The 57,671-nt window shown below is 69.1% G+C and carries 45 protein-coding genes and 1 pseudogene (1 of these 46 running past the window's edge); 17 read left to right on the top strand and 29 right to left on the bottom strand.

The window, feature by feature from the left end:
• A pseudogene (locus tag H537_RS0109255) lies at nt 1–275 on the bottom strand (ISNCY family transposase); the annotation flags it as partial.
• A 186-nt stretch (nt 276–461) separates the two neighbouring features.
• Entirely contained in the window at nt 462–2,432 is a 1,971-nt protein-coding gene (gene acs / locus H537_RS0109260) for an acetate--CoA ligase (RefSeq protein WP_028997690.1), read from the bottom strand.
• A gap of 169 nt (nt 2,433–2,601) precedes the next feature.
• Between acs and H537_RS0109265 the strand changes: the two genes are divergently transcribed.
• A complete protein-coding gene (locus H537_RS0109265; RefSeq protein WP_028997691.1) occupies nt 2,602–3,198 on the top strand; it encodes a TIGR00645 family protein in 597 nt (198 codons plus the stop codon).
• A 163-nt stretch (nt 3,199–3,361) separates the two neighbouring features.
• Nucleotides 3,362–4,888 (top strand): fumarate hydratase, encoded by a 1,527-nt coding sequence (locus H537_RS0109270; protein ID WP_028997692.1) that lies wholly within the window; start codon nt 3,362–3,364, stop codon nt 4,886–4,888.
• Between the two features lie 96 nt (nt 4,889–4,984).
• Here H537_RS0109270 and H537_RS0109275 read toward each other — a convergent pair whose 3' ends face one another.
• The 3 genes from H537_RS0109275 to H537_RS0109285 form a co-directional block, all read right to left on the bottom strand.
• Nucleotides 4,985–5,626, bottom strand: coding sequence for a hypothetical protein (locus H537_RS0109275; RefSeq protein ID WP_028997693.1), 642 nt, complete (start codon nt 5,624–5,626; stop codon nt 4,985–4,987).
• A gap of 129 nt (nt 5,627–5,755) precedes the next feature.
• Nucleotides 5,756–7,150 (bottom strand): mechanosensitive ion channel family protein, encoded by a 1,395-nt coding sequence (locus tag H537_RS42025; protein ID WP_064735935.1) that lies wholly within the window; start codon nt 7,148–7,150, stop codon nt 5,756–5,758.
• 131 nt (nt 7,151–7,281) lie between these two features.
• The gene (locus tag H537_RS0109285; RefSeq protein WP_028997694.1) at nt 7,282–8,223 is read right to left on the bottom strand and encodes a histone deacetylase family protein; all 942 of its coding nucleotides are present in this window, start codon (nt 8,221–8,223) and stop codon (nt 7,282–7,284) included.
• Nucleotides 8,224–8,254: 31 nt separating this feature from the next.
• On the opposite strand from H537_RS0109285, the gene H537_RS0109290 reads away from it, so the two are divergent.
• From H537_RS0109290 to mltB, 4 genes are read left to right on the top strand one after another with little or no spacing between them, the layout of a single operon-like run.
• Nucleotides 8,255–9,181 (top strand): AAA family ATPase, encoded by a 927-nt coding sequence (locus H537_RS0109290; protein ID WP_028997695.1) that lies wholly within the window; start codon nt 8,255–8,257, stop codon nt 9,179–9,181.
• Between the two features lie 14 nt (nt 9,182–9,195).
• Nucleotides 9,196–10,164 (top strand): DUF58 domain-containing protein, encoded by a 969-nt coding sequence (locus H537_RS42030; protein WP_051242245.1) that lies wholly within the window; start codon nt 9,196–9,198, stop codon nt 10,162–10,164.
• Nucleotides 10,165–10,172: 8 nt separating this feature from the next.
• Complete coding sequence (locus H537_RS42035; RefSeq protein WP_156901568.1) at nt 10,173–12,275, top strand: transglutaminase TgpA family protein; 2,103 nt, start codon at nt 10,173–10,175, stop codon at nt 12,273–12,275.
• Nucleotides 12,276–12,282: 7 nt separating this feature from the next.
• Entirely contained in the window at nt 12,283–13,401 is a 1,119-nt protein-coding gene (gene mltB, locus H537_RS0109305) for a lytic murein transglycosylase B (RefSeq protein ID WP_051242247.1), read from the top strand.
• Nucleotides 13,402–13,418: 17 nt separating this feature from the next.
• Here mltB and H537_RS0109310 read toward each other — a convergent pair whose 3' ends face one another.
• The 8 genes from H537_RS0109310 to H537_RS0109345 all read right to left on the bottom strand — a co-directional run bounded on the left by H537_RS0109310 (nt 13,419) and on the right by H537_RS0109345 (nt 28,637).
• Nucleotides 13,419–14,084 (bottom strand): PEP-CTERM sorting domain-containing protein, encoded by a 666-nt coding sequence (locus H537_RS0109310; RefSeq protein WP_028997697.1) that lies wholly within the window; start codon nt 14,082–14,084, stop codon nt 13,419–13,421.
• A gap of 150 nt (nt 14,085–14,234) precedes the next feature.
• Nucleotides 14,235–15,977 (bottom strand): PAS domain-containing sensor histidine kinase, encoded by a 1,743-nt coding sequence (locus tag H537_RS42040; protein ID WP_028997698.1) that lies wholly within the window; start codon nt 15,975–15,977, stop codon nt 14,235–14,237.
• Nucleotides 15,978–16,161: 184 nt separating this feature from the next.
• Nucleotides 16,162–17,169, bottom strand: coding sequence for an alpha-E domain-containing protein (locus H537_RS0109320; RefSeq protein ID WP_028997699.1), 1,008 nt, complete (start codon nt 17,167–17,169; stop codon nt 16,162–16,164).
• A gap of 21 nt (nt 17,170–17,190) precedes the next feature.
• A complete protein-coding gene (locus tag H537_RS0109325) occupies nt 17,191–18,627 on the bottom strand; it encodes a circularly permuted type 2 ATP-grasp protein (protein ID WP_028997700.1) in 1,437 nt (478 codons plus the stop codon).
• A 95-nt stretch (nt 18,628–18,722) separates the two neighbouring features.
• Nucleotides 18,723–19,892 carry a transglutaminase family protein gene (locus H537_RS42045; RefSeq protein ID WP_084150550.1) on the bottom strand — a complete coding sequence of 390 codons (1,170 nt, stop codon included), beginning with the start codon at nt 19,890–19,892 and terminating at the stop codon, nt 18,723–18,725.
• The gene (locus tag H537_RS42050; protein WP_051242249.1) at nt 19,889–22,384 is read right to left on the bottom strand and encodes a circularly permuted type 2 ATP-grasp protein; all 2,496 of its coding nucleotides are present in this window, start codon (nt 22,382–22,384) and stop codon (nt 19,889–19,891) included. The genes H537_RS42045 and H537_RS42050 overlap by 4 nt, the downstream gene beginning before the upstream one ends.
• Nucleotides 22,385–22,388: 4 nt before the next feature.
• Nucleotides 22,389–25,943 (bottom strand): transglutaminase family protein, encoded by a 3,555-nt coding sequence (locus tag H537_RS0109340; RefSeq protein WP_028997701.1) that lies wholly within the window; start codon nt 25,941–25,943, stop codon nt 22,389–22,391.
• A gap of 102 nt (nt 25,944–26,045) precedes the next feature.
• Nucleotides 26,046–28,637 (bottom strand): DNA internalization-related competence protein ComEC/Rec2, encoded by a 2,592-nt coding sequence (locus tag H537_RS0109345; RefSeq protein WP_028997702.1) that lies wholly within the window; start codon nt 28,635–28,637, stop codon nt 26,046–26,048.
• A 70-nt stretch (nt 28,638–28,707) separates the two neighbouring features.
• Here H537_RS0109345 and H537_RS0109350 point away from each other — a divergent pair, with 70 nt between their 5' ends.
• Both H537_RS0109350 and H537_RS0109355 read left to right on the top strand, forming a co-directional pair.
• Nucleotides 28,708–29,169: a RidA family protein gene (locus H537_RS0109350; protein WP_028997703.1), complete on the top strand. Its 462-nt coding sequence runs from the start codon at nt 28,708–28,710 to the stop codon at nt 29,167–29,169.
• A gap of 20 nt (nt 29,170–29,189) precedes the next feature.
• The gene (locus H537_RS0109355; RefSeq protein WP_028997704.1) at nt 29,190–29,675 is read left to right on the top strand and encodes a disulfide bond formation protein B; all 486 of its coding nucleotides are present in this window, start codon (nt 29,190–29,192) and stop codon (nt 29,673–29,675) included.
• On the opposite strand, the gene H537_RS0109360 is transcribed toward H537_RS0109355, so the two are convergent.
• Complete coding sequence (locus tag H537_RS0109360) at nt 29,664–30,335, bottom strand: PEP-CTERM sorting domain-containing protein (protein ID WP_169516974.1); 672 nt, start codon at nt 30,333–30,335, stop codon at nt 29,664–29,666. The two genes, H537_RS0109355 and H537_RS0109360, sit on opposite strands and share 12 nt — an antisense overlap.
• A 1,632-nt stretch (nt 30,336–31,967) precedes the next feature.
• On the opposite strand from H537_RS0109360, the gene cysD reads away from it, so the two are divergent.
• The 6 genes from cysD (at nt 31,968) to H537_RS0109390 (ending at nt 39,562) form a co-directional block, all read left to right on the top strand.
• Nucleotides 31,968–32,867 (top strand): sulfate adenylyltransferase subunit CysD, encoded by a 900-nt coding sequence (gene cysD, locus H537_RS0109365; RefSeq protein ID WP_028997706.1) that lies wholly within the window; start codon nt 31,968–31,970, stop codon nt 32,865–32,867.
• 59 nt (nt 32,868–32,926) lie between these two features.
• A complete protein-coding gene (gene cysN / locus H537_RS0109370; RefSeq protein ID WP_028997707.1) occupies nt 32,927–34,834 on the top strand; it encodes a sulfate adenylyltransferase subunit CysN in 1,908 nt (635 codons plus the stop codon).
• A gap of 273 nt (nt 34,835–35,107) precedes the next feature.
• The gene (locus tag H537_RS0109375) at nt 35,108–35,482 is read left to right on the top strand and encodes an SMR family transporter (RefSeq protein ID WP_028997708.1); all 375 of its coding nucleotides are present in this window, start codon (nt 35,108–35,110) and stop codon (nt 35,480–35,482) included.
• A 7-nt stretch (nt 35,483–35,489) separates the two neighbouring features.
• A complete protein-coding gene (locus H537_RS0109380; protein WP_028997709.1) occupies nt 35,490–36,440 on the top strand; it encodes an NAD-dependent epimerase/dehydratase family protein in 951 nt (316 codons plus the stop codon).
• A gap of 7 nt (nt 36,441–36,447) precedes the next feature.
• Nucleotides 36,448–37,911, top strand: a complete 1,464-nt coding sequence (locus H537_RS0109385) for a UbiA family prenyltransferase (RefSeq protein ID WP_028997710.1) — start codon at nt 36,448–36,450, stop codon at nt 37,909–37,911.
• Between the two features lie 40 nt (nt 37,912–37,951).
• The gene (locus tag H537_RS0109390) at nt 37,952–39,562 is read left to right on the top strand and encodes a glycosyltransferase family protein (RefSeq protein ID WP_028997711.1); all 1,611 of its coding nucleotides are present in this window, start codon (nt 37,952–37,954) and stop codon (nt 39,560–39,562) included.
• A 216-nt stretch (nt 39,563–39,778) separates the two neighbouring features.
• On the opposite strand, the gene H537_RS42055 is transcribed toward H537_RS0109390, so the two are convergent.
• The 15 genes from H537_RS42055 to H537_RS0109465 all read right to left on the bottom strand — a co-directional run bounded on the left by H537_RS42055 (nt 39,779) and on the right by H537_RS0109465 (nt 55,155).
• Complete coding sequence (locus tag H537_RS42055; protein WP_051242251.1) at nt 39,779–40,237, bottom strand: serine O-acetyltransferase; 459 nt, start codon at nt 40,235–40,237, stop codon at nt 39,779–39,781.
• A 51-nt stretch (nt 40,238–40,288) separates the two neighbouring features.
• On the bottom strand, nt 40,289–41,248 hold the full coding sequence (locus tag H537_RS0109400) for a sulfotransferase domain-containing protein (protein ID WP_028997712.1): 960 nt from the start codon (nt 41,246–41,248) through the stop codon (nt 40,289–40,291).
• Between the two features lie 61 nt (nt 41,249–41,309).
• Nucleotides 41,310–42,293, bottom strand: a complete 984-nt coding sequence (locus H537_RS49020; protein WP_051242254.1) for a sulfotransferase family protein — start codon at nt 42,291–42,293, stop codon at nt 41,310–41,312.
• The gene (locus H537_RS54345) at nt 42,290–43,858 is read right to left on the bottom strand and encodes a lipopolysaccharide biosynthesis protein (protein ID WP_028997713.1); all 1,569 of its coding nucleotides are present in this window, start codon (nt 43,856–43,858) and stop codon (nt 42,290–42,292) included. The genes H537_RS49020 and H537_RS54345 overlap by 4 nt, the downstream gene beginning before the upstream one ends.
• Nucleotides 43,858–45,081 (bottom strand): glycosyltransferase, encoded by a 1,224-nt coding sequence (locus H537_RS0109415; protein ID WP_211234984.1) that lies wholly within the window; start codon nt 45,079–45,081, stop codon nt 43,858–43,860. The genes H537_RS54345 and H537_RS0109415 overlap by 1 nt, the downstream gene beginning before the upstream one ends.
• 4 nt (nt 45,082–45,085) lie before the next feature.
• A complete protein-coding gene (locus tag H537_RS0109420; RefSeq protein ID WP_028997715.1) occupies nt 45,086–46,018 on the bottom strand; it encodes a sulfotransferase in 933 nt (310 codons plus the stop codon).
• Between the two features lie 9 nt (nt 46,019–46,027).
• Nucleotides 46,028–46,741: a sulfotransferase family 2 domain-containing protein gene (locus H537_RS0109425; protein ID WP_169516975.1), complete on the bottom strand. Its 714-nt coding sequence runs from the start codon at nt 46,739–46,741 to the stop codon at nt 46,028–46,030.
• Between the two features lie 43 nt (nt 46,742–46,784).
• Entirely contained in the window at nt 46,785–47,684 is a 900-nt protein-coding gene (locus tag H537_RS0109430) for a sulfotransferase family protein (protein ID WP_169516976.1), read from the bottom strand.
• On the bottom strand, nt 47,677–49,266 hold the full coding sequence (locus H537_RS0109435; protein ID WP_028997718.1) for a hypothetical protein: 1,590 nt from the start codon (nt 49,264–49,266) through the stop codon (nt 47,677–47,679). Before H537_RS0109435 ends, H537_RS0109430 begins: the two co-directional genes overlap by 8 nt.
• Nucleotides 49,263–49,985: an exosortase-associated protein EpsI, B-type gene (epsI, locus tag H537_RS0109440; RefSeq protein WP_028997719.1), complete on the bottom strand. Its 723-nt coding sequence runs from the start codon at nt 49,983–49,985 to the stop codon at nt 49,263–49,265. Before epsI ends, H537_RS0109435 begins: the two co-directional genes overlap by 4 nt.
• The gene (xrtB, locus tag H537_RS0109445; protein ID WP_051242258.1) at nt 49,982–50,857 is read right to left on the bottom strand and encodes an exosortase B; all 876 of its coding nucleotides are present in this window, start codon (nt 50,855–50,857) and stop codon (nt 49,982–49,984) included. Before xrtB ends, epsI begins: the two co-directional genes overlap by 4 nt.
• A gap of 30 nt (nt 50,858–50,887) precedes the next feature.
• Complete coding sequence (locus tag H537_RS0109450) at nt 50,888–51,829, bottom strand: polysaccharide biosynthesis tyrosine autokinase (protein WP_084150556.1); 942 nt, start codon at nt 51,827–51,829, stop codon at nt 50,888–50,890.
• Nucleotides 51,829–53,250 (bottom strand): chain length determinant protein EpsF, encoded by a 1,422-nt coding sequence (gene epsF / locus H537_RS0109455; protein ID WP_028997722.1) that lies wholly within the window; start codon nt 53,248–53,250, stop codon nt 51,829–51,831. Before epsF ends, H537_RS0109450 begins: the two co-directional genes overlap by 1 nt.
• Nucleotides 53,251–53,260: 10 nt before the next feature.
• Nucleotides 53,261–54,091, bottom strand: coding sequence for a polysaccharide export protein EpsE (gene epsE / locus H537_RS0109460; protein WP_051242278.1), 831 nt, complete (start codon nt 54,089–54,091; stop codon nt 53,261–53,263).
• Between the two features lie 56 nt (nt 54,092–54,147).
• Nucleotides 54,148–55,155: an EpsD family peptidyl-prolyl cis-trans isomerase gene (locus H537_RS0109465; protein ID WP_084150557.1), complete on the bottom strand. Its 1,008-nt coding sequence runs from the start codon at nt 55,153–55,155 to the stop codon at nt 54,148–54,150.
• A 239-nt stretch (nt 55,156–55,394) separates the two neighbouring features.
• Here H537_RS0109465 and H537_RS52490 point away from each other — a divergent pair, with 239 nt between their 5' ends.
• The 3 genes in view from H537_RS52490 to H537_RS0109475 are tightly spaced (at most 40 nt apart) and all read left to right on the top strand, a layout consistent with a single transcriptional unit that may run on beyond the window.
• Nucleotides 55,395–55,532 carry a hypothetical protein gene (locus H537_RS52490; protein ID WP_156901570.1) on the top strand — a complete coding sequence of 46 codons (138 nt, stop codon included), beginning with the start codon at nt 55,395–55,397 and terminating at the stop codon, nt 55,530–55,532.
• Nucleotides 55,529–56,623: a glycosyltransferase gene (locus H537_RS0109470; RefSeq protein WP_028997725.1), complete on the top strand. Its 1,095-nt coding sequence runs from the start codon at nt 55,529–55,531 to the stop codon at nt 56,621–56,623. Before H537_RS52490 ends, H537_RS0109470 begins: the two co-directional genes overlap by 4 nt.
• Nucleotides 56,624–56,663: 40 nt before the next feature.
• On the top strand, nt 56,664–57,671 hold the 5' portion of the coding sequence (locus H537_RS0109475) for a Gfo/Idh/MocA family protein (protein WP_028997726.1). Its footprint extends 93 nt past the window's final position; 1,008 of the gene's 1,101 nt are visible here — the first part of the coding sequence; it begins with the start codon at nt 56,664–56,666; the stop codon falls past the right edge of the window.

Consider the following 57,671-nt stretch of genomic DNA (forward strand, 5'->3'; position numbering starts at 1 on the left):
CCCACCAGCGCCAGCACGTCCAGCCCGAACTCATGCTGGGGCAGCACCAGCGCTCCTTCAGCCTCGGGGCGGTAGGGCTGGTGGTAGCGCTCGCACGACACGTTCTCGCAGCGTGAGATCCGCATGCGCAGTCCCAGCATGCCGCCCAGCGTCACCACCGTGCGGCGGTTCTCGTAGCGCCAGTGCAGCGACTCAGCGCACGCCGGGCATTGCTGCCTCAACACCGACAGCAGTTGGACCCGCTGCGGCACACCTCTGCAAGAAAGTCGCGCCATCGCACACCTCCGCGTGGCAGCAAACGATCTCTCTTGGAGGATTCAACGTTCAGCAAGTTCTGCCGTCCTAGCTTTTTTTGGCTTCCGGCCCGGCGACCCAATAAAAAAGCCCCGCGATGCGGGGCTTTTTCGCTGGTGCTGCCACAGCCGGTTGCTCACGCAACCGGCCGGGGCCGGTCAGCCGGCTCAGTAGGCCTGACCGAGCTGGTCCAGGATGGCCGGGTTCTCCAGCGTGGAGGTGTCCTGCGTGACGGCCTCGTTCTTGGCCACCGAGCGCAGCAGGCGGCGCATGATCTTGCCGCTGCGGGTCTTGGGCAGGTTGTCGCCGAAGCGGATGTCCTTGGGCTTGGCGATCGGGCCGATCTCCTTGGCGATGTGGTCGCGCAGCTGCTTGGCGATGGCCTTGGCCTCGTCGCCCGAGGGACGCGGACGCTTCAGGACCACGAAGGCGCAGATGGCCTCGCCGGTGGTGTCGTCGGGACGGCCCACCACGGCGGCCTCGGCCACCAGCTCGGTGCAGCTCACCAGCGCGGACTCGATCTCCATCGTGCCCATGCGGTGGCCGGAGACGTTGAGCACGTCGTCGATGCGGCCGGTGATGGTGAAGTAGCCCGTCTTGGCGTCGCGGATCGCGCCGTCGCCGGCCAGGTAGAGCTGGCCCTTAAAGTCCTCGGGGTAGTAGCTCTTCTTGAAGCGCTCGGGGTCGCCCCAGATGGTGCGGATCATCGACGGCCAGGGCTTCTTGACCACCAGGATGCCGCCCTGGCCCCAGGGCACTTCCTTGCCCGTCTCGTCCACCACCGCGGCCTGGATGCCCGGGAAGGGCAGCGTGCACGAGCCCGGCACCAGCGGCGTGGCGCCCGGCAGCGGCGTGATCATGTGGCCGCCGGTCTCGGTCTGCCAGAAGGTGTCCACGATCGGGCAGCGGCCGCCGCCCACGTGCTGGTGGTACCACTCCCAGGCGGCCGGGTTGATGGGCTCGCCCACCGAGCCCAGGATGCGCAGCGAGCTCAGGTCGTAGCTCTTCGGATGCACGGCCTCGTTGCTCTCGGCGGCCTTGATCAGCGAGCGGATGGCCGTGGGCGCCGTGTAGAAGACGGTGACCTTGTGGTCCTGGATCATCTTCCAGAAGCGGCCGGCGTCCGGGTAGGTGGGCACGCCCTCGAACACGATCTCCGTGCCGCCCAGCGCCAGCGGGCCATAGGTGATGTAGGTGTGGCCCGTGACCCAGCCGATGTCGGCCGTGCACCAGAACACGTCGTCATCCTTGAGGTCGAAGGTCCACTTGGTGGTCAGCGCCGCGTGCAGCAGGTAGCCGCCGGTGGAGTGCTGCACGCCCTTGGGCTTGCCGGTGGAGCCGGATGTGTAGAGCAGGAACAGCGGGTGCTCGGCCTCGACCCACTCGGGCTCGCACACCGCGTCCTGGCCGGCCAGGGCCTCGTCCATCCAGACGTCGCGGCCCTCGGTCATGGCCACGCCGGCGCCGCTGCGCTTGACCACCAGCACCTTCTGAACCGAATCGCAGCCGCCCAGCGACAGGGCCTCGTCCACGATGGCCTTCAGGGGCAGCTGCTTGCCGCCGCGCACCTGGTGGTCGGCCGTGATGATCAGCTTGGCGCCGGTGTCCTCGATGCGGTCACGCAGCGACTGCGCCGAGAAGCCGCCGAACACCACCGAGTGCGTCGCACCGATGCGCGCGCAGGCCTGCATGGCGGCCACGCCGTCGATGGACATGGCGATGTAGATGACGACGCGGTCGCCCTTCTTCACGCCCTGCGCCTTGAGCGCGTTGGCCAGGCGGCAGGTACGCTCCAGCAGGTCCTTGTAGGTCACCTTCGTGACCTCGCCGCCGTCGGCCTCGAAGATGATGGCGGTCTTGTCGCCCTTGCCGTTCTCGACGTTGCGGTCCAGGCAGTTGTAGGAGGCGTTGAGCTTGCCGTCGGCAAACCACTTGAAGAACGGCGCGTTGGAGCTGTCGAGCACTTGCGTGAACGGCTGCTTCCAGCTCAGCAGTTCCTTGGCCAGCCGGCCCCAGTAACCCTCGTAGTCAGCCTCCGCCTCGGCCACCAGCGCCTGGTAAGCCTCCATGCCCGCGACGTAGGCGCTCTTCGCCGTCTCGGCATCGGGTTGATACAGCTTGGTGTCGGCTTCGCTCATGGATGTCTCCTGCGTTCCTGCATTGGCAATGTTCGATGCCCGTGACAAAGGTCATTGATCGGGCGCACGAATCCACTGTGTCCAAAGCGCCTGACGAAGGGCTTACTTCTTGCTGCGGCGCAGCAAGGGAGAACCCTAGAATGCTGCGTTGCACAAGTGAATTTTCCTCATGCCCTCGATCCAAGACCCGACCCAGGCGCGCATGCGTCCCCTGCCCAACATGATCTTCGCCAGCCGGTGGCTGCAGCTGCCGCTGTACCTGGGCCTGATCCTGGCGCAAGGCGTGTACGTGTTCCATTTCTGGGTGGAGCTCATGCACCTGGTACAGGCCGCGCTGGGTGATACCCATGCCCTGGAGATCCTGGTCAAGAGCATCGGCTACAAGGCCGGACCCGATTGGGAGCCCAAGCTCAACGAGACGGTCATCATGCTGGTGGTGCTGGGCCTCATCGACGTGGTGATGATCTCCAACCTGCTGATCATGGTCATCGTCGGCGGCTACGAGACCTTCGTCTCGCGCATGAACCTCGAAGGCCACCCCGACCAGCCCGAGTGGCTCAGCCACGTCAACGCCTCGGTGCTCAAGGTCAAGCTGGCCACGGCCATCATCGGCATCAGCTCCATCCACCTGCTCAAGACCTTCATCAACGCCGAGAACTACAGCGAGAAGGTGCTGATGTGGCAGACCGTCATCCACGTGGCTTTCCTCCTCTCGGCCATGGCCATCGCCATGACGGACCGGCTGCTGTCCAGCAGCAAGCACTGAGCCCGATTCCAGCCCGCGGCCTCCCGGCCGCGGCGAGTCCGCCAGCGGACACGCGCCGGCGCATGCCGTGGAGCCTGCAACGACCGCGACGACCCGCCGTCAGGCTCTCCTCAGGTGCGCCGCTAAACTTGACGGGTTTGCCTCAACCCTCCCCCGGTGCTCCATGACCACGATCATCAAGCAGAGTGACCTGATCGACAGCGTCGCCGCCGCGCTGCAGTACATCAGCTACTACCACCCCGCTGACTACATCGCCCACCTCGCCCGCGCCTACGAACGCGAGGAAAGCCCCGCGGCCAAGGACGCCATCGCGCAGATCCTGACCAACTCCAAGATGTCGGCCGAGGGACGGCGCCCGATCTGCCAGGACACCGGCATCGTCAACGTGTTCCTCAAGATCGGCATGGACGTGAAGCTCGAAGGCTTCACCGGCTCGATCGAGGACGCCGTCAACGAAGGCGTGCGCCGCGGCTACCTGAACCCGGACAACGTGCTGCGCGCCTCGGTGCTGGACGACCCGATCTTCGCCCGCAAGAACACCAAGGACAACACGCCCGCCGTGGTCCACATGACGGTGGTGCCGGGCAACACGATCGACGTCACCGTCGCCGCCAAGGGCGGCGGCAGCGAGAACAAGACCAAGTTCGTGATGATGAACCCCAGCGACAACTTGGTGGACTGGGTGCTCAAGACCGTGCCGCTGATGGGCGCGGGCTGGTGCCCGCCGGGCATGCTGGGCATCGGCGTGGGCGGCACGGCCGAGAAGGCCATGCTGCTGGCCAAGGAAGCGCTGATGGAAGACATCGACATGTACGAGCTGCAGCAGCGCGGCCCGCAGAACAAGCTCGAAGAGCTGCGCCTGGAGCTGTTCGAGAAGGTCAACGCGCTGGGCATCGGCGCGCAGGGCCTGGGCGGCCTGACCACGGTGCTGGACATCAAGATCAAGACCTACCCGACCCACGCCGCTTCCAAGCCCGTGGCGATGATCCCCAACTGCGCTGCCACGCGCCACGCGCACTTCGTGCTCGACGGCTCGGGCCCGGCCTACCTGGAGCCGCCGAGCCTGGACCTGTGGCCCGACGTCGCCTGGGCGCCCGACTACAACAAGAGCAAGCAGGTCAACCTCGACACGCTGACCAAGGAAGAAGTGGCCAGCTGGAAGCCCGGCGACACGCTGCTGCTCAACGGCAAGATGCTCACCGGCCGCGACGCCGCGCACAAGCGCATCCAGGACATGCTGGCCAAGGGCGAGCCGCTGCCGGTGGACTTCACCAACCGCGTCATCTACTACGTCGGCCCGGTCGACCCGGTGCGTGACGAGGTGGTGGGCCCGGCCGGCCCGACGACGGCCACGCGCATGGACAAGTTCACCGAGATGATGCTGGCCAACACCGGGCTGATCTCCATGGTGGGCAAGGCCGAGCGCGGCCCCGCCGCCATCGAGGCCATCCGCAAGCACCAGAGCGCCTACCTCATGGCCGTGGGCGGCGCCGCCTACCTGGTCTCCAAGGCCATCAAGTCGGCCAAGGTGGTGGGCTTCGCCGACCTGGGCATGGAAGCCATCTACGAGTTCGACGTCAAGGACATGCCCGTGACCGTGGCCGTGGACGCCACCGGCACCAGCGTGCACCAGACCGGCCCCGCCGAGTGGCAGGCCAAGATCGGCAAGATCCCCGTCGCGGTGGCCTGAGCCCTGGGCTCCCCCTCGCACTGAAGCGGAAACGGCGCCCTCGGGCGCCGTTTTTTCATCCCGCGCGCCCGCCAGGAGCGCGCCAGCCGCTTCGGCTCAGAAGCGGTAGTTCACCGCCAGGCTCAGCTGCGGGATGCCCTTGATGCTGTCGGCGTCGTCGCGGATCTCAGCCAGCTCGCGGTCGATGTCGGCCTGCGACACCTGGCTCGACAGCAGCGTACCGCGCACCGAGCCGCTGACCTTGGGCTTGCCGATGGCCACGCCCAGGTCGAAGGCCAGGCTCCAGCCCTTCTCCGCCTTCGGCCCCCGTCCGTAACCGATGCCCAGGTAGGGCATGGTGCGCGGGAACTTCACCGCCACGTCGAAGCCCTCATTGGGGCCGGCCGTGTAGGTGGTGTTGCCGATGGTGATGGTGGCGCCGTTGCCGCTGCCGCGCAAGTCGGCCCGGGCATTGGTGAAGGTCAGGCCGCCGACGGCGCGCCAGTTGCCGGCGAAGTACCAGTCGGCAAACAGGCCCAGGCGGTCGGCCTTGATCTTGGCGTCGTAGTTCAGGTTGTCTTCGGTACGGCTGCGGCTGTGGTGGCCCAGGGTCGAGACGTCAGCGCGCAGCACCAGGCTCTCGGACACCGGCTGCGCATAGCCGAACTGCAGGCCCGGAAGGCCGATACCGGTATAGAAATCGCCGGCAAAGGCGGAGGAAGCCGCGGCCAGCGCGGCCGCGATCAGCAGTTTCTTCATGGTGGTGGAGTGCAGGTGGCGAAGTTGCGCCGCAGCGGCCCCGGTGGGCGACAGCGCGCCCGCATTCTGGAGGCAGGCGCCCAACCACCATGGCCTGAAAAGCGGGACAAAGCCCGCCTGGTCTGCGCTTCAGGACGGCGTGCCGGACGACTGCGGCCCGACAGCCGCGGCCGCCGGCAGGCCCTGCGGCACCGGGGACTGGGCCGGTGCCGGCGCGCCCGGGTGCAGCAGCTGCGCCACGGCTTCCGCCCCCGGCGCCGCCTGCACCTGCACCACGCGCTGCGGGAAGGGGATGTCGATGTGCAGCGTCTGCAGCTCGCGCAGCAGCGCGCGGTTGACGTCGCTGCGCACGCCGCCCAGGCCGTTTTCCGGGTCGCCAATCCAGTACGACACCGTCAGTTCCAAGCCATCGGCGGCGAAGCTCGACAGCAGCACCGCCGGCCCCGGCTCGGACAGCACCCGTGGCACTGCACGCACCACCTCGACCAGGCGCGGGATCAGCGCGTCCAGGTCGGTGCCGTAGGCCACCTGCACCGTGCTCGTCAGCACCACGCGCGGGTCGGAGAGCGTCAGGTTCTCCACCCGCTGCGTGATCAGCAGCTCGTTGGGCACGATCGACTCGCGCCCGTTGAGCGCGCGCACCACGGTGAAGCGGGTGTTGATGTCGGTGATGCGGCCCTCGAAGTTGTCCACCTTCACCACGTCGCCGATGCGCAAGCTGCGCTCGGCCAGGATCACGAAGCCCGAGACGTAGTTGGAGGCCAGCTTCTGCAGGCCGAAGCCGATGCCCACGCCCAGCGCGCCGCTGAACACCGACAGCGCCCCCAGCGGAATGCCCGCGGCCGACAGCGCCAGCAGCAAGCCCACCAGCAGCAGCAGCGCGCGCGTGACGTTGGCGGCGATCTTGCGCAGCGACAGGTTGCCGCCGAAGCCCGGCTCAGCGGTGCCGGAGAGCAGCCGCGTCTCGATGGCCGAGGACAGCCACAGCGCCAGCACCATCACCACCACCGAGGACAGCGCCCCCTCCACCAGGCTGCGCAGCGAGACGCTGCCGCCGCCCACCTTCCAGTGGATCTGCTCCATCTCCTCCAGCAGCAGCGGCAGCGCGCCGGTGAGCCACAGCACCAGCCCGATCCACACCAGCCACGACAGCGTGCGCTCCACCACCCGCACCAGCTGTGAGCGCGGAAACGCCACCTGCAGCACCCGCACGCCCAGCCGGATGATCAGCAGCGACGCCAGCACCGGCACCGCCAGCTGCAGCAGCACCGGGCGTGGCAGCAGTCCGCCCACGTGCAGCCCCCAGCGCGCGGCGAACACGCCCGCCAGCGCCAGCGCCGGGAACAGCACGCCGTCCACGACGTGGTCGCCCAGCCATACGCTCTTGGAGCCGGCGCTGCGCCGGCCCAGCAGCCACGTCACGGTCCAGGCCAGGCCCAGGCATGCCGCCAGCGTGCCCAGCTCGATGAGCAGGCCACGCTGCGTCAGCGACGCCAGCAGCGCCTGCAGGTTGGTCGGAGTCATGCTTCCCCTCGTTCTTCATCAAGGCGTCCCCAAAGGACGCCCCGGCCACGGTGCCGGCGGCGCCGTGGTCCGTTCCATTCATGTCCGGACAGGCCCGGAGCGCGTGCCGCGTGGCGCGCGCCCCGGCGGGCTCAGGGCGTCAGGTCGGCCAGCACGCGCAGGTGCGCCGCCACGCTGCGCGCCAGGGCGCCCAGGTCGTAGCCGCCTTCCAGGCAGGAGACGATGCGCCCGCCGGCATGGCGCTCGGCCACGTCCTTGATGCGCTGCGTGATCCAGGCGTAGTCGGCCTCCACCAGGCCGAGCTGGCCCAGGTCGTCGTCGCGGTGCGCGTCGAAGCCGGCGGAGAAGAAGACCATCTGCGGCTTGAACTCCTCCAGCCGCTGCATCCACATCGCCTCGATCAGCTCGCGCACCTCGGGGCCGCGCGTGTACGGCGGCACCGGCACGTTGACCATGTTGGTGCCCAGCGGCACCGCGCCGCTGCCCGGATACAGCGGGTGCTGGAAGAAGCTCAGCATCAGCACCCGGTCGTCGCCGGCGACGATGTCCTCGGTGCCGTTGCCGTGGTGCACGTCGAAATCGACGATCGCCACGCGCTGGAGCCCGCGCACGTCCAGCGCGTGGCGCGCGGCCACCGCCACGTTGTTGAAGAAGCAGAAGCCCATGGCGGCGTCGCGCGTGGCGTGGTGCCCGGGCGGGCGCACGGCGCAGAAGGCGTTGCCGGCCTGGCCGTCGATCACCGCGTCGGTGGCGGCCACCGCGGCGCCTGCGGCGCGCAGCGCCGCGTCCCAGGTGGCCGGGCAGGCGTAGGTGTCGGGGTCCAGCGCGCGGCGCTCGCCCTGGTCGCGCAGGCGCTGCAGCAGGTCCTGCATCTCCAGCACGTAGTGCGCGCTGTGCGCGAGCTCCAGGTCGGCGACGGTGGCCGGTGGCGCCTCGCGCCAATCGAGCGCGATGTCCAGGCCGGTGGCACGCAGGTGGTCCGCGATGGCATCGAGCCGCTGCGGACACTCCGGATGTCCCGCGCCCATGTCGTGCGCACGGCACGCGGGGTGGCTGTAGTAGGCGGTCGTCATGGCAAGGCCGATTGTGATTTAAGGTGACCCCATGAATGCGCGCCCTGCGGAACCCCTTCAAAGGCTTGTGGAACAGATCGGCGCCGTGGTGGTGGGCAAGCACGCGCAGATCGAGGACTGCGTCGCCTGCCTGCTCGCCGGCGGGCACCTGCTCATCGAGGATCTGCCCGGCGTGGGCAAGACCACGCTGGCGCACGCGCTGGCCATGTCGCTGGGGCTGCGCTTCACGCGGGCGCAGTTCACCGCCGACCTGCTGCCCAGCGACCTGCTGGGCGTGGGCGTGTACGAGCGCAGCCGCGAGCAGTTCGTCTTCCATCCGGGGCCGGTGTTCACGCAGGTGCTGCTGGCCGACGAGATCAACCGCGCCGGCCCGCGCACGCAAAGCGCGCTGCTGGAGGCGATGGAGGAGCAGCAGGTCTCCATCGAGGGCCAGACGCGCGCGCTTCCATCGCCCTTCTTCGTCATCGCCACGCAGAACCCCGGCGACCAGCTCGGCACCTTCCCGCTGCCCGAGAGCCAGCTCGACCGCTTCCTGATGTGCCTGACGCTGGGCTACCCCGACCGCGCCAGCGAGCGCGCGCTGCTGGCCGGCGAGGACCGCCGCGGCACCATCGCGCGGCTGGAGCCGGTGATGACGCCCGAAGGCCTGCTGGCGGCGCAGCAGGCGGTGCTGCGCGTGCACGCCTCGGACGCGCTGCTGGACTACCTGCAGGCGCTCATCGCCGCCACGCGCGACGGGCGCTGGTTCAGCCAGGGGCTGAGCCCGCGCGCGGGCATCGCCTGGCTGCGCGCCGCGCGCGCGCGCGCCCTGCTGCACGGGCGCGACTACGTGGCCCCCGACGACCTGCAGTCCATGGCGGTGCAGGTGCTGGCGCACCGGCTGCAGGTCGCGGCCGACAGCGGGCGCGGACGCGCAGCGCAGGTGCGCGCGATGGTCGAAGCGGTGGCGCTGCCCTGAGCCCGCGGCTGCGCATGCGTGCCCCGTTCCAGCGCTGGCTCCTGCGCCGCCACCCGCGCAGCGCGCGCTGGGTGATCGGGCAGCGCACGCTCTACATCCTGCCCACCGGCGCGGGCTGGGTGTTCGGCGCCGTGCTGGCGCTGATGCTGCTGGCGGCCATCAACCTGCAGCTCTCGCTGGGCTACCTGCTGGCCTTCGTGCTCGGCGGCACGGCCTTCGCCTCCATGCTGCAGACGCACCGCACGCTGCGCGGGCTGCAACTGCAACTGCGCGAGCCCATGCCGGGCTTCGCCGGGCAGCCGCTGGCGCTGCAGGTGGAATGCCTCAACGCCGGGCCGGCGCGCCACGGCATCGCGCTGGTGTGGGACGACGCCCGCACGCGCGCGGCCTGGGTGGACGTGCCGGCCGAGGGACACGCCGTGGTGGAGCTGCAGTGGACGCCCCCGGCGCGCGGCCTCCACGCGCTGCCCCCGCTGCGCGTGCAGACCAGCTATCCCTTCGGCCTCTTCCGCGCCTGGACGCTGTGGCAGCCGGCGGCCACGCCGCTGGCCTGGCCCGCGCCGGAGGTCCACGCGCCGCCGCTGCCGCGTGCCGAGCCCCGTCCCGGCGGCGTGCCGCGCCCGGCGCGCGAGGAGGACGGCGACTTCGCCGGCGTGCGCCCCTACCGCCGCGGCGACCCGCCGCACGAGCTGCTGTGGAAGAAGAGCGCGCACCACGGCGAGCTGGTCACACGCGAGCGCCAGGCCGGCGCCCCCGCGCCGCTGTGCCTGCGCTGGCAGGACAGCGGCGGCGGCGACACCGAGGCGCGGCTGGCACGCCTGACGGCCTGGGTGCTGGCGGCGGCGCGCGCCGAGGCGCCCTGCGCGCTGGAGCTGCCGGGGCAGCGCATCCCGGCCGGCACCGGCGCGGCGCACCGGCAGCGGCTGCTGCAGGCGCTGGCGCTGTGGGCGCAGGCGCCAGACACGGCCCCGCCGCGGAGCTGAAAGCACGCATGGCCTTCCCCTGGTCCGCCCGCCTGCAGGAGCTGCGCGCCGCACCCGCCCTGCCCCGCTCCACCCGCGACTTGCTCTTCTTCCTCGTCGTCATCGGCTGGACGCTGCTGCCGCACGCCTGGCGGCTGCCGCCCTGGTGCGGCGCGCTGGTGGCCGCGACGCTGCTGTGGCGCGGCCAGCTCGCGCTCAAGCGCCAGCCCCTGCCCCCACGCTGGCTGCGCTGGAGCCTGCTGGCGCTGGGCGTGGCGCTCACGGCCTGGAGCCACGGCACGCTGCTGGGCCGCGAGGCGGGCGTGACGCTGCTGGCGCTGCTCATGGCGCTCAAGACGCTGGAGCTGCACGCCCGGCGCGACGCGCTGGTGGTGTTCTTCCTCGGCTTCTTCCTCGTCCTCACGAACTTCCTCTATGCCCAGACGCCGCTGCTGGCGCTGGCCATGGCGCTGTCGGCCTGGGGCCTGCTGACCATGCTGGTGCTGGCGCACCGGCCGCTGGGCTACCCGCCGCTGCGCGAGGCCGCGGGCGTGGCCGCCGGCGCCGCGCTGCGCGGGCTGCCGCTGGCGCTGCTGCTGTTCGTGCTGTTCCCGCGCCTGGGGCCGCTGTGGGGCCCGCCGCCCCCGGCGCTGGCGCGCACCGGGCTGTCGGGGTCGCTGAGCCTGGGCGGCATGTCGGTGCTGGCGCACGACGACCGCATTGCCTTCCGCGTGCGCTTCGACGGCCCCGTGCCGCCGCTGGAGGCGCTGTACTGGCGCGGGCCGGTGCTGTCGGACTTCGACGGCCACACCTGGCGCCCGCGCCCCTCGCTGGAGCCGCCCCCGCCGCTGCAGCTCAACGGCCCGGGCGTGGCCTACGAGATGCAATTGCAACCCTCGCCGCTGCCGCTGCTGCCGCTGCTGGACTTCTCGCCGCTGGTGGACACGCTGCAGTTGCCGGCACAGCTTGGCGCCCAGGGCGGCTGGGTGCTGCAGCGCCCGCTGGCCGGGGAGCTGACACTGCAGGCCCACGCCTGGCCCGAGTACGAGCTCGGCCCCACCCAGGCCACGCCCGCGCTGCGCGAGGACGTGGCGCTGCCCGCGGGCTTCAACCCGCGCACGCTGCAATGGGCCACCGCGCTGCACCGGCGTCTGCCGCAGGCCGGCACGCCCGCGCTGGTGGAGGCGGTGCTGGCGCACATCCGCCAGGGCGGCTTCAGCTACACGCTGGCCCCGGCCGGCGGCGCGCCGGGGCCGCACGCGGTGGACGCGTTCTGGATCGACCGCCGCGAGGGCTTCTGCGAGCACTTCGCCGCCGCCTTCGTGGTGGTGATGCGCGCGCTGGACGTGCCCGCGCGCGTGGTCACCGGCTACCAGGGCGCCGATGCGTTCCCGCAAGACGGCTGGTGGACCGTGCGCAGCCTGCACGCCCATGCCTGGGCCGAGGTCTGGATCGAGGGGCGGGGCTGGCGCCGCGTGGACCCCACCGCCGCCGTGGCGCCGGACCGCATCCGCCTTGGCACCCGGGCCGAGGACGGCGACCTGCTCAGCCAGGCGCTGCAGCGCTGGAGCCCCACGCTGCTGCAGCAGTGGCGTGGCGCCTGGACCCGCTTCGACGCCACCTGGAACCGCGCCCTGCTGCAGTACGCCCGCGCCGACCAGCTGCGACTGCTGCGCCGGCTGGGCTTCGAGGCGCCCGACACGCCCACGCTGCTGCGGCTGCTGGCCGGGCTGCTGGCGCTGGCGGGCGCGGCCGGCGCGCTGGCCGCCGCGCGCACGCTGCGGCGCCCGCGCGAGCCCTGGCAGCGGCTGCAGCCGCGGCTGGAGCGGGGACTGGCGCGCCTGGGCCTGTCCAGGGCGCCGCACGAGACGCCGCGCGCGCTGGCGCGGCGCGTGCGCGAGCGGCTGGGCGAGGCCGGCGCGGCGGTGGAGGCGCAGCTGCTGGCGCTGGAAGCGCTGCGCTACGCCCCCGGGGCAACGGCCGACGCGCGCGCGCTGCGGCGGTGGCAGCGCGGTTTCGAGCGCGCGGTGGCGGCCGCGGTGGCCGCGGGTGGGACTTCCTGCGCGGGCACGCCGGCCCCGTGGGCCGCCGGGAGCCCGGGCGGTCCGGAGGCGCCGGTGCGCTCGCCATAATCGGCCGATGCCCTGCCGTATCCCTTCGCGCGCCGCCCTTGCCGTGGCGGCGCTGCTCGCATCCTCATCCTTCCTCGTTCCCGCCCACGCTGCCGAAGCCGCCGCCAAGACCAAGGCGGCCGGGCAGCGCACGCAGTCGCAGCACGCCGCGCGCAGCGTGCGCAACGACGGCGACCCGGACGTCGTCACCTACGGCCGCCGCGAGGACGTGATGCGCTTCGCCGCCGACGTGGCGCAGAAGTACGACCTGGACGAGGCCTGGGTGCAGCAGCAGCTGGAACAGGCGCGCTACCTCCCCAGCGTGGCCCGGCTGATCATGCCGCCCGCCGTCAGCACGGCGAAGAACTGGGCCGCCTACCGCGCCCGCTTCGTCGAGCCGCAGCGCATTGCCGCGGGCCTGCGCTTCTGGCAGGAGAACGAGCGCTGGCTGGCGCAGGCCGAGCAGCGCTGGGGCGTGCCCGCGTCGCTGGTGGTGGGCATCATCGGCGTGGAGACCTACTACGGCCGCAACATGGGCGGCTTCCGCGTGCTGGACGCGCTGGCCACGCTCTCCTTCGACTTCCCCAGCGGGCGCAGCGACCGCAGCGGCTTCTTCCGCGACGAGCTGGCGCAGCTGCTGGTGTGGTCCCGGCGCGAGGGGATGGCGCCCGCGGGCGTGCGCGGCTCCTACGCCGGCGCGGTGGGGCTGCCGCAGTTCATGCCCAGCAACGTCAACAAGCTGGCGGTGGACTTCGACGGCGACGGCCACGTGAACCTGATGGGCAGCGCCGCCGATGCCATCGGCAGCGTCGCCAACTACCTGGCCTCGCACGGCTGGCAGCCGGGACTGCCCACGCACTTCTCGGTGGCGCCGCCGGCCAACACGGCCGACCGCGCCGCGCTGCTGGTGCCCGACATCGTGCCCAGCTTCACGCCGGCGCAGTTCGCCGAGCGCGGCGCCGCGCTGGAGCGCGCCGCACAGGACGCGCAGGGACCGCTGGCGCTGGTGCAGCTCTACAACGGCGACGCCGAGCCCAGCTACGTGGCCGGCACGCAGAACTTCTACGCGGTCACACGCTACAACTGGTCCAGCTACTACGCGCTGGCGGTGATCGAGCTGGGCGCGGCGGTGGCGGCGGCGCGCTGAAAGGCGCGGTCGGGGCTTCAGCCCTGGCGACGGCGCCCCGCCAGGCCCAGTGCGCCCAGCCCCAGCCCGGCCAGCGCCAGGCTGCCCGGCTCCGGCACGGCTGCGCCCGTGGTGAGGGTCACGTTGTCCAGGGCGAAGCTCTCGTCGTCGCCGCCCTGCCAGCCCGGGCCGTAGGCCGTGAAGCTGAGCGTGTGAACGCCGGCGCTCAGGTTGCCCAGGGCCAGGTCCAGGCTGTAGGCGGAATCGCCGAAGACGACGCGGAAGCCCAGGTCCTGGGCATACGCCAGGCTGCTCAGGCCGGTCGCCGTCGTCGGCCCGCGTCCCTGGAAATTGTCGAAAACCTCGTCGAACAGCGGCGCGGCCCGGCCGTCCAGGCTGACCTGGAAGCGATCCGGTCCGTAACCCAGCGAGCCGTCGTCCCAGGAATCCAGGATGCCCAACGACAACGACAGCCTGGCGTTCTGCACGGCCTGTTCCAGGTTCAGCGTCAGGGTCACGGTGCCGTCGCTGCGCAGCAGGGAGCTGCCGAAACCCACGCCGGCATAGCCTTGGCTGCCTTCGACGCTGCCGCCGCTGAAGCCGCTGGCGTCGCTCTCGAAGTCCTGCTGGTAGATGACGGACGTGGCCATGGCGGGGACGGACAGGGCCAGGGCGGCCGCCACGGCGGCGAGTTGCTTGATCACTTCACTTCTCCCTTGTTGGTGTTCGAGGCGCCTCTGACGGGCGCAAAAGTAAGCGGACGTAAGTGAAGCATAAAAACCATGGTGCTTGCAGGGATGTGCCGCGCCGCCACCACGGAAAACCGAGGCACGACGCCGTGCCTGCGTGGCTGCTCAGCCCACGTCGAAGGGCAGCTTCAGGCTGAAGGTGCTGCCCTGGCCCGGCTGGCTGCTGACCAGCAGCGTGCCGCCCATCAGGTCCACCAGCCGCTGCACGGTGGACAGGCCGAGCCCGGAGCCGCCATGGCGCCGCGTCACCGAGGCGTCAGCCTGGGTGAAGGGCTCGAACAGGCGCGGCAGCAGCTGCGAGTCGATGCCGATGCCGGTGTCGGCCACGTCCAGGCGCAGCAGCACCTGGCGTCCACCCGGCACCAGCACGCGCGCGCGCAGCGTCACGCCGCCGGTGTCGGTGAACTTCACCGCGTTGGACAGCAGGTTCAGCAGCATCTGGCGCAGCCGCAGCGGGTCGGACACCAGGCGGCGCGGCAGCTCCGGTGCCAGCTCGGCCGACAGCCGCAGGCCCTTGGCCTCGGCCTGGGGCTGCAGCGCCGCCAGCACCTCGTCCAGCAGCGGCCGCAGCTCGAAGGCCACGGTCTCGATGCGCAGCTGGCCGGCCTCGATGCGCGAGAGGTCCAGCACGTCGTTGGTCAGCGCCAGCAGGTGCGCGCCGGCGTCGGCGATGTGCCCGACGTAGGCCTGGGCCTGCGGCGGCAGCGCCATCTGCTGCAGCACCTGGCTCAGCCCGATGACGGCGTTGAGCGGCGTGCGCAGCTCGTGGCTCATGTTGGCCAGGAAGGCGCTCTTGGCCGCGCTGGCGGCCTCGGCCTGGCTGGTGCGCCGGCGCAGCTCGTCCTCCAGCGCCTTGCGCTCGCTCAGGTCCGTGACCACGCCCAGCAGCCCCATGGGCTGCTGCCCGGCGTCGCGCAGCACGCTCAGGCTCAGCAGCCCGGGAAAGCGCCGGCCGTCGGCATGCGTGAACAGCCATTCGCTGCCCTGGCCCACCGGTATGCCCGAGACGTCCGCCTCGGCAATAGGCCGCAGCACCGGCATTGCATCGGCGGGCAGCGCCTGCGGCAATTGCGCCTGCAGGTCGCGCGCGTCGTGCAGCTGCAGCACCGGGCGGCCCAGCACCTGCGCCGCCGGCAGCCCGAACAGCGCTTCGGCGGCCGGGTTGAAGGACGTGATGCGCCCTTGCAGGTCGGTGGTGACGATGGCGCTGGCGGCGCAGCAGAGGATGGCCTGCTCGCGCGCGGCGAGCTGCTGCAGGGCCTGCGTGCGCTCGCGCACCTGGGACTCCAGCGTGGCGTTGAGATCGGCCAGGGCCTGCTCGGTGGCCTTGTGCTCGGTGACGTCGCGGGCAATGCCCAGCATGCCCGCGATGTGCCCCTCGGCCGAGCGCAGCGGCACCTTGACGCTGGCATACACGCGCTGCTCGGCGCGGCCGGCGTCCAGCAGCGTCTCCTCCACGCGCAGCGACTCGCCGTTGCGCATGATGCGCAGGTCCTCCGCCTCCAGCTTGTCGGCAAAGGCTGCGGGCAGCACGTCGCGGTCGCGCAGGCCCACCAGCGCCTGGCGCGAGCGGCCGAGCACGGCCGCCGCCGCGGAGTTGACCAGCGTGAAGCGGCCTTGCAGGTCCTTGATCCAGATCGGATCGGGCGAGGCCTCCAGCACCAGCTCCAGCAGCACTGCGCTGTGCTGTGGCGGCGCCTCACCGCCCTGCTCCGCCGGTCCGCCGGCCCGGACCGCGCTGCAGAAGTGCGTGCGGACCTTGGCGGCGAAATCGGAAAGCGCCTCCCAGGGCAGCGCGGTGCTGCAGGAGGTGCCGCGGCCGGGCGCGGCGGAAAAGCTCGAAGTCATGGCGGCAGGCGTCTGCACGGGCTGCGGAGGACCGGCCGCGCCCTGGACGCACCGGCAAGGGACTCAAGCAGGACCCTGGCCGCGAGGGAGCCGCACTGAGAGTGCGGCCAGCATGCCGCAGCGGCCGGCGCCGGCCGGCGGGCCGCGGGCGGTGCCCGCGGCAATAAGTCACGCCGGCGCGCCTTCAGGCCTCGGCCATCGGCACCAGGAAGTCCTGGCTGATGCCCACGCCCAGGTCGCCCACGCAGCGCAGGAACTCGACCAGGTACTCGTGCAGGCCCTCTTCCATGATTTCCTCGATGGTTCCCCAGCGCAGCTGCGCCTGCAGCTTGCCGGCCAGGCGCATCGTCTCGCGGCTGTGGTCGTTGGCCACGAGCTGCAGCTGCTCCATGATCCCGTTGAGGCAGGCCAGCAGCGAGCGCGGCATGTCCGGGCGCAGGATCAGCAGCTCCGCCACCTTCTCCGGCCGGATCACGTTGCGGTAGACCCGGCGGTAGATCTCGAAGGCGGAGACCGAGCGCAGCACTGCCGACCAGTAGTAGAAGTCCACCTCCTGCGACTCGTGCTGGCCCTGGCCCTGGCTCTGGGCTTGGCCGTGGTGCCCGTTGCCGTTCTGCGACTGCGTGAGCGCGCCGCCCAGCGCGTGCAGCTTGGCGTCCAGCAGCCGCGCGGTGTTGTCCGCGCGCTCCAGGAAGGTGCCCAGGCGCAGGAAGTACATCGCCTCGTCTTCGAGCATCGTGCCGGTGCGCACGCCGCGGCTCAGGTGCGAGCGGTACTTGACCCAGTCGAACAGCGAGGCCGGGTCGCGCTCGAAGGCGCCGCTGTTGAGCTGCTTGAGAAAGCCCAGCCAGGTCTGGTTCTGCGTCTCCCAGACCTCGGTGGTGAGCGCGCCGCGCACCGCGCGGGCGTTCTCGCGCGCCGCGCGCAGGCAGTTCAGGATGCTGGAGAAGTTGTTCTCGTCGCGCACCATGAAGTGCATGACGTTGTGGGCGTTGACCTCGCCGTACTTCTTCTTGAAGTTGTCCTCCAGCTCGGAGATGCCCAGCAGCCCGCGCCAGCCGGCCTCGGCGCGGTTGGCCGACTGCGGCAGCAACGAGGTCTGCAGGTTGACGTCCAGCATGCGCGCCGTGTTTTCCGCGCGCTCCATGTAGCGGGCCATCCAGAACAGATGGTCCGCGGTCCTCGACAGCATGACGTTGCGTCCTTTCTTGTCTTATTCCTCGAGCACCCAGGTGTCCTTGGTGCCCCCGCCCTGCGAAGAGTTGACCACCAGCGATCCCTCCTTGAGCGCCACGCGCGTGAGGCCGCCGGGCACCATCTGCACGCCGTTGGCGCCGCTGAGCACGAAGGGCCGCAGGTCGATGTGGCGCGGCGCGATGCCCGACTGCACGTAGGTCGGGCAGGTGGACAGGCTCAGCGTGGGCTGCGCGATGTAGTGCTGCGGGTGCGCGACGACCTTCTCGCGGAAGGCCTCGATCTCGGCCTTGGTGGAGGCCGGCCCCACCAGCATCCCGTAGCCGCCGGCGCCGTGCACCTCCTTGACCACCAGCTCGTCCAGGTGCGCCAGCACGTACTTGAGCGACTCCTGCTCGCGGCACTGCCAGGTCGGCACGTTCTCCAGGATCGGCTTCTCGCCCAGGTAGAACTCGACCATCTTGGGCACGTAGGGGTAGATGGACTTGTCGTCGGCGATGCCCGTGCCCACGGCGTTGCACAGCGTCACGCGCCCGGCGCGGTAGGCGCGCATGAGCCCGGCGCAGCCCAGCGCGCTGTCGGCGCGGAAGGCCTGCGGGTCGAGGAAGTCGTCGTCGATGCGGCGGTAGATCACGTCCACGCGCCGCGGCCCCTGGGTGGTGCGCATGTGCACCGTGTCGTCCTGCACGAACAGGTCCGTGCCCTGCACCAGCTCCACGCCCATCTGCTGCGCCAGGAAGGCGTGCTCGAAGTAGGCCGAGTTGTACATGCCGGGCGTGAGCACCACCACGGTGGGATCTTCCACGCCGGCCGGGGCCACGGAGCGCAGCGTCTCCAGCAGCAGGTCGGGGTAGTGCGCCACCGGCGCCACGCGCTCCTGGGCGAAGAGCTCGGGGAAGAGCCGCATCATCATCTTGCGGTTCTCCAGCATGTAGCTCACGCCGCTGGGCACGCGCAGGTTGTCCTCCAGCACGTAGTTCGTGCCCGTGCCGTCGGGGTTGGCCGCGCGCACGATGTCGATGCCCGCGATGTGCGACCAGATGTCGTGCGGCAGCTTCACGCCCGCCATCTCGGGGCGGTACTGCGCGTTGTTGAGCACCTGCTCGGCCGGGACGATGCCGGCCTTGAGAATCTCCTGCTCGCCGTACACGTCGGCGATGAAGCGGTTGAGCGCCGTGACGCGCTGGCGCAGGCCCTGCGCCATGCGCTTCCACTCCGCGCCGGGGATCACGCGCGGGATCAGGTCGAAGGGGATCAGCCGCTCGGTGCCGGCGCCGTCGTCCTGCGCGCCGTAGACGGCGAAGGTGATGCCCACGCGGCGGAAGATCATCTCCGCTTCCTGGCGCCGGGCATCCATGAGCTCGCGCGGTTGGCGCTGCAGCCACTGGGCAAAGCGGCGGTAGTGCTCGCGAACGGCGTCCGGGTGAGGACGCATCTCGTCGAAGCTGGGTCTCATCGTTCAGGCTCCTTCCTGCACGGCTTTCGCAACTTGTGTGCCACGGCCTCACCCATGGCCTTGCACACTGCTCGGACGGCACGCGCCGTGCCGTTTCAGCCAGTCTCCGCCCCCGGGTCTTCCCCCTCCTTGCTCCAGCGCACGGTGTGCACGCGCACGCTCAGCGAGTGCATGCCGCCGCCGCGGATGACGCCCCTCAGCGGCGTGACGTCGCCGAAGTCGCGGCCCACCGCGACGCGCAGGTGCTCGGTGTCGGGCACGACGCGGTTGGTCGGGTCCAGCTCCAGCCAGGCGCCGTGCACGTCCTCGTCGGCCCAGGCCCCGGGGCACCACACCGCGGCCCACGCGTGCGAGGCATCGGCGCCGACCAGCGCCGGGCGCCCCGGCGGCGGGCGCGTGAGCAGGTAGCCGCTGACGTAGCGCGCGGCCAGCCCCATGGCGCGCAGCGCGCCCACGAGCACGTGCGCGAAGTCCTGGCACACGCCGCACCGCCGCTTCAGCACCTCGGCCAGCGGGGTGTCGATCTGGGTGCTGGCGCTGCGGTACTCGAACTCGTCGTGGATGCGCTGCATCAGCTCGATGGCGGCCTGCGCCAGCGGACGCCCCGGCGCGAAGCTGGGCGCGGCGACCTCCCGCAGCGCTGCCAGCCGCGGCACGAAGGGCGACCAGGCGGTGAACTCCGCCGCCGGCGCCCACGGCCGCCCGGCCTGGAAGCGCAGCCGCTGTGCCACCGCCTCCCAGGGCCGCGAGGCCTCCGGCCGCAGCGCCGCGGCGCGTGGCAGCAGCCGCACGCGGCTGCGCGCGCGCACCTGCAGCGCGGCATGCGGGCGCGCCAGGCTGAACAGCAGCCGCGGGTTGCCGTGGCGGTCGATGTCCTCGCGCGCATGGTCCGGCGGCGGCTCGATGCGCAGGTCGAAGGCCTGCAGCTGCTGCCACGGCTCCTCGCGCGGGCGCAGCCAGGCCACGTGCTGCGCCAGCTCCACCGGGCTGCCGTAGTGGTACTCGGTGGTGTGCTCCACGGCCAGGCCCAGCTCGGCCTCGTCCGGCGCGGCGGGCTCGATGGGCGAGGCGCTCTCCCCGGCGACGAGCGGGCCGGTGGCGGCGGTGTTGAAGCCGATGAGGTCGGGCGCCAGCGCCTCGGCCGCGACCGCCACGGGCAGGCCGTCCCCGGCCTCCTGGGCAGGCGGCGCGGTCTCGGCGATCGGCGCGGGTGCGTCCGCCGGCGCGCCCGGCACGGAATCGGCGGAATCGGGATCGGGGGTCATGGCTTTTGCAGCGGGTCGCCGACGTGGGCGAAGAAGCGCTTGCCGATGTCGTCGGAGAGCTGCGCGCCGGCGTCGGCCAGCTGCGTCGCCAGCGCGTCCAGGCGGCGGCGCAGCGCCTCGTCATCCAGGCCGCGCAGCGCCTGCAGCGTCAGCCCCGGCCCCTGCGCGGGCAGCCCGGCGAGCAGCTCGTCGGCCACGTCGGCGGCGATGGGCAGCTTGCGCACCTCGGTGCGCAGCCGGCGCAGAATGCAGGTCCAGGCGCGCGGGTTGTTGTCGTCCAGCACCAGCAGGTCCACCAGCGCCAGCAGGTCCTGGTGGCGCTGGTAGCGGGCGCGGAAGGTGATGGTGCTGTCGTAGAGCTCCAGCAGCAGCGCGTTGCCCTCGGCCTCGGCCAGCGCGCCCTCGCGCAGCAGCACGCCGAACTGCGTGGCGTGGCTGACCAGGCGCTCGACGTGGCGCCCCACGGCCAGCAGCCGCCAGCCGTGGTCGCGCGTCATGCGGTCGGTCTGCGCGCCGGTGACGGCGGCCAGCTGCACCGCCAGCTCGTCCAGCGCGCGCAGCACCTCGGTGGTGGTAGGCGCGGCCTTGTCCTGCGGCTGCAGCGCCGAGCGCAGATCCGCCCCCATGCGCCGCATCAGGCCCCACTGCTCGGGCGAGAGCCGCTCGCGCAGGCTGCCCGCGGCGCGCGACAGCGCCCCCAGCAGCCAGCCCAGGCCGTTGCCCTCGTCGGCCAGGCCCTTGAGCAGCGCGCGGCGCAGCACCGTGCGCGAGGGCGAGGACACGCTCATGCCCAGCATGCCCGCGCGCTGCAGCAGCGCCCGCAGCGCGCGCTGCACCGGCGCGGGCAGCTCGGCGCCGGCGGTGCGCAGCAGCGCCGCGCGCGCCAGCCGCAGCGCCTGCTCGGTGCGCTCGGTGTAGCGGCCCAGCCAGTACAGGCTCTCGGCGGCGCGGCTGGCCACCGCGCCGCGCCGCGCCAGGATGTCGTCCACGCTCAGGCGTCGCGTGAGCATGCTGAAGGTGTCCACCGTGCCGTCGGTGCGCACCCACAGGTCCATCGCGCTGCCGACGCCGGGCAGCAGCGGGGCCTCGGCATCCGCCGCCGCGCGCGCCAGCCCACCGGGCAGCACCTGCCAGCTGCCCGCGCCGTCGGCCACCGCGTACACGCGCAATCCGACCGGCACGCCTTCGAGCCGGCCCTCGCGCCAGCGCAGCGCCTGCGAGCGCCCGGGACGCTCCTGCAGCGTCCAGGCGTCGGGATCGTCCGCGATGCGCCCCGCGTCGGGGCGCAGCGCACCGGCATCGGGCCCGAAGCTGGGGCGCATGCACAACTTCGGCAAATGCGGCTTCGCCGCCTCCCAGGCCGCGGCCTCGCCGCACCACCAGGAAGCCAGCGTGGGCAGCAGCAGCGGCTGGCCCATCAGTGCCTGCGCGATGCCGGGCAGGAAGCCCGACAGCGCCGGCGACTCCAGGAAACCGCTGCCCGGCGCGTTGGCCAGCGCCAGCCGCCCGGCGCGCAGCACCTGCAGCAGCCCGGGCACGCCGTAGTAGCCCTGGTGCTCGTCGAGCTCCAGCGGGTCGCACTGGTTGTCGCCGATCAGGCGCAGCAGCCCGTGCACCGGCGCCAGGCCTTCGAGCATCTTCCGGTACAGCCGCTCGCCGCGCACCGTGAGGTCGCCGCCCTCGACCAGCGGCAGGCCCAGGTAGCGCGCCAGGTAGGCGTGCTCAAAGTAGCCCGGCGCGTCCGGCCCCGGCGTGAGCAGCGCCAGGCGCGGGTGGGCGTCGCCGGCGGCCATGGAAGCCTGCGCGCGCAGCGACTGCAGCAGCTTGCGGAAGGTCGTCGCCATGTGCTGCACGCGCAGCTGCTCGAAGGCCTCGGGAAACAGCCCTGAGGTGACGAGCCGGTGCTGCAGCACGTGTCCCAGCCCGTCCGGGCACTGCGTGCGCTGCCCCGTCACCCACCAGCGCCCGTCGGGCCCGCGCGCGAGCTCGAAGGCCACCACGTGCAGGAACTGCCCGGCCAGCGGCCGGAAGCCGTGCAGCGGACGCAGGTAGCCCGGATGGCGGAACAGCAGCGCCGGCGGCAGCAGCGCGTGCTCCAGCAGCTGCTGCCGGCCGTACACGTCGGCCAGAATGAGCTGCAGGAGCTGCGCGCGCTGCGCCACGCCGCGCTCGATGGCAGCCCAGTCCGCGGGCTCCATCACCAGCGGCAGCAGCTCCAGCGACCAGGGCAGCGGTTGCTCAGTACCGTGTACGTTGTGCGCGATAGCATCGGCGCGCAGGTGCTGCGCGAGCTGCTGCGCGCGGCGCTGCAGGTCGGCGCCGAAGGCCTGCGGCCGTGCCGGCAGCGTGGCGAGCAGCCGCTGCCAGGAGGCGCTGAGGTTGCGGTCCGGGGCGCGCCACTCGTCGAGCGCACCGGTGGCGGGCAGCTTCGCCAGCCAGTCGGCGGCGCTGGCAGCCGCGCGCGGGCGGCTGCGGGGGGTGGCGACTCTCATCGCCTCAGCCTGGCATGCGCAGATCCAGCGTGAACGGGAACTCCAGGCTCGGCCGCGCCGGCGCGACCTGCATGCGGCCCGGGGTGTGCTCCAGCTTGAAGAAGCGCGCCAAGCGCCGGCTCTCGGCCTCGTAGGCGTTGACCGGGAAGGTGACATAGTTGCGCCCGCCCGGGTGCGCCACGTGGTAGCGGCAGCCGCCCACCGAGCGCGACATCCAGCGGTCCACCAGGTCGAAGGTCAGCGGCGCGTGCACGCCGATGGTCGGGTGCAGCGCCGAGGGCGCCTGCCAGGCGCGGTAGCGCACACCGCAGACGAACTCGCCCACGCGGCCCGTGGGCTGCAGCGGCAGCGCGCGGCCGTTGACGGTGACGACGTGGCGGTTGGCGTTGAGCCCCGTGACCTTGACCTCCAGCCGCTCCAGCGAGGAGTCCACGTAGCGCACGGTGCCGCCGGCCGAGCCCTCCTCGCCCATCACGTGCCAGGGCTCCAGCGCGGTGCGCAGCTCCAGCTCCATGCCCTGCGTGGCCATGGTGCCGATGACGGGGAAGCGGAACTCGAAGTGCGGGCCGAACCAGGCGGCGTCAAAGGGCAGCCCGGCGGCATTGAGATCGGCCAGCACGTCCTCGAAGTCCATCTTCACGAAGGTGGGCAGCGTGAAGCGGTCGTGCAGCGCCGTGCCCCAGCGCGTGAGCCGCGTGTCGCCGCGGCCGCGGTAGGGCTCGCGCCAGAACCACGCCACCAGCGCGCGCAGCAGCAGCTGCTGCGCCAGGCTCATCTGCGCGTGGGGCGGCATCTCGAAGGCGCGCAGCTCCAGCAGGCCCAGGCGGCCGGTGGCGCCGTCGGGCGAGTAGAGCTTGTCGATGCAGAACTCGGCGCGGTGCGTGTTGCCGGTGACGTCGATGAGCAGGTTGCGGAAGAGCCGGTCCACCAGCCACGGCGGCACGCCCGCCGGGCCGGCGCCCTGGCGCTCCAGCTCGGCCAGCGCGATCTCCAGCTCGTAGACCTGGTCGTCGCGCGCCTCGTCGAAGCGCGGCGCCTGGCTGGTCGGGCCGATGAAGAGGCCGCTGAAGAGGTAGCTCAGGCTCGGGTGGTTGTGCCAGTAGGTCAGCAGGCTGGCCAGCAGGTCCGGCCTGCGCAGGAAGGGGCTGTCCGCCGGCGTGGCGCCGCCCAGCACCAGGTGGTTGCCGCCGCCGGTGCCGGTGTGGCGCCCGTCGAGCATGAACTTCTCGGTCGACAGCCGGCTGTGGTGCGCGGCGTCGTAGAGGAACTCGGTGTGCTCGACCAGCTCGTCCCAGCTGCCCGACGGGTGGATGTTGACCTCGATCACGCCCGGGTCCGGCGTGACCTGCAGGATCTTCAGGCGCGGGTCGCGCGGCGGCGGGTAGCCCTCCAGCACGATGCGCACGCCCAGCTCGCGCGCGGTGGCTTCCACGTGCGCCAGCAGCTCCAGGTAGTGCTCCAGCTGCTGCAGCGGCGGCATGAAGACGTGGATGGCGCCGCCGGTGGCCTTGGACGCCAGCTCGGACTTGGGACCGTTGGCGCGCGCGGGGTTGCGCACCTCCACGCACAGCGCGGTGCGCGTGATCCAGGACGCCGACTCGTGGCGCGACGGCGCGTCCTGCGGGTGCCGCTCGGCGCCGGCGAAGCGGCCGCCCTGGCCCAGCGTGCCGGTGCCTTCGCCCAGCGCGTCGCCCAGGCCTTGCGCGCCGTCCGCGGCGCCCGTGCCGCTGCCAAAGGCCGCGCCCTGCCCGCCCGGCCCCTCGTCACCGGGCCAGGGCTGGCCCTGCAGCGCCACCGTGCCGCCCTCGGCCCAGCCGGCGCCGCTGCGGTGCGCGTCGTAGACGGGCTGCTGGTGCACCGGCGCACCCGCCGGCGGCAGCGCGCCGCGCGGCGCGAAGGGATCGGGCATGAAGTCCTGCGTGCGCGCACGGTCCTCCAGCGAGGCCCAGGGCAGCGAGTCCAGCGGCAGCCGCAAGCCCATGGCCGAGTCGCCCGGCAGCAGGTACAGCCGCTCGTCGCGCAGGAACCACGGGCCGCTGGCCCAGGCGTCGTGCTCGCGGCGCAGCGGCAGCGCGTAGCCGGTGATGGCATCCAGCCCCTTCGAGAAGACGCGGCGCAGGCGCACGCGCTCCAGCTCGTCGTCCAGCTTCGAGTCGAAGGGATCGACGTTCACCGGCAGCCGGCGCTCGCGCCAGAGGTGGTACCAGGCGTCCTCGTAGGCGGGCATGACGTGCTCGCCCTTGACGGCCAGCTTCGCCGCCAGCCGGGTGATGAAGCGCTGCGCGTCCTCGGCGGTGTAGGGCTGCGGCTCGCGCTCGTCGGCAAAGAGCGCCCGGTCGTGCCAGCAGGGCTGGCCGTCGGCGCGCCAGGCGATGGTCATGGCCCAGCGCGGCAGCTGCTCACCCGGGTACCACTTGCCCTGGCCGAAGTGCAGGAAGCCGCCGGCGCCGTACTCGGCGTGCAGCCGGTGCAGCAGCTCCAGCGCGCGGCTGCGCTTGGTGGGGCCCGAGGCGTCGGTGTTCCACTCGGCGCCGTCGCGGTCGTCCACGGAGACGAAGGTGGGCTCGCCGCCCATGGTCAGGCGCACGTCCTGCGCCTGCAGCTGCTCGTCCACCGCGTGGCCCAGGGCGACGAGCTCGCCCCACTGCTCATCGGTATAGGGCTTGGTCACGCGCGGCGACTCGTGGACGCGCGAGACGCTCATGTGGTGCTCGAACTCGACCTCGCACTTGTCCACCGCGCCGCTGACCGGCGCCGCCGTGGAGGGATCGGGCGTACAGGCCACGGGGATGTGGCCCTCGCCGGCGAGCAGGCCGGAGGTCGGGTCCAGGCCGATCCAGCCGGCGCCGGGCAGGTACACCTCGCACCAGGCGTGCAGGTCGGTGAAGTCGGTCTCGGCACCTGAGGGGCCGTCCAGCGACTTCACGTCCGGCACGAGCTGGATCAGGTAGCCGGAGACGAAGCGCGCGGCCAGCCCCAGGCGGCGCAGCACCTGCACCAGCAGCCAGGCCGAGTCGCGGCAGGAGCCGCTGCGCTTGTCCAGCGTCTCCTCGGGCGTCTGCACGCCCGGCTCCAGGCGGATGAGGTAGCCCACCTCCTGCTGCACGCGCTGGTTGAGCGCGACCAGGAAATTGGTCGTGCCCTGCGGCTCGCGCGGAATGCCCTCGACGAAGGCCGCGAGCTTGGGCGTCAGCGGCCCGGTAGCGAGGTAAGGGGCGAGGTCGCGCGCGCTCTCTTGCGAATACTCGAAGGGGAACTTCTCGGCCTGGGGCTCCAGGAAGAAGTCGAAGGGGTTGAAGACCGACATCTCGGCCACGAGATCGACCGTGACCTTGAACTCCGTGGTGGGCTCCGGGAACACCAGGCGCGCCACGTGGTTGGAGAAGGGATCCTGCTGCCAGTTAACGAAATGCTTCACGGGCTCGACCCGCAACGCATAGCTCAGGATGGGCGTGCGGCAATGCGGCGCAGGGCGCAGGCGCACCAGTTGCGGCGACAGCCCGACGCGGCGGTCATAGCGGTAGTGCGTGACGTGATGCAGCGCGACATGGATAGACACGACGGCGTTCCCTCTGAAGCTCGGGTTGGTTAGTTGATTGTCTCACCCGGGAAAACCCGGGGTCTTGGAGGTTGAGCAGTCATCGCTCAAAGGAGAAAGCCCCTAGCGTGAACCGTGCCGCCAGTAACGCGGGTGTAGCTCACGCTCGCAGGAAGCCTGTTCTTCCTGCCAATGCCAAGCGCCGCAGCTGGGGCTCTGCACCACCTCGATGCCGCGCGCACCCAGGCGGTGCAGCACTTCGGGCGCCGGGTGGCCGAAGCGGTTGTGGTGCCCGGCCTGGACCAGGGCCACGGTGGGCGCCACGGCGTCCAGGAAGGCCGGCGAGGAGGAGCCCCGGCTGCCGTGGTGCGGCACCAGCAGCAGCTCGCTGCGCAGCGCGGGCGCGTCGGCCGCCACCAGGGCGGCCTCCTGCGCCGCGGCGATGTCGCCGGTGAGCAGCAGGCGCCGGCCCTGGACGTCGGTGACTTGCAGCACGCAGCTCAGCGCGTTGGGCGGCGTGCGCGCCGCGTCGTAGGCCGCGGCCGGCGGGTGCAGCACGGCGAAGCGCACGCCGTCGCGCTCCCACTGCTGGCCGGCCTCGCAGCGCGTGTGCGGCACGCCGGCGTGCAGCAGCGCATGGCCGGGCTCCAGCGAGCTGCGCAGCTGCCGCACCGGCAGCGCCTGCAGCAGCGAGGCGGCGCCGCCGGCATGGTCCATGTCGCGGTGGCTGAGCACGAGGGTGTCGATGCGGTGCTCGCCCACCGCCTGCAGCAGCGGCACGAGCACGCGCTCGCCGGCGTCGCGCCCGGGGCCGTACTGCGGGCCGCTGTCGTAGAGCAGCAGCGAGGCATGCGTGCGCACCAGCACCGCGCTGCCCTGCCCCACGTCGGGCACCAACAGCTCGAAGTGCCCCGGGGCGGGCCGGTCCGGCGGCGGCAGCACCAGGGGCAGCAGCAGCGGCAGACCCAACAGCCGCAGCCGCCACGGCAGCGGCACCACCAGCAGCGCCCCGGCCAGCAGCGCGGCGGCCTGCGCCCAGGGCGGCGCCACGGCGGCGCTCCACACCGCGCCCGGCAGGGAAGCCAGCACGGTCAGCCCCATCCCCAGGACGGACAGCAGCGCCGCCGCCGCGCTCCACAGCGGCGCCCACAGCACGCCCAGCAGCGCCAGCGGCGTGACGGCCAGCGTCACCAGCGGAATCGCCACCAGGTTGGCCAGCAAGCCCACCAGCGAGAACTGCTGGAACAGCAGCAGCGTCAGCGGCGCCAGCCCGGCGGTGGCGACGATCTGCGTGCGCAGCCCGGACTGCATCAGCGACAGCCCCTGGCGCAGCAGCCCGGCGCCGGCAACGGCCGCCCAGCCGGGAGCCACGGCCGGCGGGACCGGCATGGCGGCCAGGGGAGCGCTTCCGGCGCCCGCACCCGCCACGGCAACGGCCTGCGCGGGAACAGGCACGGTCGGGGATTCGGCCCGGGCGCCTGCGCTTGTGGCGTGCGGGCTGCTTGCGGGAGCGCCTGGAGCCGGCGCGTCCGCCTTCGCCGCCTCGCGCTGCGCCGGCTCCGAAGCCATCAGCAGCCCCACGGCCGCGAAGGACAGCCAGAAGCCCGGCTGCAACAGCGCCCACGGGTCCAGCGCGCTGACCACCACCGCCGCCGCGGCCAGTCCCAGCGGCCAGGGCCAGCGCAGCCCCAGGGCGTGCAGCAGCGCTGCGCAAGTCAACATCCACACCGTGCGCTGCGCCGGCACGCCCCACCCGGCCAGCAGCGCGTAGGCCGCGGCCAGCGCCACGCCGCCCCAGCGCGCGGCCCGCGGCGCCGGGCACCACAGCAGCAGCGGCCCGGCGCGGCGCCACAGCGCGCCCACGAGCGCCGCGGCCAGCCACGCGAACATGGTGATGTGCAGGCCGCTGATGGCCATGAGGTGCGCGGTGCCGGTAGCGCGAAACAGCGCCCAGTCGCCGCGATCGATGGCGGCCTGGTCGCCCACCGCCAGGGCGGCCAGCACGCCGGCGGCGCGCGGGTCCGGCACCTGCGCCTCGATGGCGTCGCGCACGCGCTGGCGCACGCGCTCTACGGGGTGGCCTGCGGCCTCGTCCAGCAGCTGCGGCGCCCGGGGCTCGGTGCGCACGCTGCCGGTGGCGCGGATGCCACGCTCGAACAGCCACAGCTCGCCGTCGAAGCCGTGCGGATTCAGCAGCGCGTGCGGCGCCTGCAGCCGCGCCCACAGCCGCCAGCGCTGGCCCGCGTGCAGCCCGGTGCCGGGGACGGAGAGCGCGGGCTCGTCCGGTCCGCCGCGGCTCCAGGACAGCGACACCCGCCGCGGCACGGCGGCCGGCGCGCCGGCGGCATTGCGCGCCGATTCCACTGCCAGCACGAAACGCAGGCCCTCGGCGCTGTCCTGCGGCAGCTCCGCCACCACACCGGTGATCTCCACCGGCTGGCGCTCCAGCCCGGGGGGCAGCGCGTCGGCCAGCCGCTCACGTGCCTGCAAACTGGCGTTGGCCGCCCCCAGGCCGGCCACGGCGCCCAGGGCGGACAACAGGGCCAGCACGCGCAGCGCGCGGCCGGCCGCGTGGCGCGCCCGCCAGGCCAGGAGCAGCAGCGGCGGCGCCAATGCCAGCAGCGCTGCGTCCAGCGCCGGTGCCCACAGCACGGGCTGCCGCAGCTGCCAGGCGGTGCCGAGCAGCCAGGCCACGGCCAGGGCGCCCAGCCGCAAGCCCCGCCAGTCCCGCGAATGGGGCGGTGTAGGATGCCGCGCCTTTTTCACCCCACTCACAGGTCCTGCCATGTCATCTGTCCAAGACCGTCTCAATGCGCTGGGCATCACGCTGCCGCCGGTGGCGGTGCCCGCTGCCGCCTACGTGCCCTTCGTGCAAAGCGGCAACCAGGTCTTTCTCTCCGGCCACATCGCCAAGAAAGATGGAAAACCCTGGGTCGGCCAGCTTGGCGCCGACATGAGCACCGAGGAAGGCGTGGCCGCGGCGCGCGCGGTGGCCATCGACCTGATGGGCACGCTGCAGGCGGCGGTGGGCGACCTCTCGCGCGTCAAGCGCATCGTCAAGTTGATGAGCCTGATCAACAGCACGCCCAGCTTCACCGAGCAGCACCTGGTGACCAACGGCTGCTCTGACCTGCTGGGCGAAATCTTCGGCCCTGAAGTCGGTGCGCATGCGCGCAGCTCCTTCGGCGTGGCGCAGCTGCCGCTGGGCGCCTGCGTGGAGATCGACCTCATCGCCGAAGTGCAATGAGACCGGCGCTGGCGCAAGGCATGGACACGGGCACGCGCCGTGACCTGGTGCCGGCGCTGATCGCGCTCGTCAGCGTGGCGGCCATCGGCGCCGCGCTGGTGTCGCAGCATGTGTTCGACATGCAGCCCTGCCCGTGGTGCGTGCTGCAGCGGCTGATCTTCGCGATGATCGCCGTGGCAGCCCTGGCGGCCTGGATGGCCCAGGCCGCCTGGCTGCGCAGCACCGCGCTGGTGCTGGCGGCGCTGCTGGCGTTGTCGGGCGTGGGCGCGGCCCTGTGGCAGCACTTCGTGGCGGCCAGCTCGTCGTCGTGCAACCTGACGCTGGCCGACAAGATCATTGCCCAGCTGGGCCTGGATGCGTCCCTGCCCGAGATCTTCCAGCCGCGCGCCAGCTGTGCCGACGCGGCGGTGGATTTGTTCGGCGTGCCTTACGAGTTCTGGAGCTTGGCGCTGTACCTGCTCCTGGCCGTGGCCGCCGTGTTCGGCTTACGCCGTTCAGGCCGCTGAGAGCTTCGGCTCCGCCGCCGCGTCGCCGCTGCGCTTCTGGCGCAGGCGGCGCGCCACCGGCAGCAGCACCGCGCCCAGCGCGAACATGGCGTAGGTCGAGGGCTCGGGCACCGGCGCCACGGCGGCGTGGAACACGGAGTCAGGCACCAGATTCGACGTCAGCGTGTAGTTGGCGCCGCCGGCTCCCGTGGTGCCGGTGATCAGGTAATAGTATTTCTTGCGCCCCGTGATGTGCTCGAAACTGAAGCTCTGCTGCCCGGCCGTCCCCGTCGGCGTGAAGGAGCCCAGATATCTGTCCGGGCCATAGAAATCGCCGTAGAAGTCCACCTTCAGGTTGGCGATGGTGCCGCTGTTGAGCTGGAACAGCGCCTGCACGCCCGTGCTGCCGCTTTGCGCCGGCGTTAGCAGGTAGCGGGCGTCGTCCATGAACGTGACGTTTTTCGCGACGGTCCGCGTGATGGTTTCCGTCGTGGCATGGGAATCCCAATTCACGTCCACTGCGTATGCGGATGGCACACATACTGCGGCTGCCACCCATGCAATTGCACGATATTTCATCGGTACATCCTTGTGAAGAAACAAAACCAATTGCGCAAGAAAGCGCTGCGCCAATTTGGTTTGCTTATGACTTAGGGTCAACCCCACAATCGAATAGCGCATATGAGCGCCATGCATTTGCAATGTTTTTCCGGCGTTTACAAATACTGGCACCGGCTGACTTTTCTCTTTGATAAGGCATCAGCTTGCCAGCAAGGATCCCGTTTGTCAGCACTCATAAACCTGGCGTAGCTTTTTTTCTTTCAACAAGAAACCAGCCTTTCAAATAAATGCTCGCTTGTTTTCAGTTTTAGCTTCAAGCGCAAGGGCTGGCGAGGAGAACTGCGGCAAGAAATTCCGCGCAAGTACAGGCCAAGGTGCGCCGAATACGGTGCGGGCACGGCTGACGGTGAAGACAGCGGTGGGAACCGCGGATGCGGAATGAGGGAAGACGCGGCTGAAGGACGGGCGCGCTGAAGGCGTGCGACCTCAGGCAACACGAGGTCATCCGGCGCCTGTGGCGCCGACCATCGGTTTGGCAAAGCCGATCGGCCGGCCCTGATCCTGGCGAACGGCCATGAATCGCGGGCCCTGGGGCAGCGCGAGCGCGCATGCCAAGCCCACTTCGGTGGCGCACTGAGCACCCGTGCCCATGCAAGACCCCCGCAAGCGCGCGCCCGCAAGAACGGGGAAGCAGGGCTTCTTATAATGATGCACATTAAATGCTTAATGACCCACAGTCATATTTAAATTTCAGTGTCGCAAGATCGCGTCGTTCTTGAATCAAGCGCCGAGCAGCTCAATGCGCGGCGGCGCCGTGCCGTGGAGCTGCGGCTCGAAGGCTGCTCGCTGCAGCAGATCCGCAGCGAGACAGGCTTGAGTGCGCCCACCGTCATTGCCGCGCACAAGGCCTTCCTGGCCGGCGGGTGGAACGCGGTGGCGGTGCGGGGCCGCGGCCGGCAGCAGGGCGAAGGCCGCGCCCTGAGTGGCGAGCAGGAGCAGGCGCTGCGCCGCTTGGTGCTCAAGCAGCCCCCCGAATCCGGCGAGCCGGGGCTGCCGCTGTGGCAGCGCGACGCGCTGAGCGCGTGCGTGCAGCGGGAGCTGGGCCTGCCGCTGGGCGAACGCACCCTCACGCGCTACCTGGAACGCTGGGGCCTGCGCCTGTGCAGCCTGCAGGAGGCGGCAGACGCGCCGCAGCAGCAGGCGTGGCTGCACGAGACGCTGCCGCAGCTGGTGCGCCAAGCGCGGCAGCAGCAGGCGGCGCTGTACTGGTGCGGCGAGCTGCGCGTGGTGGCGGACGGCGCCGGCACGGCGACGCGGCTGCTGGTGGCTTCGAGCCTGCGCGGCAGCCTGCAGTGGCTGCCCTGGCCCACCAAGGCCGCGTCAGTGCACGAGGACTTCCTGCTGCGGCTGCAGCGCGCCGCCGGCGGGCCGGTGCTGGCGCTGCTGCACGGCCTGGACCTGGACAGCGCCGCCGGCTCGGCCCTGCAGCAAAGGCTGCAGGCCGCGGGCGTGACGCTGCGCCCTTGCCCCGTGGCGTTGCGCCGCGCCGGCCTCGCCGAGCCCCCCGCGCCTGCCCTGGCGGCCCCGGCCCTGCGCGGCCCGGTGCCGACGGCGTCTTCGTTCCTTCGCGGCGCCGCGGCCGAACGCGCCGCTGCCGCTCCCCGACCCGCTGCGCCGGCCGCCGCGGCTGCGTCCTCACCCGTCGCGCCGACCGCGGCGCCCCTTTTCCCCTCCCCCAAGAGAGAGCGATCCATGAAATTGACCCATCTGCAACGCTTGGAGGCCGAAAGCATCCACATCATGCGCGAGGTGGTCGCGGAGGCTGACAAGCCCGTGATGCTGTACTCGATCGGCAAGGACAGCGCGGTGATGCTGCACCTGGCCAAGAAGGCCTTCTATCCCGCGCCGCCTCCTTTCCCGCTGCTGCACGTGGACACGACGTGGAAGTTCCGCGACATGTACGCCATGCGCGAGCGCATGGCGCGCGAGCTGGGCATGGAGCTGCTCGTCTACCAGAACCCCGAAGCCAAGGCGATGGGCATCAATCCCTTCGACCACGGCTCGCAGATCCACACCGACATGTGGAAGACACAGGGCCTGAAGCAGGCGCTGGACCACTACGGCTTCGACGCGGCCTTCGGCGGCGCACGCCGCGACGAGGAGAAGTCGCGCGCCAAGGAGCGGGTCTTCAGCTTCCGCAGCGCGCAGCACCGCTGGGACCCGAAGAACCAGCGCCCCGAGCTGTGGAATCTCTACAACGCGCGCAAGCACAAGGGCGAGTCGATCCGCGTGTTCCCCATCTCCAACTGGACCGAACTCGACATCTGGCAGTACATCTACCTGGAGAACGTGCCCATCGTGCCGTTGTACCTGGCCAAGGAGCGCCCGGTGGTGGAGCGCGACGGCACGCTGATCATGGTGGACGACGAGCGCTTCCCGCTGCGCCCGGGCGAGGTGCCCTCCATGCGCAAGGTGCGCTTCCGCACGCTGGGCTGCTACCCGCTGACGGGCGCCATCGAGTCCGAGGCCGACACGCTGACGGCCATCATCCAGGAGATGCTGCTGGCGCGCACTTCCGAGCGCCAGGGCCGCATGATCGACCACGACAGCACCGCCTCCATGGAGAAGAAGAAGCAGGAGGGCTACTTCTGAGCGAGCGCGCCGCTGCGCCCGCCGCCTGAAGCCTCCCTCACTCTGACAAGGACACACCCATGGCCCACGTTTCCGACCTCATCGCCGACGACATCGAGAAATACCTCAAGCAGCACGAGCACAAGAGCCTGCTGCGCTTCATCACCTGCGGCAGCGTCGACGACGGCAAGAGCACCGTCATCGGGCGGCTGCTGTACGAATCGAAGATGCTGTTCGAGGACCAGCTCGCCGCCATCGAAGCCGACTCGCGCAAGTGGGGCACGCAGGGTGGCGACATCGACTTCGCGCTGCTGGTGGACGGCCTGGCCGCCGAGCGCGAGCAGGGCATCACCATCGACGTCGCCTACCGCTTCTTCAGCACCGACCGGCGCAAGTTCATCGTAGCCGACACCCCGGGCCACGAGCAGTACACGCGCAACATGATCACCGGCGCCTCCACCGCCGACGTGGCCGTGATCCTGATCGACGCGCGCAAGGGCGTGCTCACGCAGACGCGGCGCCACAGCTACCTGGTGAGCCTCATCGGCATCCGCAAGGTGGTGCTGGCCATCAACAAGATGGACCTGGTGGGCTACTCGGAGCAGACCTTCCGCGACATCGAGGAGCAGTACCGCGAGTTCGCGCGCCAGATCGGCCTGACCGACATCACCGCCATCCCGCTGTCGGCGCTGCGCGGCGACAACATGCTGCACCCCAGCGACAACACCTCCTGGTACCGCGGCCCCACGCTCATGGGCTACCTGGAGACGGTGGAGATCGACGAGACGGCAGGCCAGCACGACGCGGCCTTCCGGCTGCCGGTGCAGTGGGTCAACCGCCCCAACCTCGACTACCGCGGCTTCACCGGCACCATCGCCAGCGGCTCCATCCGCCCGGACGATCGCGTGCGCGTGCTGCCCTCGGGACGCGAGAGCCGCGTGGCGCGCATCGTCACCGCCGACGGCGACCTGGGCGAGGCCGTGGCCGGGCAGTCGATCACGCTGACGCTGGAAGACGAGATCGACATCTCGCGCGGCGACGTCATCTGCAAGGCCGAGTCGCCCGCGGAGGTGGCCGACCAGTTCGAGTGCACCATCGTGTGGATGGCCGAGGAGCCGCTGCTGCCGGGCCGCCCGTACCTGCTCAAGCTCGGCACCAGCACCGTCAGCGCCACCATCACCGAGCCCAAGTACAAGGTCAACGTCAACACGATGGAGCACCTGGCGGCCAAGAAGCTGGAGCTCAACGAGATCGGCGTGTGCAACCTGGCGCTGGACCGCCCGGTGCCCTTCGACGCGTACACCAGCAACCGCGACACGGGCGGCTTCATCCTCATCGACCGCATGACCAACTCCACGGTCGGTGCGGGCATGCTGCACTTCGCGCTGCGCCGCGCGCACAACATCCACCTGCAGCCGGTGGACGTGGACAAGCAGGCGCGCGCGCTGGCCAAGGGCCAGCGGCCGGCGGTGCTGTGGTTCACGGGCCTGTCGGGTGCGGGCAAGTCCACCGTCGCCAACCTGGTGGAGAAGAAGCTCCACGCGCTGGGCCGCCACACCTACTTGCTCGACGGCGACAACGTGCGCCACGGCCTGAACAAGGACCTGGGCTTCACCGAGGCCGACCGCGTGGAGAACATCCGCCGCGTGGCCGAGGTGGCGCGGCTCATGGCCGATGCGGGCCTGATCGTCATGACCGCCTTCATCTCGCCCTTCCGCGCCGAACGCCAGCTCGCGCGCAGCCTGCTGGCCGAGGGCGAGTTCGTGGAGATCCACGTGGACACGCCGCTGGAAGTGGCCGAGGAGCGCGACGTCAAGGGCCTCTACCGCAAGGCGCGCCGTGGTGAGCTGCGCAACTTCACCGGCATCGACAGCCCCTACGAGGCGCCCGAGGCACCGGAGCTGCGCCTGAACACCGTGCACGGCACGCCGGAGCAGGCGGCCGACGTCGTGATCGCCAAGCTGCGCGAGTTGGGCTTCATCGGCTGACCGCCCTACGCCTTCGCTCCCAGGCCGCTGCAGCCCAGGCTGCAGCGGCCTTTTTTCTTGCCTGTGGCCTGTCAGCAACACCAGCGAAGACAAACCCTGTCAAGCCATATTGGGTGACATTGATGACTGAAATTTAACTACCCACCGAGATTCGTAGGTCGAATTAGAAAATTGCACCCGCCATCGGGTGGGCCGCAATCAAGGGAAAATCGCACTTGCAAAGCTGCGCGGGGGCCTGGAAACACCCATACTGGCCTGATGTCAGGACCCGCCATGAAGCTGAGCACATTTGCATTGATTCTCTGCGGCGTGTTGCTCAACGCGGCAGCACAACTGTCCCTCAAAGCCGGCACAAGGCAATTGGGAGTTATAGGGTTCGACGGGCAGCAGGGCCCTGTCGAATTGGCTTTCAATATAGGCACGCAGCCCTGGATCGTGGGCGGTCTGGCCTGTTATGTGGTCAGCGTGGCGCTCTGGATTGCCGCGCTGTCACGGGTGGACGTGATGGTGGCCTACCCGATGCTGTCCATCGGTTATGTGGTCAACGCCTTCATTGCCTGGCAATTCATGGGCGAGGCCCTGACCATGCAACGCTTGGTGGGTATAGGCGTGATCATGGTCGGCGTGGTCATTCTGTCTCGCGGGTGAGGCCGGCATGCATATTCTCCTGACCGGCGCCAACGGTTTCCTTGGCCGCCAATGTGCCCGGCGCCTGCGCGAAGCGGGCCACATCGTGAGCACCACCGACCGCGCCGGCGACGTGACGCAACGCGGCGACCTGGCGGACCCGGGCTTCGCGCAGACGCTGCCCGAGGCCGATGCCGTGGTGCATGCCGCGGCGGTGCAGTACGTCACGCCGAGCCTGCCGCTGCTGGGCCGCAGGGCCTGGTTCAGGCGCAACAACGTCGAGGCCACGCGGAACCTGGTGGAGCGCTACCGCGGCAGCGACACGCACTTCGTCAACATCGGCACCAGCATGATGTATGCGCAGGACGGCTCGCCGCAGTACGGGCCGCAGAGCCGCATGCAGGGCCAGGGCGTGTACAGCGAGTCCAAGCTGGAAGCGCAGGCGCTGGTGGAACAGGGCATGGCGCGCTGGGCCACGGTGATTCCCTGCATCATCGGCGGCCCCGGACGCGAGGGGCTGTTCCGCGGCTTTGTACGCGCCATCGCCCAGGGCCGGCCGGTGCTGGTGCCTGGCGCAGGCACGCAACCCACCGCCATGGTCCACGTGGAAGACGTGGCGCGGCTGGTGGAAGCCGTGCTGCGCCAGGGAGCGCTGGGTTTTTACAACGCAGCGGCGCCGCGGCCGCTGTCCATCGTGGACTGGGTGCACGAGATCGAGCAGGAGCTGCGGGCGCCTCAGACCCGCATCGTGCACCTGCCGCTGACGCCCCTGCGCGGGCTGGCCGCCCTGAGCGGCTGGCGGCTGCTGGCACGCGAGCAGGTGCTGATGCTGACCTGGCCGCACGTGCTGGACATCGAGCGCTCGCTGGCGCTGGGCTGGCAGCCGCGCCATGACAACGCCCAGATCGCCCGCCACACCGCGCGCCATCTCCAGGGTCTCCAGGCCCAGCCCGCCACGGGCGCGGGAGTGCGCCATTAAGCCCGCCATGAATGCCGCACCGGAGGCCGAGGCGCCGCCGCTGCCGCTGTACGTCGACCTGGACGGCACCCTCATCGCCACGGACCTGCTGCACGAGTCGCTGCTGCGGCTGCTGCGCGGCCAGCCCGGCGCGCTGCTGCAGCTGCCGCAGTGGCTGCTGCAGGGCAAGGCCCGCTTCAAGCAGGAGGTGGCGCAGCGCGTGGAGCTTGACGCCACCACCCTGCCCTACCGGGAGGAGGTGCTGGAGCTGATCCGCGAGGCGCGCGCGCAGGGCCGGCGCGTGGTGCTGGCCACGGCCGCCGACGCCCGGCTCGCGCACGAGGTGGCGCGGCACCTGGGCCTCTTCGACGGCGTGCTGGCCTCCGACGGCGAGCGCAACCTCAACGGACCCAGGAAGCTCGCAGCCATCCAGGCCGATGCCCAGGCGCATGGCGACGCCGCCTTCGCCTACATGGGCGACCACCGGGTGGACCTGCCTATCTGGCGCGAGACGGCGCATGCGCTGCTGGTCACGCGCTCGGCGGGGCTCGAATCCTCCGCGCGCGCGGTGGCACCGGCCACCACCGTCATCCGCCCGCCGCGCGCGCGGCTGATGGACGTGCTGTACGGGCTGCGGCTGCACCAGTGGCTCAAGAACCTGCTGATCGGCCTGCCGCTGCTGCCCATGCTGCCCATGGCCTCGCAGATCCCGACGGCTGCGCTGCTGCGGGTGCCGCTGGCGATGCTGGCCTTCTCGCTGATGGCCTCGGCCATCTACGTCATCAATGATTTGCTGGACCTGGAAGCCGACCGGCGCCACGTGCGCAAGCGCCACCGGCCCTTCGCCAGCGGCCTGATCGGCATCCCTACGGCGCTGGGCATGAGCGCGGCGCTGTTCGGCGGCTCGCTGCTGCTGTCGCTGACGCTGTTGCCCGGGCGCTTCAGCATCTGCCTGCTGGTCTACATGGCGCTGAGCCTGTCCTACTCGATGCGCCTGAAGCGGCGCGCGGTGCTGGACGTGTGCGTGCTGGCCATCCTCTACACCTTGCGCATCGTGGCCGGCGCCGCGGCGCTCGGGGTGCCGCTGTCGCTGTGGATTTTCAGCTTCTCGATCTTCCTGTTCCTCAGCTTGGCCTTCGCCAAGCGCTACGTGGAGATCGCGATGACGCTGCCCACCGACACGGCTGCGCTGCGCTCGCGGGGCTACCTGATCGGCGACCAGACCTTCGTCATCGCCGCCGGCGCCTCCGCCGGCCAGCTGGCCGTGGTGGTGCTGCTGCTCTACCTCAACGACCCGCTGACGGCGCAGCGCTTCAAGCATCCCGAGTACCTCTGGATCCTTGGGCCGATGCTGCTGTTCTGGCTGCTGCGCCTGTGGCTCAAGGCCAACCGGCGCAACCTGCACGACGACCCCGTGGTGTTCGCGGCCCGGGACTGGGTCAGCCGGCTGATCGTGCTCGTGACGGTGGTGCTGATCTGGCTGGCCGCCTGAGCGCTTGAAGAGTCCCTGAATCCGCTGCAAGGGTGGCGTCATGAGCATTTACACCGCGACCCTGGCGTCGCGCAGCAGCACCAGGTGGGTTTCTCCCCTCATCGTCGCCGTGCTGGTCCTGCTGCCGATGCTGGTCGGCGACCGCCAGGGCTTCGAGGGCGACGGCCTGGCGATCCTCTTCGGCATGAACCAGTTCGAGGCCCTGGGGCGTGCCGGCGTCTACCGTTACCACTGGCAGCCGCTGTCCTATGAGCTGGTGGCGGCGCTGCAGCCGCTGTTCGACCGGCCCTTCGCGCAGGGCTACGTGGCGCAGGCCTTCGGCGGCGCCGGGCTGGCGCTGCTGTACCTGCTGCTGGCGCGCATCCTGCGCAACGTTCCCTACGCGCGCGCGCTGGCGCTGGTGCTGACGCTGTGCATCCCCGAGCTCTGGATCACCACGCTCTACCTCAACACCTCCGCGCTGGCGCTGCCCTTCATCACCGGCGCGCTGCTGCTGATGCACCGGGCCTGCGTGCCCGGCGCCCCGGTGCTCGGCATGGTGCCGGCGGGCATGGTGCTGGGCGCCGGCTGCCTGTTCCGGCTCGATTTCCTGGCGCTGGTCCCGGCGGTGCTGGTGCTGCCCTGGCTGTGGGCGGAGCAGTCCCGGATGCAGCGCCTGCTGGCCTTCATCGCCGGCGGACTGGCCACCGGGGCACTGTTCCTGGCCTGGCAGCCGCACTTCATCGCCGACGCAGCGGCGATCCTGAATCGCTACGGCGAGGGCGAATTCAGCGTGACGCTGGCCTATCGCCTGAAGATCGTCCTGTTCTCGATGGGACCCGCGCTGCTCATCTTCCCGCTGCTGTGGTGGGCCTCGCGTCGCGGGGAGTCCGGGGGCGGCCGGGCGCCGGCGCAGCGCAATCGCGCGTGGCTGGTGTACCTCGCCGCCCTGGCGCCGACGCTGGCACCGCTGGGCAACCTCTACTCCGGCAAGTACCTGTTGCCCTTCTTCCTCGGCCTGACCGTCCTGGTGGCGCACGCGGTGGCGCGCAATTTCGGCACGCTCAAGGGCGTGTCGCCGCAGCGGCTCGCGCACTCGCGCCTGCAGCGGGGCGCCCTGCTGTCCGCCGCACTGCTCGCCGCCCTGGTGCTGGTGGGCATGCCTCCCCCGGAGGCCCTGAAGAAGCACCCGCTGACAGCCTGGGCCCTGGAGCCCATGGTGGTGGGGACGCATGACGGCGCCCGACCGGCCGGCGCGTACCTGGGATTCCTGCACCAGCTGCGCCAGTTCGAGCTGCCCCAGCCCAGCGTGCGCTTCTACAAGGAGCTTTCCGACGTGGTGAACCTGTGCCAGGCCGACGTCACGGTGCTGATGTCGCCCGTGGAGAAGTACGGCCACAACGAATGGAGCTGGGGCTGGCTGCCGGTGTACCTGATGCAGCAGGGCTGGGAGCTGAGCGAGTACCAGGCCGGCCGGCAGGCCCTGCTCGAACATCCCGTGTCGGGGCGCCAGGTACGCGTCCTCAGCAGCGACCAGCGCGCTCTCGCCGAGCCGGCCCACACGCTGGACCAGGCCGGGATCGGCCAACGCGAGGACTACCTGTTCTGGTCGGACGCCCTGCGCTGGATCCGCGATCCCGCCACGCGGGCCGTGTGCCTGAAGACGCAATGAGGCTGGAGAGGGCCTGAACCGGCACTCACGGAGTGCCCGGATTTCCAGCATCGTTCGGTCTGAGACCCGCTCTCGATGCCACCTTGAAGAGTTCGGTCATACCCGCAGCCGCGGAGGCGGGCATGACGAGGAATATTCCTGCGTTGGTCAAAACCCCGAAGGTGCTTCCACACCCCCAGGGCCAACGACGCATTCAACGGGCAAAAGGGATCCGAATCAGAAAAGCTCCTCGGGCACCGGCGCTTCCTGATTCTGGCCCGCAATTTTTCGCCCCGCGATCCGGACCACGCGTGCCGGAATACCGATCACGGTGGCATCGTCCGGCACGTCCTTCACGACGACCGCGTTGGCGCCGATGCGCGCGCGGTTGCCGATGCGGACCGGGCCGATAATCTTCGCGCCGGCGCCAATCTGCACGTCGTCCCCGATCGTGGCGCCGCCACCTGCGCCGCCGGCAATCGTGACCTGGTGCCGGATCTTGCACCGCGCCCCGATTTTCACCCGCTTGCCCATCATGATTCCCTGCCGGTGCCCGAAAGTCACGCCGGGCCCGATCTGCACTTGGTAGGGAATGGACGCGTGAAAAAAGAAGCGGATCATCAATTCGACCACCTTGGGCAACACCGGCACCTTTTTCCGGTACAGGTAATGCGACAGGTAATACAGCTTTTCCATACCGGCCTCGCAGAAAAGGGGAAAGCGTTGCGGCGTTGAAACCGCTCCGGCTCAGCGTGCAGGCTGGATCTTGAGGGAACCCGTGCCGGAAGCGGCTCCCGCGTCCAGCCAGCCCGGCGGCAAGGCGCCCTCTCCCACCATCCCCGCCAGTTGCCGAATGCTGGGCTCGTAGTAAGCCTGCAGCTTCTGGCGCATGGTGACCGGCATCGCGGCATAGCCCTGCTGCGCCTGGTTGAAGTGCTTGTACAAGGACACCAGCCCGCGCTTGAGTCCGGGGCGGGCCCGCAGCACCGGCTCCATCATCTGGTTGAGCTTCAGCGCGTAGCGATGCAGGCCCGCGTGGCGGCTGGAAAAGGTGACGTTGGCTGCCTTGAAGGTATAGGCATCGAAATGATGCGGATCGATATTCAGGAAGCCGCAGAGTTTTTGCATGAAGGCCCGCTCGTCCTGCTGCAGATCTTCGTAGAACATGACCTTGATGCAGGACGCGGGAAAGCGCTGCAAAAACGGCTCCAGGTGCGGCGCGTAGCGCCCGTAGTCCAGCACCTGCAGGAACCAGCGCCCGATGCCCAGCGATTCCGCAGACGCGCCGCGGTCGAATTGCAGGCAGCGCTCCACATAATCCTCGAAGCTCAAATCCTGCGGCAGCTCCAGCCGGGCCTTGTGGAAATTGAAGGATGAATAAATACGATCCACCGGGTGGCGCAGGATGAACAGCATTTTCACGTCCTGCTTCAGCATGGCCTGCATGCGCGGCGCCACCACGCTGGATTCACCCAGGTAGCCCGGCGAGGCTTCCATCACCACCCGGGCGCCCCCAGGCTTGCAGTGCGCAAAATGGGCTGCATAAGCCTCGGCACTGCGCGCAAGATCAGCGCAATCGTCGTGGCGGAAAAAGTCGGTTTCCTTGACCCGGGAGCCGCAAACCTCCGGATGCGAGAGCAGATAGGTGAATACCGAGGTGGTACCGGCTTTCTCGGTACCGCCGATGATGAAATTGGGCAGTGTCATGGATGCTCCGGTCACGATCTGCGAAGGGCGGAAGACGGCGCGGGCCGAGCGGCCCCGGGCCTCAGTAGCGGTTGACCCGGTCCTGGGTCATGGCCTCCCGGGCGCGCAGCGCCAGGGCCTGGATGCCCGCCATGCGCCGAGTGCCCGCCAAGTGCATCCCTGTCATGCGGGCCCAGTCGGTCCACTTCAGCGCGGCCAGGGTCCAGGCCGGCGGATCGGCGTCGCCCAGGGTCTGCGCCGGGTAGCCGCTCTCGTGGAGCATGCGGCCCGCCACCGCTTCGAGCCGGGCGATCTGGCGCGCGTCGAAATAGCTGCGCCAGCGCTGCGAGTTGGGCACCATCGCGCCCGCGCTGGCCCGCTCCGAATTCGGATCGAAATAGCGCATGCGGGACTTCAGCACCTCGGCCGAGAAAGGCAGCTCCAGGAAACCGCAGACCCGTTGCATCCAGTGTTCGGGGTCGGCGGTCAGGTCCTCGTAGCGCAATTCCATGTAGCGGGCCGGCCCCAGCAGCAGGCCCTGCTGCCGCCCGGTAGCCACCGCCTTCTTCCAGCGCCACACGGAGCGCAGCGGCGAGAGCTTCCAGCGCCGGTGGAAGGATTGCGCGCAATCGCGCCCGTCGCGCACCACGTGCACGAAGCGGGCCGCGGGAAAGGCCTGCGCCAGCAGCGACAGGTGCTGCACGTACATCGGCGTCTTGTCGCCCCAGCGCTGCTTGCCCTCGCGCCGGGCCATGTGCAGGTAGAGCGCGGCGATGGCCTCGGCCGCGTTACGCGCACCCTGGTACTCCTGCTCGTCCAGCACGACCGCCTGGTCGCCGTTCTCGCGCCAGAAGGCCTTGCTGCGCCGCAGCTCGTCCACCAGCTGGCCAAGGCTCTGTGGCGTAAGCGGCGTCGACACGCCGTAGCGCTGCAGCAGCCCGGGCAGCACGCGCGTCTCGCGCGGCAGCATGTACAAGGCCGGGTGGTTGCCCAGCGCGTCGGCCAGCATGGTGGTGCCCGAGCCGTTGACGCCCACCACGAAGACCGGACCTGCATCGAAACTCATGTCAACCCCTTGCGATCGATGTGGACCAGCGCGTGCAGCCAAGAGGCCAGCCGGCCCTTGCGGCCCTTGAAGAAACCCGACATGAGCTGGAACTCGCTCTCGCGCAGGGGCTTGCTCAGGACCATGGCTGCCACGGTGAAGAGGCCCAGCATGGCCAGCGCCACCCATGGCCCCAGTGCGGCATGCAGCGCCGCGGCCAGCAGCACGGCGATGGCCATGCCCAACGAGAGGCGTCCCAGCGCCCGCAGGTCATAGGCCAGGTAGATGCCCTGGCGCCGCAGCCACCAGGTGGCGAAGACGTTCTTGAAGCCGTGCGTGAGCGCGATGCCCGCCGCCACGCCCGCGAGGCCGTAGCGGCTGCCCAGCACCACGCCCAGCGGCACCAGCAGGAACAGCACGCTCTGCGCCCGCAGCTGCTTGGTGATGCCGTAGAGCTGCATGCACATCGAGATGTTCTGCCCCTGGGTGGTCGCGCCCAGCCCCAGCAGCATCAGGAACATCACCTGGCCCGTGTCGGCGAAGCGTCCGCCGCTGGCCTGCGCCATCAGCTCGTCGCCGCTCACGCCCACCGCCGCCAGCCAGGCGACCAGCATCATCAGGTTGGCCTTCCACAGCAGCTCCAGCGAGCCGATCACGGTGGCGTGCTCGCCCTGGGCATGGCGTGCGGCCAGCACCGGCCGCACGACGCTGCCCAGCACCTGCGCCGGCATGTAGCGCCCCACCATCAGCAGCAGCTGCTGTAGGAAGGCGAACATGCCCGCAGCCTCCAGGCCCAGGTAACGGGCCACCAGCAGCCGCAGCGCGCCGATGCTGGCCGTGGCCTGCAGCAGGTTCACGCCCGTCATGTGCCAGGCGAAGGAGAGCACTTCCTTGAAGTCCAGCGCCGCCGGGGCGCCTTCCGGCATCTCCCGCAGCTTGGCGTACAGCACCGCCAGCGACGCCAGCAGGAACAGCAGCGCGATGCCGGCGTCGAGCAGCAGCAGCAGCCCCAGCTCCAGGCGGCCCGCCACCAGCAGCGCGGCCACGCCCAGCATGCGCATCAGCGGCATCGTTGCGTGCAGCAGCTGCGACCACTTCTGCTCCAGCAGCGACTCCAGCATCTCGCCGACGAAGCGGAAGGCCGGCACGCTGCAGATGACGGCGATGGCCCCGGCCACCGCCAGGGCGTGGCCCAGCTCTTCCCGCTGCACGCCCAGAAACTGCAGCACTGCGGGCCACAGCAGCGCCAGCGCCACGGCCCAGCCGCCCAACAGCAGCAGCCGCACGAGCACCACGCCGCGCACGAAAGGCAGCATCGCTTGGCGCGAGCCCGTCTGCGCCAGCATCGGCAGGTAGCGGCGGCTGGCTTCGAGCAGGCCGAAGGAGCTCAGCGGCACCATCAGCTCGACCATGCCCCACACGGCCATGTAGGCGCCGTAGTCGCGCGCGGACAGCACGCGCACCAGCAGCAGCGTCAGCAGCAGGAAGGTCAGCGCCTGGGCGCCGCGCCCGACGATGAAGAACAGCAGGGCCTTGCGGATCCGCGCAGCGGAATAGCGGCCGTCGTGATGCTTGGACTGCGTCATCAGCTCCGTGCCTCATGGGCCACCAAGCGCCGGTACTGCGCATCCACCAGCTGCGCGATGGCCTCGTAGGTGCGGTGCGTGCGGACCCAGTCCGGGCCGCGCGCGGCCAGCGCCTGGGCCTGCTGCGGCTCGTCGAGCAGGCGGCAGATCTCGGCGGCGAAAGCTTCCTCGTCCCAGGCCACGCAGCGGCCCGCACCGCTTTGCTGCATCACCAGCGACTGCTCAGGATGCTCGTTGGCCACCACGCACTTGGCCATGGCCAGGTACTCGATGAGCTTGGTCGGCGAGGTGGACTCCAGCACCGGGATGGGCTTGAAGGGCGAGATGCACACGTCGGCCCGCTCCACCCAGCGCCAGGCTTCCTCCATGGGCAGGAAGCCGGTGATAGTGACGGCGTCCTGCAGGCCCAACCGGGCGACCTCGACCTCCAGCGCCTGCCGGTCCGCGACGGTCTGCCCCTCGCCCACGAAGGCCAGGGTGGCGAGCGGGTAGCGGCGCCGCACCAGCTGCAGCACGCGCAGCAGGAACTCGGGGCTGCGGATGCGCAGGATGATGCCCAGGTGCAGCAGCAGCGGCGCCTCGCGCGAGGGCGGGCGCGCGTCTGCGGCCTGGCCCACCTTGTCGGCGCGGATGCCCATGGGCACCGGCGTCACGCGCGCGGCGTCGATGCCGTGTGCCACCACGTCGCGCTTCATGCGCTCGCTCTGCACGAACACGTGATCGGCCGCCGGCAGGATGGCGTGATAGAGCGAGGCCTGCATCAGCCGGCCCTTCAGGCGCAGCAGCCAGCGGTGGCGCGCCTGCGGGTTCTGCGCCAGCTGCAACTTGGACTCGGCCAGCGGATAGGACATCCAGAACACGAAGCGGGCCCGGGTCAACCGCGCGGCCAGCGCCGCCACCAGCCCGGCGAAGAACTTGTCCCGGACCTGGATGACGTGGTAGTTGCCGCGCCGCGCCAGCCACAGGATGCGCAGGTCGTTGAGCACGCCCTTGAGGTTGCGGGTGACGCGGCCGAGCAGCCCTTCGCCGCTCGCATTGCCGGCCAGAAACACCCGGCTGCCGAGCCAGCGGGTCTCGGTGCCCAGCTCCGGGCTCGGCTGCTGCACGTCCATCACCCAGTCGATGGTGTAGCCCCGGGACACGAGCTGGCGGGCGAACAGCTCGACCACATCGACCCGGAAGGGCGGAAAGGTATCTTCCGTGATGTAGAGCAGCTTCAGCATGGTTTCAGCGATAGCCCAGGGCCGCGTTCATGCGGCCGCCACGGCCGTCGAAATAGGAAAGCTCGGCGGGCTGCAGGTCATGGCGCCAGCGCTCGTCGAGCTTGATGCCCTTGCCCGGCGCAAAGCGGGTGGCGTTGCCGTTGACCATGTGGCGCACGGCACCGTCGAGCTGAAGCATGGATTCCTGGAAGCGCAGCCCCACGAAGTCGCACAACGTCTCGCCCGCCCGCCGCGGCGCGCTGGCGATGTCCTCGTACTTGAGCTGCATGCGCGCCTCGGCCGGCACGTGCTTCTCCAGCAGGGCCAGCGCCCGGCCGTAGTAGCTCAGCCAGCCGCGCACGCTTTCCTCCCGGTCGCGCCCGCTGCTGCGCCGCGACAGGTAGACGCCCCGCCCGTCCCGGGTCACGAGCAGGATGCGCACGGTGTCCGGGTCCCGCTGGTAGAGCTCTACCGCCTCCCGGACGTTCTTGGACGAGTCGATCACCACCTCCTTGTCCCAGGCGGCGGCCACGGCCTCGTACAGCCTCATCTTGTTCACCAGGGCCTGCTCGTAGGTCGGCGGCACCGGGCAGTGCGAGCGCACCCCCTCGGGCAGCAGATCCCGCATCGCCATCCAGCTCTTGCGCACGCGAACCCCAGCCAGGAAGCCGCGCGTCTGGTGCGCCTGGTCCACGTAGGTCCAGGCCACGGCGTCCCACAGCCGGAAGCGGTACGGCTCCTGCGGATCGAAACCCCAGGGCGCAAGCCGCTTGAATACGGCCTGCCAGTCCGGGCAATCCCGCACCAGCGCCCCGCAGGAACAGCGCTCGCCGACGCGGATGGCCTTGGCCAGAAAATTCACCTCGCCCAGCGAGGTGGCCTGCGGATGTCCGCCCAGGAACATGTCCGTCAGCGTCGAACCACAGCGTGCTGCCGAACAGACGTAAAGCACCTTCATTGCCTCGCCTCAAAAACAGTATCCGAACTGTTCGATATCCCGCGCATAGATTTGCGCCACCCGCTGGCGACTGGCGTCGGAGTAATAGTCCCTGTAGGAAAGCCGCCGGCTGGCATTCACCAGTGGCAGCTCGCAGCGGCAACCCAGCTGGTCGGCCACGTACTGGAAATCGTCCGCCAGGCGTTCGAAGCGCCCCACAAAATCCATGCAGACGTGGCCTTGCCCATTCACCACGAATTCCCATTGCGGGACGAAGTGAATCTGGGTATAGACGTTGCGCGTATCCAACCACTGGAGCACGAACTCGTCGAAAGACGGGTACTGGCTCAGTACGGAACGCCCCCAGGACGCATCGCGCTCGTTGCCGCCACCCTGTGACAGGTAGGTATAGGCGGAGACGATGCGGTCCCAGGGGTTGCGTACGAACGTGAACTTGAAATATTCGTCAAACGCTTGGCCACCGAACAAGGCACGGTAGGCCCGTGCCGTCAGGTGTCCTCCTCCCTTGCAGTCGAACAAGGCTGTGCACAACGATATTCCAGCGGTCTTGGGAATGTGCACAAAAATGCAGCGATTCTCGTCAAAAGGGCTCAGGCAATAATCTTCCGAGTCCGGCATCGTGCGAAGGCGGCGCAACGGCCCATTGGGCTTGTAAGCTCTCAACAGTTGTCTGTACCCCCAGGGCACCGAGCGGCGGTAAATGGACTGGATGACTGCATGCATCTGTACTCCTGGCAATTGACAAGCCCGTTCCATTTCCATCCGGTCACGCATAGCCCCAGCGAATCAGGGTATCCCGCTGAAGTGCGGTGACGCTTTCACGGTCCGCCGCGGACCATTTGCGTCGCCATGAGGCATCCACCGGCTTGATGGACAGGGAAGCGATGAAATCCTCGTACTCCCGATCGGCATACGCTTGCACGCCCATGAAGCGAAGCAGCTTGCGTAACTCGTCATGCGGATCGGCCAGCAATTGTTCGTAATGCAGGGTGTGCTTCGACGCGGCTTCAACGGTTTGCAACCCGCGCTCGATCTGGTGCATGCCCTCGACCCAGTTACGGGCCGCGATATGCAATTCGCTGACCCCTTCGGCCTTGAGTTCGCGCGGCGTCTTACCGGCCCAGAACAACTGGTGGTCCGCCCACCAGCCCACCCTCACCAGAGAATCGGCCACGCTGCGTCCGTCCCGCACCAAGTGCACGAACTTGCAGCGTGGAAAAGCCTGGCGCAGCACCGCCACGCGCCGGTTGTTGGCCGTGCGCTTGCAGACCACCACGTCGCCGCCGCCTTGCTGCAATACTGATTCAAAGGTGTTTCTCAGCCGGCCAAGGCCGGTTTCTGCCAGCACGAAATCATGCGGCGGCGTGGGCGGAATCCCAGCGCGCTCGAAAACGCTTTCGGCTTCCGCGGGTGCAGGTATCCAGAACTGCGACCATCCGCGCCGCCCCTCGAAATAGGCATTGCCCTGTCCGCCGAACCAGGCTTTGCGCTTGAGCGCCATCGAACGGCGTGGAATCTGGTGCATCATCGCCAGGCCGGGTAGCGCCGGCAGACGGCTCTGGTAATTACTCAAATAACCGACCGCGGGATGCGCCGCCAGCAATTTGTACAGCAACGTGGTCCCGGAACGGCCGGAACCCAGAATGAAGACAACCTTGTCATCCATGCAGATACCTCGGAGTCGCGTGCTTGCGTGCCATATCCGTTTTCGTGTTGTTCTCGGAACCATCCTGAGGCGCGAGGGCCGGGCCCGCCGCTCGAATCAGGCTGCCCAGCCGGACCACACGCCACCAGTAGGCTGAATATCCCAGCATGAACACCATGAGAAATTGCGAGGGAGCCGCGCGCAACGCAAAATTACTGTACGGCAATGTGATGGCATAAATCATCAGCCCGGCCGCGGCCGCCTCCAGCAGGGCCTTGTGCTCCACCGGCACCAGGGGCGAGCGGGCACTGCCCGCGCAGTTCATGCCGGCCAGCACCAGCACGGCCATCAATAGCACATGCCCGATGACACCGGTTTCCCATAACAGTACGTTGGTACTGGTCATGTCGAGTGGATAGGGAAACTGCCGCACCAGTTCGCCCGTGCCGATGGAGGAAATCTGCGTGGCTCCGATGCCATAACCCAGCAGGGCATGGAAGGGATCGCCGTAACGCACGCTGCGCTGCCACCAGTCCGCCATGCGTGCTGCCCGACTGACCACCACGCCACCACCCTCGGAGCGGCTGTGCACCTCCTCCGGGTTGAGCTGGTTCTTCACGGCTTCCAGCGGCGACGTGGGCATCTTGCCGGACAGCGTCATGCCGCGGTTGGCATAGAAAGTGTTCTCGTAGACCAGGAGCAGCGTACCCATCAGCGCCACGGAAATCAGGACGGCGCCCACGCTCAGCGCCGGCCGCTGCAGCAGTTCCCGGTAGTACACCAGTGCAAATACCACCGGCACCAGCAATACCGCAGCCTTGACCTCTGATAGGCCCAAGGAACCGAGAATGGAAAGGAGCACCAGGATGGCCAGGCCCCGGTGAATCTGGCGTGTCCGCCACAGCGATAGCACGGCCGCCATGGCGATCAGCAGGAAAATACCCATGCCATGGCTGGCACCGCCGCCTTCCATATTGCCGGGGAAAGTGCCGACCACGGCATCCCAGGGCGACAGGCGACTGGACGCCTTGGCCACCACCAGATACTGGTACAAGGCCACTGGCAACTGAATCACGGCACAAACCAGCAAGGCTTTCCAGGCCAGCGCCATGTCACGCGGCCCCAGCATGCCGACCGCGAGGGCCAGCGCGACGGACCAGAATGCGAAATAGGCCCGCGACGCCACGGCCACCTCGCCCACCATCGGTGAACTCAACGCCGTGCTGCACACTGCCACCACCACGAACATGGCCAGGATGAAAAGCCACAGGGGCCAGCCCGCGTCCATGGTGGGCTTTTTGGGTCTGAGCACGAAGGCTGCCAGCGGCACATAAAGGGCCAGCGTCAGCAGGGGCGGAACCCAGCGTGCGGAGTCCAGCTTGGCGAAATACATCACCGGCCCGACGAGCACCATGGACACGACCAATATGGACCAGAAGGCCAGCCGTGCGGGAATGACGAACAGCACCAGCAGGCCGATCAGGCCCACGAAAGGCGCCAGGAACGCCGGGCGCCCCAGGGCCGCCGCCATACCCATCAGCACGGCGAAGCCCAGGCCAAGAAACAACAGCGGCAAGGAACCGCGGGATGGATTGGAAATCATAGTGCCGCCGTTTTTGAATTTGCCGAGGGGCTGGAAACGCTGCCCATCAGCCGCTGGCGCATGGACGTATCCAGGCTGGCGACAAGAGCGCGCACGAATTCTTCATGGCGCCTGAAGGCGACTTCGGAATCCCGATCCAGGCTGGACACCCGCACCAAAATGCCGTCCGGAATCAGGCCGCGCACGCCATAGCGCAACTGGGCCAACTTCATTCCGGTGCCCGAGGTGACGGCTTGGTCGCCGACCACGATCCAGTAGGTAATGGGCTCATTCCGGTTACCCATGCGAGCCCGCAGGCGGCGCACTGGCAGTTCCTGACCGTCCACTGCCAAAGTGCCGACCCGGTTGAAGACGATTTCAAGGCCTTGGGCGGGATAACAGATTTCAGGCTTGTGCGCGGTTGTGCCGTCGGACTGGTCACCGCCATAAGCCATGGACAGCATGATGTGCCGCCCTTGCTGGTCCACATAAGTCCGCGACAGCACTTGGTTGTAGATTCGGTCCAGCTTGGCCTGGACTTCGGGCGAAGGCAGTATCACCGGCAAACTGTCATCCACGCGCCATTCACCAAAATGCTTGGGAATGCTGGATTCCAGGCTGCCCAGCGGCGAGGCATCCGCCACCTTGATGGATGGGCGCAGCGCATACGCCAGCCACGACGACAGTGCCATCGCCAGGAAAACCAGCAGCATCCGCAGGTGCAGAGACGAAAGCTTCATGCAGCTGCCCCCTTTCGCTCAGGAAAAAGGCGGCCCAGCGGATAGTCCACCAGCAGCATCAACGTCAGCGCCACCAAAAACAGCAGGATACCGGCAAACCCGTGCACGAATCCCTGCCCGGCAGCGTCACCAAAATGATAAGTCACCAGCACCAGTACCATGACCCGGATGACGTTGGAGCAAAACGAAATCGGCACGATGCACACAGCCAGCGCCACGTTGCGCGCCACGGACTTGTAATTCATGAGGTTCATGTACAGCAAGCCGAGCGCTTCCAGCGTGAACATCGAATTCAGTCCGGCACAGGCATCGGCCACGAACAGCTGGTATTGACCGATATTGAGCATGGCACCCGTGCGCGCGACGGGATAACCGATGCCATACAGCACGGCCTCCGCCACCGTGGAAACCGCCGTTTTCAAAGGTGCCGTCAGCGCCGCCACCAGGGCATTGGGCAGCGGTGCCATGAACAGCAGGAAAAACAGCGGAAACCACAGCAGCTTGACGGCGGCCCAGCCGCGGAACATCAGCAGCAGGCCAATCCAGAGAAATATCTGGGACCCGACCTCGAAAGCGATGACCGACTGGGAACGCCCGAACACGTAGAGCAGCAGCGCGACCAGGAAGATCGACGTACCGAGCCAGGGCCTGGGCGTGGCGGGCAGCGCCATGACTTCGTGCCGCTTCCTGTAGGCCAGCCAGTAGCTGACCGCCAGGATGATCGGCCCGTGCCCCTGCTCGTCAGAGGCCCAGGTGGTGTGCGAGAGGTCGTAGAAGGTCGGCAGGTAGAGCAGGCCGAATCCCAGGCCCAGCAGCCAGACGGGCCAGGCCGACACCGGCCAGGCGGGTTGAAACAGACCTGTGGCTCTCATGCTGTGTATCCACGCCTCAAGGTCCGGTACTCAGTACTCGTTCATCACCACACCGCACTGGCGCACGGGCACGCTGCGCAAGGCCGTGGTCAGGTCCTGCAGCGAGGAGGCCCGACTGCGGCCCGCGCGCACCATCGTCAGCACGCCGTCACAGCGGGCCGCGATGACAGGCGCGTCCGTGCCGTGGACATAGGCCGGCGTATCGACCACCACGTAATCGAACTTGGAGCACAGCTCGCGCATCAGCAGCCCGAAGGCCGGCCGCTCGACCAGCTCCAGTGGGTTCGGCGGCACCGCCCCCACCGGCAGCAGGTACAGGCTGGGCAGTTCTTCCACCGGCCGGATCACGTTGATCAGCGTGCGGCCCGATAGCACACCCGACAGGCCTACCGTGTTGTCCACGCAGAAGACCTCGTGCTGGCGTGGGTTGCGCATGTCCGCGTCGATCAGCAGCGTGCGTCCGCCGAGCTGGGAGAAGGCAATGGCCAGGTTGGCGGAGAAGTAGGTCTTGCCGTCCCCGGTGTCGGGACTGACCACTGCCAGCGAGCGGGCGCCGGTCTCCTCGGTGAACAGCTGCATCATCAGCTGGCTGCGGATCGCCCTGAAGGCTTCGGACCGGAAGGAGAACGGGTCTCGCGCGGTCACCAGCTCGCTGCTGAGCAGGCTCTTGGAGTTGGCCGGATACGGGTAGTGGAACTGCTGCGACAGCGCCCACAGCACGTCGTTGCCGCTGGCCACGCCTAGCTCGATGGCCGCCTCGCCGAAGCGGATGCCCCGCTCCTTCTGGTGCTGCAGCACCCGCTCAATCTGCTCGTCGCTGAGGTGGTTGGCGGACTTGATGATCTCGCCCAGCGGCCGTTCCTTGCCGGTCTCGCTGTCGTCCACGGAACCGGCCTGGTCGGCTTGGTAGCTGAACGAGGTTCCGGAGGTCCCGTCGCGCAAGGTCGAGCTGGGAATGCGATGGAGTTCCATTAGGCCGCCTTTCCTTGATAGCCCACCAGCCGCGTCTGCATCGACGCGCCACGCCGGGCACCGAACAGCCAGGTCTTGCGGTCAGGCTTGGGCAGATAACCGATGACGTGCAGATCGGCGAGCTGGGCCACGTCGTTGGGCGAGCGCACGCGGCGGTTCATGAACTCCAGCATCAGCGCCACGCCGACGGCCAGGATCGAGCCGAGGAACACGGCCACGATGCTGTTGAGCAGAATCTGCGGCGAGGACGGCTCGATGGGCTCCGTGGCGCGCGAGAACTCGATCAGGTTCGTCATCGTGGCCTGGCTCTCGATGCTGGTGGTGTTCAGGCGCGCCAGCACCGTGTCGTAGGCCTTCTGTGCGTTGTCCACGTCCCGCAGCAGCGAGGACATGCCGTCGCGCTGCGCCTTGAGCTTGAGCACCCGCTCGCGCTGCGTGTCCAGCGCGGCGCGGATCTCTGCCTCGCGGGACTGGTTGATGCGGTTGCTGACGACGACACCACCGGCCACGCGCGCCACTTCGCTGTTGACGCGGGAGCGCAGGCCGGCGATGGTGGCCTTGGCCTCCTGCACTTGCGGATGGGCGTCTCCCAGGCGGGCCGTGAGCTGGCTCAGCACCGATTCCTGCCGGGAGAGCTCGCCGCGCAACTGCGCCACCAAGCCGTTGTTGAGCACGTCCTGCACGCGGTCGCTGGCCACGTTGGCCGCGGCCTGCCGGCTGCTCGACTCGGTAGCCACGGCCTGCACTGCCACCAGTTGCGAGGACAGCTCGTTGAGCCGCGCGGTCTCGATGTCGATGCGCTCGTCAGTGGCGACGATGCCGTTTTCACGCTGGTAGGTGGACAGGGCCGTCTGCGCCTTTTCCAGCTGCTGCCTCAGGCTCTTGGCCCGCTCGTCGAAGAAGGCCGTGGATTGCCGCGCCGGATCGACACGCAGTTCCAGCGCCGTCTCCAGATAGGCCTTCACGAAGGCATTGGCGGTAGCCGCCGCGAGTTTGCGGTCCGGCGACTTGTAATTGACGACGATGATATTGGACTGGCCGGGGACCACCTGCAGGTTGATCTGCAGCATGTCGCCCAGCCAGGATTCGAACGAACCCACGCCTTGTGTCGCCTCCTGCCATTGCGCGCGCAGGTCCGCGTTTTCGTTCAGGCGCATCAACCGGGCCACACGCTGCGCGACGCGGTCGCTGTTGAGAATTTCCACTTGGCTGGTAATGACCTGGGGTACCAGTTGGCTGGCCAGGCTCATGCCCACGATCGGGTCAGGCGTGGCCACCTGCACCAATACGGAAGCGCTGCCGGTATAGGTCTTGGGCAATATCAGGCTGATGCCGATGGTCGTCACCAGGGTGGCGAGCAGGACGGCCATCACGACCTTCCAGCGCGCCACCAGGATGGCAAAGAATTGAGCAATGGACATGCGGTGACCCTCAGAAAATGCTCTCGCGGACGTACACCACATCGCCATCGCGCAGTGGTTCATTCATGGCGGGCTGCAATACCTCGATACGGCCGTCGGTACCCTTGCGGTGCACCTTCAAACCGCGGTCGGTGCCGCGCGGCGTCAATCCGCCGCCGGCCGCCAGGCCTTGCAGCAAGGTCATGCCGCGCTCCACGCGCAGCGGCCCGGGCCGCTGGACTTCGCCGTAGATGTAGGCGGTGGGCGCGCGGTCGACCCAGACCACGTCGCCGTCCTGGACCCGGGTTTCGAACGCCCCCTCCTGCTTGCCCGAGGCAAAGGCGTCGGAGAGGCTGATCTGGGTCTTGAACGGGCGGCCGTCGCGCACGCCCACCAGCGTCACGACGTCGGAGCCGGTGTCCGCTACGCCGCCGGCCACGGCCAGCAGATCGGTCAGACGCATTTGCGCCATCTCTAGCGGATAGCGTCCGGGCCGGTTGACGTGGCCCAGGACCGCGGCCTGATTGCCGCGCACCTGCATGATGAGAATGGAAACCTGAGGCTGCTTGACGAAATTGCCGGAACTCAGGCCACTGGCAATTCGCTGCTCCGCCTGGGGCACCGTCAGGCCGCCGACTTTCACGGCGCCAATGAGGGGATAGGTGATCATCCCGCTGTCCGTGACGCGGGTTTCCAGCGTTAGGTCAGGGTTTTGAAACACCGAAACCTTGAGCGTGTCGCCGGGGCCAAGCCTGTAATCGCCTGCATTGGCGGCGGATGAAGGTGCCGTGGCGACCGACGCGGGCGCCTGGGCCGCTGCCTGGCGCGCAGTACCCGTCTGGGATTGCGCCATGGTTGCCATGGACCATCCGACCAATGCGACGGAGATGCCGAGACGTACGAAACGCGCTGAGGAATTCATTTGTTCACCCCCATTCCTTGGTCAACTGAAGAATTACCCGACGCAGCGGCCGGGGTGTTTTGCCCATCGGGCTCGCCGGGCCCGTTCACCGGTTTTGCGGTGGCCGCAGCGGCCGGTGAGGCTTCCGCAAACTTACCCACATACTCGATCTTTGCCGCCGTGCGCAGGTCCTTGAGGTCGCGCTCGACCATTTCACGCTTGCGCTGCGCCGTCAGGAACTGCTCGATGGCCGGCTTGGCTTTTTCCAGGGAAACCGGCTGGGGCTGCGACTTGACCAGCACGATGACAATGGCGCCGGATTCTGTCGGAACGAAACGCGCCTGACCGTCGGTCATGGCCGCGAAATCGTCCAGGCGCTCCAGGGGAATCTGCTCCGCTGGCCTGACGGTCCGGTTCTGGACGTGTCGGATATTGCTGGTCCGCAGGTAGTCGGTGAAAGCTTCTATGTCCTTTGCAGCGGAAAGCCGCTTGCCCAGCTCCGGCAATTGATCTTTGGGTGCTTCTATATTGATCTCCTGCAGCTGGTAGATGCGCCGTTCCCGGAACAGCGCGGGTTTCTCGTTGTAGAACTTCTCGACCTCCGCCAAGGTGGGCTGCAACGCTGCCTCGGACACGCGTTCCATATAGGCGCGCGCCAGCACATCCCTTTTAGCGGCTTCCAGCGCCTGCAGCACGGCGGGCTGGCGGTCGATCTTGAGAGCCAGTGCCTTTTGGACGGCAAGCTCCTGGTCGATCAGGCGCGTCAACGCCTGCCGGCTTGCTGCATCGACCTCGTCCTGCCGTACTTCCCGCTGTTGCAGCAAGAAATTCACCTGATGGACAGAAATTTCGCCCTCATTGACACGGGCGGCCACCTGCGAGGCCGACTTCGCCTTTTGATCGCCACAGGCGCTCAAAAGACCCAGTGCCATGACCGCGGCTACCCCGACGCGCAGGATATTTCCGCAGGCATTGGGAGCGGTTAACGGCACCACGTGCCGTTCAATCCTCGTAGATAGCGGCATGGGCGTTACCAATAGTTTGGCTGTTCAAAACTGAGAGTCCTGGCGGAACCACTTCCGAAGGCCCGCAGTAAACCGCCATCGGCAGGGCGGAACAGCCCCATGAACACGGGTACTAACGAGAACAGGGGTAACCCGTAGGATTTTTGCTCCCCTACTTCGGTAGCGATTCCAGCATCCCGGAATGCTAAGGTTTGACAAGCAGGAGCCCAAACGCTGCTAAATGTGCACGAGGTAAATGTTTGAAACGTTACTTCCATGCCGACAGCGCGGCTTTAGACCAAAGCAAGACGGACGCCAGAGCAAAGCGGCGCCTGGCCTCAAGGACTATCAAAGTGGCAATTGAAGTGGCGATAAAACCGGAGTTCTTCTTTGAATGAAAGTGCTGCACATCATCAATGGAGAGTATTACGCGGGTGCTGAAAAGGTTCAGGACTTGCTGGCCCTCGGTCTGACCGAACTGGGCCATGAAATCAGTTTCGTCTGCTTCAAGCCAGACAAGTTTCCTTCATTGCGCAGCGGGCAGGAAATCAGCCTGCACAAGATGCCCATGCGGCACCGTTTCGATTTCGGCTGCGCACGCCGCGTGGCCGCGCTGGCGCGTGAAGGGGGTTTCAAGCTGCTGCATTCGCATTCGCCGCGTGGCGCCATGATCGGGCGCGTCGCCAGCCTGCTCGCGGGTGTGCCGATGGTTCACCACGTGCACAGTCCGGCGGCCCGCGATACCGAGGCGCCCTTGATGAACCGCGTGAATTCCGTGGTCGAGCGTTGGAGCGCCGGGTCCATCCAGGCACTGATTCCGGTATCGCGCAGCTTGGAGCGTTATCTGGTGCAGCAGGGATTTTCGGCCGAGCGCATATTCACAGTACCCAATGGCGTGCCCACGCCCGGCCCCTTGCCCCAGCGCTCCAGCCCGCAAGGCACCTGGCATATTGGAACGGTGGCCTTGTTCAGGCCACGCAAGGGTATTGAAATCCTGCTGCGGGCTGCGTCGCTATTGCTGCGCGCCGGCCGTGACCTGCGCATCGTGGCCGTGGGCGGCTTTGAAACACCGGCCTATGAAACCGAGATCAAGGCATTGGCCCATAACCTGGGCCTGGACGGGCACGTGGTCTGGACCGGTTTCACCCGGGACGTGGATGCCGCGCTCCGCGGCCTGGACGTGATGGTATTGCCCAGCCTGTATGGCGAGGGCATGCCCATGGCCGTATTGGAAGCCATGGCAACAGGCGTCCCGGTCGTTGCCTCCGACGTGGAGGGTATTCCGGAAGTGCTGGAACACGGCCGTACCGGCCTGGTCGTGCCTTCCGGCAACGAGCAGGCACTGGCCGCCGAATTGGGAGCCCTGATGGAAGCTCGCCACGACTGGGCTCGAATCCGCCAAGACGCTTACCGCCTGCAGTGCGAGCGTTATTCCTCGCGCAGCATGGCACGCGCCGTTTCAGACGTTTACGCACAGGTGCTCTCCTGACAGGACGGGCCAAAAACTTTCACCACCCTGGGAATCAGCAATGATCAAGACCGCAGTATTGGGCCTGGGCAAGATGGGGTTGTCCCATCTCGCCATTGCACGCGCGCATCCGGATATAGACCTAGTGGCCGGCTGTGATTCAAACAGCTACTTGACAGATGTGCTTGCGCAGTATTCCGGCCTCAAGTGCTACGGCGATTTCGACCGGCTGCTCGCCGAGGAAAAGCTGGACGCACTCCTCGTTGCCACGCCGTCCAAGTTCCACGCCGCCATGGTGGAAAAAGCGCTGGAGCGGGGCTTGCACGTGTTTTGCGAAAAGCCCTTCGTGCTGGACCCGGAGGACGGCTACAGGCTGACGGAGTTGGCAGAGCAGAAGAAGCTGGTTAACCAGGTCGGCTATCACTACCGCTTCGTCGGTGCCTTCCAGGAGGCCGCCCGCATCGTGCGCAGCGGCGCGCTCGGCGAGGTGCACCACGTGCGTATCGAAGCCTATGGCCCGGTGGTGCTGCGTCCCAGCGGCTCTACCTGGCGCTCGACCAAGACCGAAGGTGGCGGGGCCCTGTACGACTACGCATGCCACGCGCTGGACCTGATGAATTTCGTGGCGGGCACGCCGGGCGGCGTGAACGGGGTCGTGCGCCACAGCGTGTTCTCGCGCGACGTGGACGACGAGGTGTATGCGCTGTTCCGCTACCCCGGTGGCGCGAGCGCGCAGCTCAGCGTGAACTGGAGCGACGAGAGCCACCGCAAGATGTCCACCGCCATCACGGTCTGGGGCTCGCGCGGGCGCCTGAGCGCCGATCGCCAGGAATGCCAGGTCTACCTGCGCGAACCGCACGAAGCCCTGCCCGGCGCGCCCAAGGGCTGGTCGGTTCGCTACACCACGGATTTGACGCAGGAGGTCTGGTATTACCTGCGCGGCGAAGAGTACTCGGCCCAGGTTGATTATTTCGTGCAGAGCATCAAGCTCGGCCGCACCAACGGCGAAAACTCCTTCCGCTCCGCGCTGCAGACCGACCGGCTGGTTTCCATGCTGCTGGAGGCTGAA

The sequence above is a fragment of the Azohydromonas australica DSM 1124 genome (assembly GCF_000430725.1).
In the GTDB taxonomy this organism is placed as follows: domain Bacteria; phylum Pseudomonadota; class Gammaproteobacteria; order Burkholderiales; family Burkholderiaceae_C; genus Azohydromonas; species Azohydromonas australica.

Bases quoted from the DNA above. Each gene is read 5' to 3' on its own strand.
- H537_RS42030 (WP_051242245.1), top strand. From the start codon at position 9,196: ATGCGTGCCCCGTTCCAGCGCTGGCTCCTGCGCCGCCACCCGCGCAGC.
- H537_RS0109380 (WP_028997709.1), top strand. From the start codon at position 35,490: ATGCATATTCTCCTGACCGGCGCCAACGGTTTCCTTGGCCGCCAATGT.
- H537_RS0109325 (WP_028997700.1), bottom strand. From the start codon at position 18,627: ATGAGACCCAGCTTCGACGAGATGCGTCCTCACCCGGACGCCGTTCGC.
- xrtB (WP_051242258.1), bottom strand. From the start codon at position 50,857: ATGAGAGCCACAGGTCTGTTTCAACCCGCCTGGCCGGTGTCGGCCTGG.
- H537_RS0109430 (WP_169516976.1), bottom strand. From the start codon at position 47,684: ATGGATGACAAGGTTGTCTTCATTCTGGGTTCCGGCCGTTCCGGGACC.
- H537_RS54345 (WP_028997713.1), bottom strand. From the start codon at position 43,858: ATGACGCAGTCCAAGCATCACGACGGCCGCTATTCCGCTGCGCGGATC.
- cysD (WP_028997706.1), top strand. From the start codon at position 31,968: ATGAAATTGACCCATCTGCAACGCTTGGAGGCCGAAAGCATCCACATC.
- epsE (WP_051242278.1), bottom strand. From the start codon at position 54,091: ATGGCAACCATGGCGCAATCCCAGACGGGTACTGCGCGCCAGGCAGCG.
- H537_RS0109375 (WP_028997708.1), top strand. From the start codon at position 35,108: ATGAAGCTGAGCACATTTGCATTGATTCTCTGCGGCGTGTTGCTCAAC.
- acs (WP_028997690.1), bottom strand. From the start codon at position 2,432: ATGAGCGAAGCCGACACCAAGCTGTATCAACCCGATGCCGAGACGGCG.
- epsF (WP_028997722.1), bottom strand. From the start codon at position 53,250: ATGTCCATTGCTCAATTCTTTGCCATCCTGGTGGCGCGCTGGAAGGTC.
- H537_RS0109320 (WP_028997699.1), bottom strand. From the start codon at position 17,169: ATGCTGTCGAGGACCGCGGACCATCTGTTCTGGATGGCCCGCTACATG.
- mltB (WP_051242247.1), top strand. From the start codon at position 12,283: ATGCCCTGCCGTATCCCTTCGCGCGCCGCCCTTGCCGTGGCGGCGCTG.
- cysN (WP_028997707.1), top strand. From the start codon at position 32,927: ATGGCCCACGTTTCCGACCTCATCGCCGACGACATCGAGAAATACCTC.
- H537_RS0109275 (WP_028997693.1), bottom strand. From the start codon at position 5,626: ATGAAGAAACTGCTGATCGCGGCCGCGCTGGCCGCGGCTTCCTCCGCC.
- H537_RS0109400 (WP_028997712.1), bottom strand. From the start codon at position 41,248: ATGACACTGCCCAATTTCATCATCGGCGGTACCGAGAAAGCCGGTACC.
- H537_RS42035 (WP_156901568.1), top strand. From the start codon at position 10,173: ATGGCCTTCCCCTGGTCCGCCCGCCTGCAGGAGCTGCGCGCCGCACCC.
- H537_RS0109450 (WP_084150556.1), bottom strand. From the start codon at position 51,829: ATGGAACTCCATCGCATTCCCAGCTCGACCTTGCGCGACGGGACCTCC.
- H537_RS0109265 (WP_028997691.1), top strand. From the start codon at position 2,602: ATGCCCTCGATCCAAGACCCGACCCAGGCGCGCATGCGTCCCCTGCCC.
- H537_RS0109420 (WP_028997715.1), bottom strand. From the start codon at position 46,018: ATGAAGGTGCTTTACGTCTGTTCGGCAGCACGCTGTGGTTCGACGCTG.
- H537_RS0109285 (WP_028997694.1), bottom strand. From the start codon at position 8,223: ATGACGACCGCCTACTACAGCCACCCCGCGTGCCGTGCGCACGACATG.
- H537_RS49020 (WP_051242254.1), bottom strand. From the start codon at position 42,293: ATGAGTTTCGATGCAGGTCCGGTCTTCGTGGTGGGCGTCAACGGCTCG.
- H537_RS0109350 (WP_028997703.1), top strand. From the start codon at position 28,708: ATGTCATCTGTCCAAGACCGTCTCAATGCGCTGGGCATCACGCTGCCG.
- H537_RS0109415 (WP_211234984.1), bottom strand. From the start codon at position 45,081: ATGCTGAAGCTGCTCTACATCACGGAAGATACCTTTCCGCCCTTCCGG.
- H537_RS0109470 (WP_028997725.1), top strand. From the start codon at position 55,529: ATGAAAGTGCTGCACATCATCAATGGAGAGTATTACGCGGGTGCTGAA.
- H537_RS0109465 (WP_084150557.1), bottom strand. From the start codon at position 55,155: ATGCCGCTATCTACGAGGATTGAACGGCACGTGGTGCCGTTAACCGCT.
- H537_RS0109270 (WP_028997692.1), top strand. From the start codon at position 3,362: ATGACCACGATCATCAAGCAGAGTGACCTGATCGACAGCGTCGCCGCC.
- H537_RS0109355 (WP_028997704.1), top strand. From the start codon at position 29,190: ATGGACACGGGCACGCGCCGTGACCTGGTGCCGGCGCTGATCGCGCTC.
- H537_RS0109425 (WP_169516975.1), bottom strand. From the start codon at position 46,741: ATGCATGCAGTCATCCAGTCCATTTACCGCCGCTCGGTGCCCTGGGGG.
- H537_RS42050 (WP_051242249.1), bottom strand. From the start codon at position 22,384: ATGAGAGTCGCCACCCCCCGCAGCCGCCCGCGCGCGGCTGCCAGCGCC.
- epsI (WP_028997719.1), bottom strand. From the start codon at position 49,985: ATGAAGCTTTCGTCTCTGCACCTGCGGATGCTGCTGGTTTTCCTGGCG.
- H537_RS42025 (WP_064735935.1), bottom strand. From the start codon at position 7,150: ATGACTCCGACCAACCTGCAGGCGCTGCTGGCGTCGCTGACGCAGCGT.
- H537_RS42040 (WP_028997698.1), bottom strand. From the start codon at position 15,977: ATGACTTCGAGCTTTTCCGCCGCGCCCGGCCGCGGCACCTCCTGCAGC.
- H537_RS42055 (WP_051242251.1), bottom strand. From the start codon at position 40,237: ATGGAAAAGCTGTATTACCTGTCGCATTACCTGTACCGGAAAAAGGTG.
- H537_RS0109360 (WP_169516974.1), bottom strand. From the start codon at position 30,335: ATGCGCTATTCGATTGTGGGGTTGACCCTAAGTCATAAGCAAACCAAA.
- H537_RS0109290 (WP_028997695.1), top strand. From the start codon at position 8,255: ATGAATGCGCGCCCTGCGGAACCCCTTCAAAGGCTTGTGGAACAGATC.
- H537_RS0109385 (WP_028997710.1), top strand. From the start codon at position 36,448: ATGAATGCCGCACCGGAGGCCGAGGCGCCGCCGCTGCCGCTGTACGTC.
- H537_RS0109435 (WP_028997718.1), bottom strand. From the start codon at position 49,266: ATGATTTCCAATCCATCCCGCGGTTCCTTGCCGCTGTTGTTTCTTGGC.
- H537_RS42045 (WP_084150550.1), bottom strand. From the start codon at position 19,892: ATGACCCCCGATCCCGATTCCGCCGATTCCGTGCCGGGCGCGCCGGCG.
- H537_RS0109390 (WP_028997711.1), top strand. From the start codon at position 37,952: ATGAGCATTTACACCGCGACCCTGGCGTCGCGCAGCAGCACCAGGTGG.